We start from the raw sequence: 43,414 nt of genomic DNA, 5'->3' as shown, positions 1-43,414 counted from the left end.
CCTTCCAAGCTGGTCGCGTGGGTTCGATTCCCATCACCCGCTCCATCAGATAGAAGAAACAGGCACTTACTTCAATAAGTGCCTGTTTTTTTATGCTCTCATTATAGATTGATACCTGCGATTGAATTGAATTTATTAAAACCGGTAACCCGACCAATCTCTATATAAATGAGCTAAATAAGTCTTTTGGCCCAGATTTTTCGACCATCGACAATATGTGAGGAGTTCGACAAGGTCAATGGACTTTGTCGAAAGTTGTCTTAAGGTTTGGGTAGTAGAAACATATGTTTTCGTGTAGAGTAGGGTCTAGATCGCTTACTCGAAAGGTAAACGGATCTCTTGCCTCGCCCTCTGTCATCAGAGGGCATTTTTTCGCTTTCGATAAAAAGCTCGTTGTCCACACGAGCACGTCTCTGTTGTAAAGGGGAGCAGCTTCGTCCAAAGCGATCTAAACAGCCCGAACATGACAAACAGGTCAGAATGAAAAAGCTTCTTTCGAGCAAACCTCGAAAGAAGCTTTGTTTATGCCAAAGGCAGTGTAACGATAAAACGGGTGGACTCGCGGGTAGATTCGCAGGAAATCGTTCCATTGTGCTTCTCGATGATGTTTTTGCAGATCGACAGACCAATCCCGGTTCCATTTTGTTTCGTCGTAAAAAAGGGCTGAAACAAGCTTTCCAGGATGTCTGGCGGAATCATTTCCCCGTTGTTTTCGACCGAAAGCTGTACCATGCCATTCTGACAAGCTGATTGAACCCGGATCATCTTTTCGGGTCTTCCCTGGACAGCGTCGATAGCATTGGTCAAAAGATTAACGACGACTTGCTTTAACCCTTCTTCATAGCAGCTCAGCATACAGGGCTCAATCTGTTTTTCAAACCCGATATTTTCAGCCAGAAGCCGAGGTGTAATGAGAAGCTCTACCTCGTATAGCAAATGCTCCACATCAACCGTCTTAAAGATTTCATCCAGGATTGGCTTCTTGGAAAAGCTGAGAAAACCGGTTATTTGCCGATGCAGGTTTTCAAATTCATGCATGACCACTTGGATATAGGACTGGAGCTTGTCCTGGTCGCGAGTCGATTCGGCGATCAGCTTCAAGAAGCCTTCGATGGCACACAACGGATTTCGGAGCTCATGTGCCATATTAGCAGCAATCTTGCCCAACATGGTCAATTTGTCGTTATGCAGGAAGGAGATCGTTTCTTCCTTTTTCACAAGCTCTTTATTAATCAGTTGTTCAAAATGGTAAACAGCCCAAAAAATGCTTTCATCCATGGCCTTCCCCAACTGCGTTTCGAGGTAAATCATGTGTTCAGTTGTCAGCGACCACTTGAGCAGCTCCGGCTTGATCACACGCCAAAAGACATTTCGATACAGCTGATAGGTGCGTAAGATCGACGAAAACGGGTACTCCTGGGAACGCAGCCATTCCCCCATTTCCAGACACCAGGTTTGCATATCCTCTTCGACATTTTCAACCAGATAACGTGCCAACAATACGGTACGCTTCTCCGCAAAATCGCGAGGGATCGTCAGCGGGGTTTCCATGCTCAAAACGATCTCCTGCAACCATAGCGTAGTGATGGTCGGCCCCATATCCAGAATTTTTTGTGAAACGTTTTGAAGGTTCAGAGAGACAGTTTCCACCATATCTTATCCCACCCCACTCATATCGTACGGAAGGATGTCCAGAAAAACAAGGTATATATCTCCTATATTGCGTTGAAAATTGTTTTTTTATGGAATTTTTGTTCAACAAAATCCGAGTATTCTCGTCTTTATTCGGGAATAGAAAAGCGCTCATGAGGGAGCATCTGGGAGCATAGAGTAAGAAGGACAACCGTAAATCGGAATCGTCGGGCGGGGGAAGGGCGAAAAAGAAGTCGGTTAGGGGAAGAGCAAATAGAAGTCGGTTAGGGGAAGGGCAAATAGAAGTGGGTAAGGGGAAGAGCGATGGAGGGGCAATTTTGGATTGGCTTGCTGCAAATTTTTCTCATCGATCTGGTACTCAGTAGTGACAATGCCGTTGTTATCGGGATGGCTTGCCGGGGGTTGCCGCCAACAGAGCGAAAAAAAGCCATTTACATAGGAACAATGGGAGCGATCGTGCTTCGTGTTCTGCTGACCGGGATGACGACCTGGATGCTGGACATCCCCTTGGTAAAAGTAGTAGGAGGAGTTCTGCTTTTGTGGATCGCCTGGAAGCTCATGTTTGGCGATCAGGAGGAACCGACGGAGGTGTCCTATAGCCAAAATGTCTCGCAGGCAGTCAAAACGATTATTCTGGCGGACTTTGTCATGAGTCTCGACAATGTGTTGGCGGTAGGCGGCGCTGCTGACGGAGACTTGCTCTTGATCTTGATGGGATTGGGTATGAGCATACCACTATTGATGTGGGGAAGCTCGCTGGTCGCGCGTTTGATTAACAGATTTCCCAGCTTGTCCCTGCTCGGCGGCGGGGTACTGGCGTACACGGCCACGGAGATGTGCCTGGAGGACCCTTACGTTTGGAAGCTTCTCAATCCGTTGCTTTTAAATCATGCGTGGATTCCATTTTTGGTTGCGGGCGGCATCGTCGCATTCGGGCGCTACTGGAGAACGACTGGCTGAATCAAGTCTTCCTCCGGCAGCAGCCCGGTGTTTTCTTCAAGCAGGATCGGGCATACTACGAATACAGAAATACACAGCTAGAAAGGAACCGATTTGGAGATGAACACGGGCATCTTGATCTTGTGGGGGATTTGGGACGAGCTTTATCAGCGCTGCACCAGGCTGCGATATATTGAGAAAGGCAACAATATCTTTCGCATTGTCCGCATGCGCTACCGTGGTGAACCGCTCGTCACCTCGGATAATCGCGTCATTTCAAAAGGCGATCTGATCTTAAAACTGCATATACACAATTACTACTTCGCGACCCTCAGCAAAGGCGTAAAAGATGACCTCAGAGTGGCTTTGCTGCTCAGGCAGCAAATCATGCGTTCACTGCCGCAGCTAGCCAGTTACCTCAATAATATGGAAGAGAGGGACGAGATCAAGGGAATCGTCGGAACAACAACCCTGAGCAAAGGGGTAACCCCATTGGGCTTCTCCGTTTCCAATGTGCCGATGAGCTGGTTTTTTCGATACAAACGCTGGTACCTGAAGCTGATGATTCGATTTATTCATCCGGATGGAAAGAAAAGGATGAAAACATGGGATCAGGACGTCCCGTTAAAGCGGGTGTACATGTCCAAGGAAGAGCTGTTGCGAAGGTATCTCATGCAACAGCCCGAACGAGCAGGTGATACGGTATGAGCGCGAAACGAATCTTGCTTGTTACCGAAGAATGGGCGGGAAGCGGTCACCGCATGGCCGCCGAAGCACTCGCTGAAGCTCTGATAGAGCTGCGGCCCACAGCTTATGTAAAAGTAGTGTCGGGCCTACAAACAGCAAGTCCGGCGTTGCGGGAAATCTCCCGCTTTTTTTATCTGCACATGCTCCGGTACAACCCCGGATTATGGCAAAAAATGCATCGCAACGACAAAAAGTGGGCGGCCGTGCTTAACAAACCGCTGGCAGTCTGGCTCTCCAGAAGAATGGTTCGGGAATTGATCGATCGGGAAAGACCTGATGTTGTCGTTGCTACGCATGCGTACTGCTTTTCCGCGCTCGCTGAAGCAAAGCGGAAAGGGGCCAAACCCTATCAGCTTGTTGGTGTTCCCACCGACTTTTGCGTCCATCGATTTTGGATTCATCCAGAGACGGATGCTTACGTAGTTGCCCATGAACAACTGGCCGATCCGATTCGGGCAGATCGTCGGCTTGAGAGAACACCTGTACTGGAGTATGGCATTCCGATCCGCCGCACTTTCCAGTCGTCTGCCCTCCAGGATAAAGCTTCCTGGAAAGATCAGCTTGGCCTGGGCCCCCAGCAGTTTACTGTGTTAATAAGCGGAGGTGAAGGGGGATATGGCTCGATGGAAGAGGTGATTCGCGTTTTGATGCGCGAGCCGGAGCCTCTCCAAATCGTCGTGATTACAGGAAAAAATCACTCTCTTCAGGAGAAATTGGTCAGGCTGACATCCTCATGTCCGCCTGTTCATAATGTCATCGTCAGAGGATATGAGCCCGAAATATGGAAATGGATGTCTGCTGCGGATGTGTTTCTTACCAAACCGGGTGGAATCAGCATCGCAGAAGCCCTTGCAGTCCAAACGCCCCTTGTCTTGTTTCAACCGCTGCCAGGTCAGGAATGGCGGAATTTGTCCTTTCTTCTCAAGCACGAAGCTGCTTTTTATGCACGTACGACAGATGAAATCAGCCAGATCGTACGGCAGCTTCGATACTCCCCTGCAGAAAGAAAGGATGTGAGCCAAAGAATGGCTTCCTTGAGCAAACCGGATTCGGCAGAGCAGATTGCGAAATATCTGCTCCAGCTATAACGCTATAAATTGCCAGTGAAAATCAAAGTGACAGAATGAATGAAAGAGGGGGTCAACAGACATATTAAGCTTACAACCAACGAGGAGGTGATTACAGATGGCAAACAACAACGGTGGTTCCCGTAACAACCTTCTGGTACCGCAAGCTAACCAAGCTCTGGATCAACTGAAGTACGAGATTGCTGCTGAGTTCGGTGTTCAACTGGGAGCAGACACCACTTCCCGTCAAAACGGTTCTGTTGGAGGAGAGATCACTAAGCGTCTCGTTTCCTTCGCTGAACAACAATTGGCTGGTCGTGCATAACCAAATAGGTTGAATGTCGGAAAGGCACCATAACGGTGTCTTTCCTTTTTGTTAGTATTTGTAAAATTTTTACAGTTCGCTTTTTTAAAAGCGTGGGATTAAATGCCTGCAGTTGGTTGACTCTATAGGTGCTAGGAGGTGAATCAGATGACAGTTGCATCCCAAGTGAAGCAGACGCTGGCAAGCTTAAAGGGAGCTCAAGCGAATCTGGAACAATTTGCGCTCAGCACCCAAAATCAGCAAGCGAAGCAGTTGTACACACAAGCTGCACAGCAGACAGAGTCGATCGTGACCAATCTGCAGCAGCGCGTTACCGAGCTTGAAAACGAGGAGCCTCAATACAAAGGCTTCTAAGTACCTTTCAGGAAACAGGAGAGGGGCTTCTCTCTCCTCTTCTCTAGTACATGAGCGGGAGGGTTTATGCGTGCCCGATTGGTTAAATATCGCACTGCGCTCACTCGGAGCTGTGGTCTATCTGTTCATCCTGACAAAAATTATCGGCAAGCGTCAAATCAGGCAATTAACGTACATTGAATACATTGTCGGCATTACGATCGGCTCTATCGCCGCCTTCATGGCAACAGAGATGGACGGCCCTATCTACCACAGCCTGATCGCTTTGACGGTGGTAGCAATCTTTCCTGTTTTGTTTGAATGGCTGGCTTTAAAGAGCAAGGTTCTTCGGGATTTTTTTGAGGGAAAAGCGACGATCTTGATCAAGGATGGCAAGGTGTTGGAAGACAACCTGAAAAAAGAGCGGTGGACCTCTGAAGACCTGATGGAGCAGCTGCGAATCAAAAATGTGTTTCGCGTGGCCGACGTCGAATTTGCAGTGATGGAGACCAGTGGAGAATTGAGCGTGCTTTTAAAATCGCAGCATCAGCCAGTGACCCCGCAGCATCTCGAGCTTGAGGTGTCGCCGGCAGAGGAGCCGCAAGCAGTCATCATGGACGGGATGATCATGGATGAGCCGCTGTCGAACATGGGCTTGAACCGTTCCTGGGTACGGGCTGAGCTGCAGAAGGCCGGCGTCGCCCTGGAAAATGTCTTTCTCGGCCAGGTTGACAAAGGCGGTCAGCTATACCTCGATCTGTATGACGACAAAATCAAAGTGGCTGAGCCGCAGGCGTTGAAACTAACCTACGCGCAGTTGAAAAAGTGCCAGGCCGATCTGGAAGTGTTTGCGCTGTCTACGAAAAATCAGCAGCAAAAACTCGTGTACCAAAGAGACGCTGAAGAACTGCAAAAGGTTATGGATCAGGTCAAGCCGCTGCTGACAAGATAGGGAAGAAGGGAAAACAATGGCGGATCAAAAAAAGAAAAAGCTTACCCCCGTCCAGCAGGAGTATCAGCAGTTAGCCAAACGTCACGAGCCCCCTCGCCCTTTGCTGCGCAATTTTACGCGGGCGTTTTTCACAGGGGGGATTATTTGCCTGATCGGGCAAGGCATTCAGGAGATGTTTATCCGGTACTTTGACTTTACGGAAAAGACGGCCGGAAATCCGACAACAGCCGTGCTCATTTTTCTGTCCGCTCTTTTGACAGGGCTCGGTGTATACGACCGGATTGCACAATGGGCAGGAGCCGGGACAAGCGTTCCGGTAACCGGTTTTGCCAATTCGATTGCATCAGCCGCTATCGATCACCGGAGCGAAGGCTTTGTCCTGGGAGTGGGCGGAAACATGTTCAAACTGGCGGGATCGGTGATTGTGTTTGGAGTTTTTTCCGCATTCGTGATCGGGATCGTGAAAACGTTGATCAAAATGGGAGGATAAGCCATGCGACAAGGGCATCAAACATGGGTGTTCCCTTCGAGGCCGGTCATTCTCAGTACGGCTGCCATCGGCGGTCCTTTCGAAGCAAAAGGACCTTTGGGAGAGGATTTTGACATCACGCATGGGGACCTCATGCTTGGACAAGACAGCTGGGAAAAAGCCGAAAAAGTTCTGTTGGAGGAAGCTTGCGACAAAGCATTGGAAAAAGCAGGCCTGCAAAAGGAGCAAGTCCATTTCTTGCTTGCAGGCGATCTGATGAATCAGATCATTACGTCCAGCTTCTCTGCCCGTACATTGGGTATCCCCTACATCGGCCTGTTTGGAGCTTGCTCGACAGCGATGGAAAGCTTGGCGCTTGGTGCGCTATTGGTAGACAGCCAGTCAGCCGACTACGTATTGGCTGCTACCGGAAGCCACAACGGGGCAGCAGAGAAACAGTACCGCTACCCAACCGAATACGGTTCGCAAAAGCCGCCTACAGCCCAGTGGACCGTTACCGGAGCAGGTGCAGCTGTTGTGGGAAACAAGGGGAGCGGGCTGCGGGTTCATGCCGCGACGATCGGCCGCATCGTCGACATGGGGCTGAGCGACCCGTTCAACATGGGGGCGGCGATGGCGCCAGCAGCACTTTCGACGATTGAGACTCACTTCCGCGATATGCGGCTCCCGCACGATCACTACGATCTCGTCGTAACGGGAGATTTGGGAAAGGTCGGTCACCAGATCCTCTCGGAGCTTTTGCCGAAGCATAACGTCGATATTCCGCTGGATCGGTACATCGACTGCGGCAAGCTTATATACGGAGACAATCCGACTGTCTGGTCGGGAGGGAGTGGCTGTGGCTGTGTCGCTACGGTTACATACGGACATCTGTTGCGAAGGATGAGAGAAGGCGAATGGAAACGCATATTGGTCGTCGCTACCGGCGCCCTTTTGTCACCCATCTCCTATCAGCAAGGGGAAAGCATTCCCTGCATTGCTCATGCGGTCGCCATTGAAGCAGAGCATCCGGAGGAGGGGTAGCATGACGTTCCTGTGGGCATTTTTGGTGGGAGGCACGATCTGTTTGATTGGCCAGTTTCTGCTCGACGTCGTCAAATTGACGCCCGCTCACACCATGTCCTCTCTGGTCGTAGCAGGAGCTTTGCTCGATGGATTCGGCTTGTACGAGCCGCTTGTCAAATTCGCCGGAGCCGGGGCCACTGTGCCGATTACCAGCTTTGGCAACGCTTTGGTTCACGGAGCCATGCAGGAAGCGGAAAAACACGGGATTGTCGGCGTGATTACCGGCATATTTGAAGTGACGAGTGCAGGGATTTCGGCGGCGATCGTGTTTGGATTTTTTGCGGCGGTCCTGTTCAAACCAAAAGGATGAAACGAGAAGCATGGGCTTGAGCGATAGACGGCATGTATTGGCAAACATGCCAAAAACCTTGAATTGAACCTGATCTTCTCTCCCGATAGAATGGGGGCTTGAGGAGGGGGATATAGGTGTTTCAGAAAAAAAGCGGGATTGCCCTGTTTTTGTCTGTCCTGGTCGCTTTCTTGCTGGCTGTTCCGGCATCTGCTGCTCCCGTGCTTAAAAAGGGAAGCAGGACCGGTGACGTCTGGGATTTGCAGTATCGTCTGCAGGTGATAGGCCTGTATCAAGGGCCTTTGGATGGAATATACGGAAGCAAGACCACCCAGGCAGTCCGCCAGTTTCAAAAAAAGTACGGGATGCCTGCAGATGGAATTACAGGAAAAATGACATGGAAAAAGCTGAAGAAAGTTACCGTAAATCGATCCGAGATGCAAATGCTGGCCCAATTGGTTTATTCCGAGGCAAGGGGCGAGCCTTATGTCGGACAGGTGGCCGTTGCCGCAGTCGTCATGAACCGCTTGCAATCCAGCAATTTCCCCAACAGTATTCAAGAGATTATTTTTCAGCCTTATGCCTTTACGGCGATTGACGACGGACAATACTGGCTGACACCAGGGAAGACGGCATATCGAGCCGCTTATGAAGCGGTGCGAGGATGGGACCCATCGGGCAATGCCCTGTTCTACTTTAATCCCAAAACAGCGACTTCCAAGTGGATCTGGTCCAGACCTCAGATTAAAAAAATCGGAAGCCATATCTTTGCCAAATAATCGATAGTGATTGCTTTCGTACAGCTTTTCTTCTGATAATCAGATCAAGAAGTGGAGCGATATCAGCATGATGAGAGCCTTTCTGTCTGTCATTTCCGTGCTCATCATCCTCATGGCCTCGCTTGTTCCGGTTCACGCCGAGCAGGCTGATCCGCCAGTCTACATTTATATCAATTTGTGGGAGAACAAGCTGTACCTGCGGACGGATAAGGGGGAAGTACTAGCCTCTTACCGCATAGCACCGGGAGCTGTCGATACGCCCTCGCCCATAGGCCTGTTCACAGTCACGAAAAAATCGCTGAATTGGGGCGGCGGATTTGGTTCTCGCTGGCTGGGAATCAATGTTGAATGGGGGACGTACGGAATTCATGGGACAAATCGCCCTGAGCATATTGGACGGTACGTCAGTCATGGATGCTTCCGGATGAAAAACAAGGACATCGAGAAGCTCTACCCGCTTGTAAAAGTAGGGACCCCCGTCATCATAGACGGGCCGATCATGGGGCATGAAAGGCTAACTTATCGGGTATTGGTTCCGGGGTCGCGAGGAGCATTGGTCAAGCTTGTACAAAATCGATTAAAGGCGGCGGGCTATTACAATGGTCCCGTGCATGGTCATTTTGACAAACATTTTGAAAGGGCCGTTTTTCGCTTTCAAAAGAAAGAAGGCCTTGCAGTGACAGGGCAGATCGGTCTGGAGGACCTGGTCTATTTGGGGATCGTCGAGTGAGTGGAGTTGTCCGACGAGTAGATGAATCTACGATGTGGGCAGCTCCTTTTTTACTGCTGCTTTCGGTTCTTGTATACCAACAGAGGCTGGCAATCATTGAGGGTTGTTTTCTGAATATTTTCCTTTACAATAGTACAAAGAGATTTCCAGCAATCGACTACAGGAGGTTGATGATGAAAAAGATGCTGATTCTAGCCTCGCTGGCAGCTGTCATTTTCACGGGCATGCCAAAAGCAGAGGCAGAGACAACACGAGCAAACCTACCATACACCGATGTAGCCGGACATTGGGCAGAGAAGGACATTCAACAATTGTACATAACAGAGGTAATCGGTGATGCCAAGAGTTTCCGCCCAGACGATCCGATCACACGGGCAGAATTGATCACAATGTTTGTAAAAGCCAAAGGAGTCCAACCAGCAGCACAGGAGGCATCACCCTTTGCGGATATTCCTTCGGGCGATTGGCTCGCGCCATATGCCATAACGGCGTATCGACTCGGCATCGTTCATGGAGAGTATTCAGAGGGAAAACTCGTTTTCAAGCCGGACGAGCTGGTAAGTCGAGAAGAGATGGTGTCGATGCTGATACGGGCAATGGGCGACAGCGGCAAGGTGAATCAGTTGCCTTGGTCCTCCGCGATTCAAACACTGCAGCAGTATCCGGATGGACGCAGCGTGGAAGAGGCTTATCAGCGGTCATTTGCATTTGCCCTGCAAAATCGGTTGGTGAATCCGTACCAGGATGGAAACCTGCAGCCACACCATGAAATAACGAGAGCGGAAGCTGCGACCTATACCGCTATCCACCTTTTGGAAAAAGGAGAAGAACAAAAAGCTCCTACAGGGACTCCCTTCACAAAAAAACTGACGGTTGAGACGACCGCATATACATATCCGGAGGACAAAGCGGAGGCGCTTTCTTATCTGGAATTCCCATTGCGTGTAGGGATTGTAGCCGTGGATCCTGCTGTTATCCCGCTGGGTAGCCATTTGTACATTGAAGGCTATGGGTATGCCGTCGCGGCTGATATCGGGAGCGCGGTGAAAAATAATCGCGTGGACCTGTTTTTCTCTTCGCGGGTGGAAGCCTTGAACCACGGGATTAAAGATGGCGTAACTGTTTACGTCCTCGACTGATAGATTTACCTTTTGCAACATATTTTCCCATCCATTCACTCATACTAACGGTGAAAGGATGGGGTTTTTTTGTTGGGCTGGATACTAATTGGACTCTTCGTATTTATTGTGCTGCTTGCCGCAACGCCTGTACGTATTTCCCTTTACTATGGCAGGGTCGGTGAAAACGATCACCTCGTCGTTGAGGTTTCGGCATGGTTTCACCTGATCCGGCGCAAATATGAGCTGCCGGTCGTGATGGTAAAACAGACGGAAAATGGCCCCGAATTGAAGGCAAAAGTGGAAACGGTGAGACAGGAAGAGAAGACGGCAGAAACGGTAAGAGGTGTAGGGAAGGATCAACTGCAGAAGTGGAAACAGAATTATCAGGTCATACTGGAACGCTTCCATGATTTTAAACCGGTTCTTCAGCAATTTGCCAAGCAGATTCGATGCGAACGGCTGGAATGGCACACTGTTCTGGGAACGGGTGAGGCTGCGGAGACTGGTGCGCTTCTCGGAGCGGTGTGGGGAGTGAAAAGCATTTTGATCGCGCTTTTCTCACACGCCATTTCTTTGCGGAGCATGCCGCGGCTTAGTGTGCAGCCTGTCTGGAATCAACCGGTCATTCGCACCCAAGCGAGGTGCATTCTCCACTTTTTCCTCGGCCATGTCTTGGTAATGGGGCTCCGTCTGCTGTTTCGCTTGAAAAAGGGGCGTGTCCACAAATGGGAGACGAGTCCCTCCGGGGCGTAGGAAAAGCGTACATGGCCTGTTCTTCTTTTGGGCAAGCTACTAGTTGTAAACAGTTTGCGCAAAACTGCATTTCACCCCAGTAATATCGACGACCCGGTGGAAACACCGGATGGGTGTAGGAGTCTCTATACGATAACGCAAAATAGACGGTCATTGGCTTCTTGCACTTTAATACTAACGTTTTTTGGGACATGTTTCACATTGTGAAACATGTCTTTTCAGTTTTTCATTACTTTGATTTGTGGCTTATCTTTTGTTAAGATATGAATAGAAACAAATGTTCGCGATTGGTGTCTTGATGACAGGTCCAACATCATCTATACTTAAATTTTAAGTAGGACAGTTAGGAGAGTAACCCATATGAATTCACTAGAAATATGTGCTGGAGCGGGTGGACAAGCTCTTGGTCTTGAATTAGCAGGATTTGAACATGCGGCGCTTGTCGAAATTGAATCTCCAGCTTGCGCAACTCTACGTTTAAATCGACCTCACTGGAACGTGATAGAAGATGATCTGCGAAATGTATCTGGAAGACAATTTAAAGGCATTGATTTGCTCGCGGGCGGTGTTCCTTGTCCCCCGTTTTCAAAGGCTGGTAAGCAGCTCGGACAGGAAGATGAACGCGACTTGTTCCCCGAAGCAATTCGCTTGGTTGAAGAAATTCAACCTAAGGCAGTTATGCTTGAGAATGTTCGTGGGTTATTGGATGCAGTATTTGATGATTATCGAAAAAAGATAGTAGATGATCTTCGTAAAATGGGATATACAGCGGAATGGAAACTTTTAAACGCTTCCGACTTTGGCGTTCCTCAACTTCGTCCGCGTGTGGTCTTTGTTGCAATAAGGAACGACCTCGCTCATAACTTTAGCTGGCCAAAGCCATTGTGGCATCGACCTCCTACAGTGGGCGAAACTCTTTTTGACCTTATGGCTGAGAATGGTTGGTTTTTGGCCAATCGCTGGAAAGATTGGGCAAATGATATTGCTCCAACTATTGTTGGTGGTTCAAAGAAACATGGGGGGCCTGATCTGGGACCAACACGTGCAAAACGAGCATGGGCAGCTCTGGGTGTTGATGGGATGGGCATTGCTGACCAAGCGCCTGAGCCTAATTTTATTGGTTTACCCCGATTGACCACAAGAATGGTTGCACGGTTACAAGGTTTTCCTGATTCTTGGCAATTTTTTGGTAAGAAAACGCCAGCCTATCGACAAATCGGCAATGCATTTCCACCGCCAGTTGCTCAAGCGGTTGGATTGGAAATTCGAAAGTGCTTAGAAGCTGGAATTACAACAAATTTAAAAAGGATACATGGGCTATGACAAATGCGCTTATTGCTAAAGCACGGAAGAAATATCATGCCTCGCTCTTGCAGTCGGTACTAACAGTTAATAGTCAAGGAGTTCCGACTAATGCTGATAAAGACAGTAAATTATCGGTGAGAATCGCGAAGGGGATAGCTGAAATTCTGAAATCCGAAGCAGGAGAAAGATTGGCGGGCCAAACAAGTGGAAGTGAGTTTGAGGCCATTAATGCCGAGTTTATTCGTGATACTTTTTTGGCACTAAATCATATACGTCCTGGTCATTGGGAGATTAAGAAAATTGGGAATCGAAACAGAATGGCGATCGCTGGTTTTGAACAATATGCTCATTTAACTGCACTCGACGAAGCCTCCAAAAACAATCCAGAGCTTGCCGCTGCTCTTGGAAATGACTATACGATTACCCCTGATATCATTATTGTTCAGAATCTTATGCAGGATGATGAGCTTAATAGGGATGCCCTTATGGTTGATCTAAATGTCAGTCGCCGTGCAGCGATCCGAGCAATTAACGGAGGAAAGCCGCTGCTTCACGCTAGCGTTTCTTCCAAGTGGACGATTCGTTCTGACCGAAGTCAAAACAGCCGATCAGAGGCGTTGAACCTGATTAGAAACCGTAAAGGACATTTACCGCACATTGTGGTTGTTACAGCAGAACCACTGCCAAGTCGTCTGGCATCCATTGCGCTAGGTACAGGGGATATAGATTGTGTTTACCATTTCGCTCTGGATGAACTTAAACAATCGGTGGAAATGGCAAATGCAGAAGATGCATTGGAGATGCTCAATATTATGATTGACGGGAAGCGGTTAAAGGATATATCGGATCTGCCGTTGGATTTGGCCATATAAGTACATTCAAGACTGTCAGCAGTTCGATGACAGTCTTCGCTATTATTATAAATGGAAATATTTTCTTGACTTGTAATTACGATATTATAAAATTTTGAAGAGGGAATTAATACAAAAAAATTTTTTGTGCAAAAATAATAAAATTTTAATTTTATTTAGTTTGGAGGTTATAAACAATGGAACAGATTTCAATCCAACTGTTGAAGGACTTCATTAACAAAGATTTCGCAATGTTTTTAAAAACAAAAGATAGGAGCTTAGTTCCAAGGGTTCGAGAACAATACCTACGAGACATTAATAATTATGTTGAAAATTATTTAGAAGACAGTGCCCTTATTGATTTTAAAAGTTTTTTTGCAAAGCATTTAATAAAAAGATTTCTAGAAAATCGAACGGGCTCTACAGCAAGAGCAGCACTAACGAATTTTCTTGAGTTATTATGTTCAGCAGATTTAAGAAAAATTGATTTAGAGTCATATTTTCGTATTAAAGAAACAATCCAAAGTGTTAAAAAGACGCCAAAGGAAAAGCTTGTTTTTTTAACAGAAGAAGACATTGACTATATTATGCACAAAACTGATTTTAGTACAAAACAAACTCAAGAGAAGATTTTGACGCCATTGATAGTCACACTGGCTTACCATATGCTTTTCGAACAAGATCACATTTATAAATTGAAAAGGAATGACGTAAAGATTGAAGAAAGAAAAATACGCAATCTTAGACATGACTACGATGAATCAGTGGATAAATGGTTGGAAATGGATTTATATTCATACAATGTCGTCAAAAAGTATTGCGACCAATATGATGGTGCACTAGATGCTCCATTTGTCATTATTAAAGGAGAACCAGCTAGCAACCAAACAGTAAATAAAATGCTACATGGTGTGTATAGAAGTACGAAAAATCGTTCAAAATTAACCACTACTGTAGACGTACAAAAACTGATTAGATCACGAATTCTCATCGATTTAAGAAACACGCAGGGTCAAAGTCTAATGAAGTTTTATGAAATAATGGGCATGAAAAGAAACACTCAACTTGAAAATGCATTACACCAATATTTACAGGAACAACAAGACATTAAGCAAAATAATTGATTGATTAAGTCGGCAGAAAGGACCTTTTTCATTGTGATGATTGATGGCCGAAGTTAAAACGAATGTAGGAGAAATTGTAGGGACAACTGAATCTAAGTGATATCCTGTGAAGTCTCCAAACGAGCCACTCAATATCTGCTAATTATTCCCTAATTTTAGGGGATTGATTGTAACCAACTAGACTCACTCATTTTCAACAGTACATGCTTAGACCTAAGTTGGGGTATGCTACAAATGCCGAATAAACCAGTTAATTTGCTGGTAAGGAGGGGACCAACATGGCTGACCATCCCATTCAAGGGTTAATGAGAACGGCAATGGAAAATATCAAGCAAATGGTCGACGTCAACACGATCATCGGCGACCCGGTGGAAACGCCGGATGGAAGTGTGATTCTGCCGATCTCCAAGGTTGGCTTCGGCTTTGCGGCAGGGGGCAGTGAGTTTCAATACGAGCGCGATCATCCGGGTGTGATCGGGCATCCTTTTGGCGGCGGAAGCGGGGGCGGCGTATCGATTACGCCTGTTGCATTCCTGGTCGTGGGCAAACAGGGCATCCGCTCCATTCCTCTCGAAAATTCCACTCATCTGTATGACCGTATTTTGGACAGCATCCCTCAATTCGTGGAGAAAATGCAGGGGATGTTCGGCAAAAAGGAAGAGGCCCCGGTCTCTTCGACTACCATCGTGACCAATGTCGATGAGCACGATCTGGAAGAACTGATTGAGCGAAGCTGATTGTTGGGGCATGAGGCAAAACGAAAAAGACAGGTTGGCCGCGCGGGGGCACACCTGTCTTTTTGTTTGGGATATTCACCACAACTGATTGATGATCAAGCCCGTGTAAACCGCTTGCCGGTAGAAGTGATTGGGCAAAAGAAACGAGGAGAATGCTCGACCCGAAGCATCTTCTTCGTTGAAGCCTGTCAAATTGGCGGGGGAAGCCGTCCTCCATTTTCCCGTCTCCCTTTCGACCAGTTGAGACACCTTGGATACGTCTTGTACAAAAGCAGAAAAATCGCGCTCGACAGAACGGGTCAGCGTCTCCTCGTCCAATTTCAACTGACCGTTGGGAGCAATGTGCAATCCGTAATCAGCAAGCCCCGATTGAACACTCCGGGCAATCTGCTCCAGTGATGCAGGGAGTGTGGTCGTGAAAAGGTTCGGCCTTTCTTCTACGAAAGCATGCAAGCGATTATAACGAGTCACCAGTTCCCGGGTTTTCTCCAGCAAGAGTTCGCTGTCCGGCTGGATAACCAGGGATGCTTTGCCCGGCTGGAGCAGGGTTGCGGCGACCTTTCCAGAAAGCTCCACCTGGTTGAAGGGGGAGCCGCTACGCATCCCGTCCAGATCGTATTCGGCATCGGAGGCTTTCATAGCGACCTGATCGAGTCCGAGAGTGCGAACCACGGCCCCGTCTATATCGCGTAGCTGAAAAGCATGCTTTGCCCCCGTATGACTGGAGCGGAGGACCATCCGGCTCATCGTCTCTGAATATTCGATTGAAGCAGCCAGATCTGCCTGATGGATGACACCTGCCAAACGCTTAAGCAATTGTTCATGCGAATCGTCTTGCTTTGCCTGGATGGCGAGGATGTTCTCCTGTTGACCGATCGTCAGGGAAAACGTATACACGCCGGGGGGCAAGAGGGAAGGGCCGCTGCTTTCAGCCATGATTCCCCGATTTGTCTGCTGCGTTGCCAGGCGGATGACATCCAATTGGTAGCTGCCCGGCTCTGCCCCGGGGGCGGCTTTTGCCTGAGCGCGTTCCGGGTGGGAGCTCACTGCAACTCGCGCGTGCAGCACACTGTTTCTTCGCGAAGGGTCAAATTGCTTGGCAGCCTGGCTTAATTCGGCCGTATAACGATATAGCTGGGAGAGGGAGTCAGCCATGTCTGTCATCCATTGCTGTTGGCGCGTATAAAAGGGCTGCAGGCTGTATCCGACAATGGGCTGGACAGGACCGCTCAATTTGGCTTGAATCATCTGAAAGTGGTATGGACCCACCCGCCTGCTGTACGGAATCTGGCTGACCTGTGCTAGACGCACACCCATCTCCTCCTTTCACTTGCGTTTCATCTCCCTACCATTATAAGGCAATCCTATTCCATTTCAACAAGCAAGTCACCCGTTTCGATCGCATCTCCCGCTTTTACATGAACGGCTTTGATTTTCCCGTCCATTGGCGCTTGAATGGTGGTCTCCATTTTCATCGCTTCGCTGACCAAAAGATGCTCTCCCTTGCGTACCTTGTCGCCTGCTGTAACGAGAACTTTCAAGACTTTGCCCGGCATGGACGCGCCGAGCTGTCCGGGATCTTGCGGGTCGGCTTTGCGGCGGGCCAGCTCAGAGACCTTTGCAGCGTGATCGCGGATGAAAATTTCCCGAGGTTGGCCGTTCAATTCAAAATACATGATGCGCCGTCCGTCCGGATGCAGCTCGCCTACGGCGACAAGCTTGATAATCAGCGTTTTTCCGCGCTCGATCGTGATTGCCGTCTCTTCTCCCGGACGAAGGCCGTAGAAGAAGGTCGGGGTATTGAGCACGGACAAATCGCCGTATTCCTTCAAGCTTTGGTCATATTGCAGGAACACTTGCGGGTACATGATGTAGGACAGGACATCCAGTTCTGTCGCCTCTCGCACGATTTTCTCTGTCAGTTCCAACGCTACCTTGTCAAAGTCTACCGGTGCCAGAAGCTCTCCCGGACGAGTCGTAAAGGAGTCGCGTCCTTTCAAGACAAGCGCCTGCAGTTCTTTCGGGAATCCGCCCGGAGGCTGTCCCAGGTACCCCTGGAAGAACTGAATGACAGAGTCGGGGAAATCGAGCCGCTCGCCTTTTTCCCAGATGTTTTCTTCGTTCAGTCCGTTTTGAACCATGAACAGCGCCATATCTCCGACTACCTTGGAGGACGGTGTGACCTTGACGATGTCGCCGAACATCTGATTGACAGTAGCGTACATCTGTTTTACCTCGTCCCAGCGGCCTTCCAGTCCGACAGCTTTCGCCTGCTGCTCGAGGTTCGTATACTGGCCGCCCGGCATTTCATGGATGTAAACCTCGGTATTGCTTGCTTTCATTCCGCTCTCGAATCCTTGGTAGTAGGGGCGGACATCCTCCCAGTAATCGGAAAGCTTGTTGAACGCGTCGAGGGATAGACCCGTATCCCGTTCGGTATGCTCGAGCGAAGCGATCAATCCGTTCAGGCTGGGCTGGGAAGTAAGCCCCGACATGGAGCTGACGCACGCGTCGACGATATCGACGCCGGCTTCAATCGCTTTTACGAGCATCGCGCCGCCGTTTCCGGACGTGTCATGCGTATGCAAATGGATCGGGATGCCGATCTCCTGCTTGAGAGCCCGCACCAGCTCGTAGGCTGCGTACGGCTTGAGCAGTCCGGCCATGTCTTTGATCGCGAGGATATGGGCTCCTGCCTTCTCCAGCTCCTTGGCCAGATCGACGTAATAGCGCAGCGTGTATTTGGTCTTCGATGGATCGAGAATGTCGCCGGTGTAGCAGATCGCCGCTTCGGCCACCTTGCCCGAATTGCGGACGGCTTCGATCGCTGTCTGCATGCCCGGCAGCCAGTTGAGGCTGTCAAAGATGCGGAAGACGTCGATGCCGTTCTCGGCGGACGCTTTCACGAAAGCGTGAATCACATTGTCCGGATAGTTGGTGTAGCCGACCGCATTTGCGCCGCGCAAAAGCATCTGGAACAAAATGTTGGGAATGCGCTGACGAAGTATTTGCAGACGCTCCCACGGCGATTCTCTGAGGAAGCGCATCGACGTGTCGAACGTGGCCCCGCCCCACATCTCCAGGGAGAAGAGGTCTGCTCCCAGCTTGCCGGTCGCTTCAGCGACAGCTGCCAAATCGTACGTCCGGACGCGAGTCGCAAACAGCGACTGATGGGCGTCGCGGAAGGTGGTGTCGGTTACGAGCACGCGCTTCTGCTCCTGAATCCACTTCACGAGGCCGTCTGCGCCTTCGCGCTCCAGAATTTGCTTGGTTCCGTCCGGATACGGCTGGGCAAAGGGAGTGCGCGGGATGCGCGGCGTATCGAAGTGCGGCTTCTTGTCCTGCGTGGACAGCCCCGGATAGCCATTGACAATCGTGTTGCCGATGTAGCTTAGAAGCTTGGTGCCGCGGTCTTGACGTCCCGGGAAAATGAACAGCTCCTGCTTCGTATCGATGAAAGACGTATCGTATTGTCCGCTGAGAAAATCGGGATGCGTCACTACGTTTTCCAGGAACGGAAGATTTGTTTTGACACCGCGGATGCGGAATTCCCGCAGCGTTCTGAGCATTTTCCGGGCGGCCTGGTCAAAAGACGTGCCGTATGTGGAGATCTTCACCAGGAGCGAATCGTAGTACGGTGTAATAATCGCCCCCGGATAGCCGTTTCCGCCGTCAAGCCGTACCCCGAAGCCTCCGCCTGAACGCCATGCCAGCAAGCGCCCGGCGTCGGGCAGGAAGTTGTTTTCCGGGTCTTCTGTCGTCACCCGGCACTGTATCGCGTAACCGCTCATCTTGATCGCTTCCTGGGAGGCAATGCCAATTTCCGGATCAGACAGGCTGTGCCCTTCGGCAATGCGGATTTGCGCCTGCACGATATCAATGCCTGTGATCAGCTCGGTAATCGTATGTTCCACTTGAATGCGCGGGTTTACTTCGATAAAGTAAAATTGACCGTCGGGCGTGAGCAAAAACTCGACCGTACCCGCGTTGGAGTAACCGGCTTCCTTCATCAACTTCAAGGCAGACTGGCAGATTTCCTCGCGCAGCGCATCATCCAGGGAAAGGCTTGGCGCGACTTCGACCACCTTTTGATGGCGGCGCTGCACGGAGCAGTCCCGTTCGAACAGATGCACAATATTGCCGTGTGCATCGCCGAGAATCTGCACTTCAATATGCTTGGGGTTTTCCAAATAACGCTCCAGATACACCTTGGCGTTGCCAAAGGCGGAGCGAGCTTCGGAACGGGCCCGGTCCAGAGCATCCTGGAGCTCATCCTGGCTTCGCACGATCCGCATGCCGCGGCCGCCTCCGCCAGAGACCCCCTTGATGATTATCGGATAGCCGTGCTCCTTGGCAAACAAAAGGGCTTCCTGAAGGGTTTCGATCGGCTCGGGTGTACCCGGAATAACGGGAATGCCTGCTTCGATGGCCATTCGGCGCGCTTCGACTTTGTCTCCAAACTTGTCGATCAAAGTGGAGGAAGGGCCAATAAAGATGATGCCTTCTTCAAGACAGCGCTGGGCAAATTCCGCATTTTCCGCGAGAAATCCATAGCCCGGGTGAATCGCATCGATATCGTTGCGCTTGGCAATTTCGATAATGCTCTCAATGTCCAGATAGGCTTCAATGGGACCTTTTCCGGCGCCTACCAGATACGACTCGTCCGCCTTGAAACGATGGATGGACACGTTGTCTTGCTCGGAATAGATCGCTACAGTGCGAATGCCCAGTTCAGTTGCTGCGCGGAAAATCCGAATGGCGATTTCCCCGCGGTTGGCGACCAGCAGCCGGTTGATTTTTCTCTTTGTCATGGTTTCTCCCCCTTTTTTACCCTAAGCACTTGTAAAGTGAATATTATATATAGAGTAAATATACAAAATTGCAGATACAGAAACACCCCTTTTTTTCTGAAATATCTTGAAGTAGGTGTAAATATTCATGACGAGAATCCTGCCCGTGTTCGTATATGGCTCTCTGCTTCCCGGTTTCGGCAACCACAATAGGTATGTCAAGCCTTACCCGCATACGCTTCAGCCTGCGATAGTACGGGGACATTTGTACCATTTTTCTGCCGGTTATCCCGGCTTGCTGCGGGGCGAATCGGGGACTGTGAAAGGAGCGCTGCTCACATTTTCCAAAGACGTCTATGAAGAAGCACTGGCCGGACTGGACGAGCTGGAGGACTATTTCGGACCAGGCGACCCTCGCAATGAGTATGAACGGGTGGAGGAAAGTGTCATGAAAATGCCTGGAGGAGAAGAAATCCGGGCATTCCTCTACAGGTATCTAAAGGAAGACTGGGCCAGACGGGAAGGGATTTACATTCCGTCGGGAGATTGGGCCGGGTTTATCAAAGACAGGCAGAGGGACAGCAGGCAGGGTGAATAGCAGCTACCGGATTTGCCCAAAATGGTAGGGAAAGGAGGGGACCCTGCCATGGACTTTTTGCAAAAGACCCCGGCCGAAATTTGGCGCATGCTGATACCGCCTGCAAACTGGATGTTTTGTGAAGAGATGCCAGAGGACGAGCTGATCTTTCATTATCGCGATTCGATTTACTTTATCAACGAGGACGGATCGGTGCTGGCTCTGCCGAAGCCGGCGTGTTTTGAACAGCTCGATCTGGAAACGCTGCTGGAATGGCTGGCAACGTCGGAGGAGACTGTCGATTTCGACGATAACGGGGAATTTGATTACGGCTTTGTACTGAAGCAGATGGGATTCGTCGTGCCGACCCGCAGGCCCCGTGAAACAAGTTCGTTTCAAATTGAAATCATCAACACGGTTCTCCCGCAATCGATGTGCACGCGCTACGAGCTGAAAAAAGTAAGCTTTATATTTGCGCTGTATCACGCCCTCATGCGCTGCCATGAGCTGAACAGGCGGAGCGGCTGGGAGTACGAGCACGAAATCAAAAGCATTACCAAACTTGAACAAAATCAGATCGGCGGATTGCGACTGAATCTGTAATTTCCCTGTTTCCATAGTGAAAATCGTAGAAAAATGAGGTATGATTGAGAAGGTACATAACCTACTATCATTTTGTGAGGAGGAAGATTTGATGACATCTGCAGTAGAACGCCATGGCGCATTTACCTTCAAAGGCAACCCGGTTACCTTGCTCGGACCTGAAATAAAGGTAGGGGACACCGCTCCTAATTTTACCGTATTGGCTAACAACCTGACCCCTGTGACTCTGGATGATTCCAAAGGCACTGTACGCGTGATCTCTGTCGTTCCGTCTCTGGATACTGGCGTGTGCGACGCGCAAACCCGCCGTTTTAACGAAGAAGCTGCAAAGCTGGACGGCGTAACCATCCTGACGATCTCTGTCGACCTGCCGTTCGCGCAAAGCCGCTGGTGCGGTGCTGCCGGCATCGACAAGGTGCAAACGCTGTCTGACCACCGCGACCTCTCCTTTGGTCTGGCATACGGCGTAGCGATCAAAGAACTGCGTCTTCTGTCTCGTGCAGTCTTTGTCGTGGATGCAAACGACAAAGTCGTTTACGCAGAATACGTTCCGGTTGTCGGCGATCATCCGAACTACGAAGCTGCGATCGAAGCAGCCAAAGCGGCGAAGTAATCGATTCCCGCCAACATTTTTGCGTCTACTGTCAAAAATACCAGCCTCCTTCCACGTGAAGGAGGTTTTTTTATGGAAAATGTTGTTTGCCCCTGTATAATAAATGAACAAATCATAACGCGTCTACATTCAGGGCAGGCAAAGAACGAATAGCCGCGAGGAGTGAGGGAAATGAGGCCAGATAAATTAAAGAGAGGCGACGAAGTCCGAGTGATTGCCCCGAGCAGAAGCATGGCGATCCTGTCGCAGGACGTGAGAGAGCGGGCGCAAAAAAGATTGGAATCGATGGGCCTAACGGTAACGTATGGAAAACATGTGGAGGTTTGCGACGAGTTTGTTTCCAGTTCAGTCGAAGAGAGGCTGCAAGACCTCCATGAAGCGTTTGCCGATAAGAACGTAAAAGGTATTTTGACAGTGCTGGGCGGATTCAACAGCAATCAGCTGCTTCGCGGCATCGATTATGAGTTGATCCGAAGCAACCCCAAAATACTGTGCGGGTACTCGGACATCACGGCACTGTCCAATGCGATCTATGCCAAAACAGGATTGATTGGCTTCTCGGGCCCTCATTTCTCCACATTCGGAATGAAAAAGGGAGCCGAGTACACGATCCGCCTCTTTCAAAGCTGCTTGCTGGAGGGGGAAGCGGGGGCGGCTAGAGAAGCCGAAGCGGGACCGCTCCAAATCACGCCTGCCTCTGAATGGAGTGACGACGAATGGTATTTGGATCAGGAAAATCGCAGCTTTATCCCGAATGAGGGCTACCTTTTGATTCAGGAAGGAGAGGCGGAAGGGACACTCATCGGCGGCAATCTGTGTACGCTCAATCTGCTGCAGGGTACAGAGTACATGCCTGACTTGCAAGGAGCGATTCTGTTTATCGAGGACGACCGGGATGTGTCTCCTTCGACGTTTGACCGGGATTTGCAATCATTGATTCATCAGCCGTCCTTTTCCGGCGTGAAAGGAATCGTCATCGGCCGGTTTCAAAAAGCTTCGCAAATGACCCGGGAAAAGCTCGTCTGGATCATCCGCAGCAAACCGGAGCTGGCAGCCATGCCGGTGGTCGCCAATGCTGACTTTGGGCATACCAGTCCGATGATCACGTTTCCGATCGGCGGCAAGGCCAAAGTGACAGCGAGCAGCGGGCAGGTGTCACTTTGGATAAAGTAGGTTGCCGACAGACCGGAGCCTTGTCAGCAGTACAGATCGCGTCCCCCGCGAAGCTGCAAATACGCTTCCTTCAGCCACGGATGGATCACTCGAAGCTTGGTGCGCTGCGCCCATAAATAGTCAAGGTAAACGAAGGCGGCGTCGGCCAAGCGAGGATCGACATGGAATTGCTCAGCCAATCGAATCGCTTCTTTGGCGACTCGCTCGGTATGCTCGGCAATATGATCAAGCTGGTGGTAACGAAGCAGCGAAAGAGCGTCTTGTCGGACGTTTCCGCCAAATGGAAAGTTCTTTATCCATGTGGAAAAGCTTTTGTCCATTTTCATCGACTCCTGAAGGTTTCTCCTCTGTATGGGGATAGAAGACCCGGTCTTCTGTGCATTGTTTTCATATTGCGATACAATTGGAAAACCGTGGGGGTTTAAAAGGGCTTTCCCACATCAGTGGCCTTCGCCAGGACGCGCACAGCTGTTTTTGATATACTGGCAGGAGTTGAAGCGACAGAAGGTGTGACTGCATGTTGGAAGAGCTTTTGCAAATAACAGCCGCCAAACGGCATGAAGGCATGACCATCCGCGACGTGCTGCAAAAAGACTTCGGCGTCTCCCGGCGCTTGCTGGTCAGGGCGAAGTACCAGGGGGATATTACGCGAAACGGTGTTTCCGTCTATGTGACAGAGCGGTTGAAAGAGGGAGATGTCGTTCGCGTACTCGTCCCGGCCGAAGAAGAAATGCTCGCACCCGAACCGATGGACTTGAATATTCGCTACGAGGACGAGGACATTTTGGTCATCGCCAAACCGGCGGGACTCGTCGTCCACCCGACGGGGAATCACAGCAGCCATACACTGGCAAACGGCGTGGCGCACTACTGGCAGGAGCGGGGAGAGCAGCGGAAATTCCGTCCGGTCAATCGTTTGGACAAAGACACGTCAGGACTGATGATCGTAGCCAAAAACCAGTGGGCGCACGAGCAGTTCAGCCGTCTCCAAAAGGAACGCCAGCTGCACCGATACTATATAGCCATCGTCGAGGGTGTGTGCGATGAGACAGAAGGTGTCATTGACGAGCCGATCGGTCTTCGCGACGACTCCATCATTGCGAGGGAGGTTCGAGCGGATGGCCAGCAGGCCGTAACCCGTTTCAGGGTCAGGCAGCGGGGAGCTGGCATGAGCCTGGTGGAGCTGAAGCTGGAAACGGGACGAACGCATCAGATCAGGGTCCATATGAGCCATCTGGGTTATCCGTTAGCAGGCGATGACATGTACGGGGGGAGCAGAGCCCACATCGGGCGGCAAGCGCTGCATGCAGCGAGGCTCCATTTTGCCCATCCTCGGACGGGACAGGAAATGGAGTGGACGGAGCCGCTGCCGGAGGATATGGCCTTGCTGTACAGGACGTTTTTTGCCGGCGAGGGACTGGCATGAAATAGCTGGAGTGAAAAACGTATAGATAAAACCGCTTATAGAAAAAACGCTTTTGCCTCTGGCAACCGAAAAGCGTTTCCGGTATGATAAATATACCAATGAAAAAACAGTGAGCAATGGAAATTGCTGGTCGTCTGCGGGGGAATTCCCGCAAGGTCTTCTTCGTTAGCAGACTGAGCCCAGCGTACGTCAATAAGCTTGATCGGGTGCCCGCGAAAATGGATGATACCGTTTTCGGGCTCCTTGCTTCAGCTTGTTCGTATGCTGGGCTTTTTTGCTTTCATTTGCTTGTCTGAAGCCGGGGCTGGGGCCCGTAGGAGAGGAGGGAGAGCATGTGAAGCTGGTATCGTATCGAATGCAAGAACAGCAGGCGTGGAGAGCCGGAATCTTGCGGGAGGACCGCATCGTAGACATCGCCTCCAGCCTGGCGGGGGCGCCGCCGGGGATGCTGGAGCTGCTGGATGAGTGGGAGAGGTGGATAGAGCCCTTGCAGCTTCTGTCACAACAGGCTGGGACTCCTGCCGAAGGGCAGTCTTTTCCTTTAGAAGCTGTCTTGCTTGGATCGCCGCTGCCTCGTCCCCGAAGCTTTCGGGATTTTTACTCGTTTGAAGCGCATGTCAAGACGGCTCGCGCACGCCGCGGGCTGGAGATGATTCCGCAATGGTATCATTTCCCCGTCTTCTATTTTTCCAATGCAGCCGCCTTTGTCGGCCCGAATGCTTATGTGAAAAAGCCAGCGACGACCAAATGGCTCGACTATGAATTGGAGCTTGCCTGCGTAATCGGCAAGGAGGGCGTTGACATCCCTGTCGAGCAGGCGGATCGCTACATCGCCGGTTACTGCATCCTGAACGATTGGAGCGCACGCGACCTTCAGCGGGAGGAAGTAAAGGTAGGGCTGGGCCCGGCAAAAGGCAAGGACTTTGCCACTTCCATGGGTCCGTGGCTCGTTACGCCAGACGAGCTCGCCGATGTTTGCATAGCCGGCGAGGAAGGCAATCGCTTTGCGCTGACGATGGTCGCAAGAGTGAACGGCATCGAGCTGTCCCGCGGCTATTTTCAGGACATTCACTACACGTTTGCCCAGATGATCGCCCGCGCTTCCGCTGATTGTCCGCTTTACCCCGGCGATGTCATCGGTTCGGGTACAGTCGGGACGGGGTGCATCCTCGAGCTGGGGACGGAGCGCCACCGATGGCTGGAAGCCGGTGACGTGGTGGAGCTGGAGGTCGACAGGCTCGGCGTATTACAAAACATCATTTCCGAATAGGAGGGTTCGCAATGGCATTTTACCACCGCTTGGGTGAGATTCCGAAGAAGCGGCATACGATGTTTCACAAGCCAAACGGGGAGCTGTACCGGGAACAGGTCATGGGAACAAAAGGCTTTTCCGGCATTCAATCGATTTTGTATCACCATCATCCGCCGACCCAGGTCCGCTCGACGAAAAGGGTTGCCGACGTAAAGCCGGAATATGTCGAGCAAGCCGATCTCAAGCATCAGCATTTCAAGACGTTCGATGCGCCGGCAGGAGGCGACCCTGTTTCGGGCAGAACGTATTTGTTGGGCAATAGCGACGTCGTGCTCGGCGTTTGCGTTCCTACAGACGAGATGAACTACTTTTACCGGAATGCGGACGGGGATGAACTTCTGTTCGTCCATCAGGGAGAAGGCGAGCTGCAGACGATTTTCGGAACGATTCCGTACTGCCCGGGAGATTATTTGGTGATTCCGATCGGTACCACCTACCGGATTGAAATGAAGACGCCGAGCCGATTCCTCGTCATCGAATCCCAGAACGAGATCGTTCCGCCCAAGCGCTACCGCAACGAGCACGGGCAATTGTTGGAACATTCGCCGTTTTGCGAAAGGGATATCCGCGTGCCGGAGAGGCTGGATACACATGTAGAGGAGGGCTCCTTCGAAGTTCGGGTCAAGCGTCAGTCCACCTTATACAGCTACATGTTTGATTTTCACCCTTTTGATGTGGTGGGCTGGGATGGATATCTCTATCCGTACGCGCTCAGCATTCACGATTTTGAGCCGATCACCGGAAGGATTCATCAGCCGCCGCCTGTTCATCAGACCTTCGCCGGGCAAAATTTCGTCGTCTGTTCCTTTGTGCCGAGACTGTACGACTATCATCCGCAGGCGATTCCCGCCCCTTACTTTCACAGCAATGTAGAAAGTGACGAGGTGCTGTATTACGTCGACGGCAATTTTATGAGCCGCAAAGGCATCTATGAAGGGTCCATCACGCTCCATCCAATGGGCATTCCGCACGGGCCCCACCCGGGGAAAGTGGAAGCGAGCATCGGCAAAAAGGAGACGAAGGAGCTGGCGGTCATGCTGGATACCTTCAAACCGCTGTATGTGACGAAGCAGGCATTGGAGATCGAAGACCCGGACTATATGAACAGCTGGCTTCCACCTGTGTCGCCGGAGTGAAAAGGGGTGTTTTTTCGTGGAAATCGACATCAGCGCAATCGAACGACAGGACAAATACAAGCTGCTGATCGGCTGCATCGTACCGAGGCCGATCGCCTGGGTGACCTCGATCGGCCGAGCCGGTGTCCTGAATGCGGCTCCGTTCAGCTATTTCAATGTGGCGAGCATTGAACCGATGATGGTTTCCATTGCGGTCATGCGCAAGCCAGGCAGTGTCAGAAAGGATACTGCTCGCAACATCGCGGAAACAAAAGAGTTCGTCGTCAATATGGTGGACGTCTGCAATGTTGACGTTGCCAATGAAACCTCTGCCGACTTTCCTCCAGAGATAGGGGAAGTGGATGCGCTCGGGCTGGCCACCGAGCCAAGTGCGGTCGTACGTCCGCCCCGGCTGGCCGACTCTCGCATCCACTTTGAGTGCAGGCTCCATCAAATCGTCACACTGGGCGATCCTGTCACGTCCGACCTGATTATCGGCGAAGTCGTTCACGTCCATGTGGAAGACCGTTTGTACCAGAACGGGAAAATCGACATCGAAGCCTTTGCTCCTGTCAGCCGTCTGGCAGGACAATCATATGCCAGGCTGGGTGAGCTTTTTGAACGTCCGCGGCCGGTGTACCAATCGAATAGCAAGTAAAGACCGTCTGCGGACGGTCTTTATTATTTGGAAAATCAAGCACAACCTTGGGCTTTCGGCACATAAACTGTGGTGGACCCAAACGGGCACAGATATACAGAGGAGGAGTCTTTGTGCAATTTTATTACGATGACAAGATGCCGCTCAGGATTCTGGACGAGGGAGACTTTTGGAAGCAGCAAGAGAACGAGCATACCGTTGTGCTTCGGGAGCTTGCGCCCAATCTGGAAACGCCGTTCGTAGAGGCACTGATGGCGTGGGAGCAGGCTTTTGCTCAAACGCAAGGCATGTTCGTACGATACATCGAAGTTGTCGTGAGGTCGGGCAATCAGGTGAGCGCTGAAACGCTGCACCAAATCAGGGAGCTGGTCACATTCGCGATGCAGCAGAGTGAGCAGTTTATCCAGCTCCTTAACCAAATAGGGGAAACAAGTGCACCGTATCGCAACAATCCCGTAGCCATAACTGTGCTCAACCACATTCGCCGGGAATCGGAATACTTTATCGGCATTACGCAGGCCCTGCTTGCCAATCAGGTGATCTGACGACGAGTCGTTTTATTCGAACCCCGGGTAATGGGATACGGCGTCTTTTCGAAGGCTGCGGTCGTATTCTCCGGCTGTTCCGGAATTTGCCGGTGTTCCGTACGGTGTGGCGTTTGGTTCCATGCCAGGGGGGAGAAGGACGTTTTGCTGGTAATACATGCTTCGGTCGCTATCCAAAACAGCGTTTGTCCGCATCTGTCCGGGCGACTCATTTGCAGGCGTGCATCCTGCCAACATTGCAGCCAGAAACATGATCAGAAATGGCATCGAATTCACCTCAGTTGTAGAGTGGTCGTAGCTTTGCCATTTCATACGCCAAACGGGGTCCGACCGCGTCCTCCGTCCCGGGACGGAGGACAAATCCCCCCAGGGCCAGTTTTGATCGGCGTTCCTTTCGGGTATCTTGGAGATACAAACGGAAACGGATACAAAGAGAGGAAGGAATGTCATGATGGAAAGACGTCTATATCGATCTCGTTACGACAAGCGACTGTTTGGTGTCTGCGGGGGAGCGGCCCGTTTTCTCGGGGTAGATGCTACATTGGTGAGGATCGGTGTGGTGATCCTGACCTTGTTTACAGGTGTGCCGCTTCTGATTTATTTTCTCCTGGCCTTGCTGATGCCAAAGGAGCCGGTTTGGTCTTACAGCCATGATGGCTGCGATCCTTTTGACCCGATGTTCGGACGCGGCTACGATCTGGACAGTGAGATCGAACGGCTGGAAAAACGCGCACTGGTCCAAGAGGTGCATCGCCTGCGCGCGGAATTGGCCAAGTGGAGAGGGATTTAGACGACAACTTTTTTGCCTTTCTGCATACGATGTAAGGTAGAGTGCAGCACTTACATAGGGAGGGAAAGGCAGTGTATCTCGGCGTGTTCGACATGAATCAGCGTCTGGAGCAGACCCGCAAGGTACTGCGGGAGAAACAGCACTTGAAGAAGCTGATTGAAGAAGATATTCGCGAGCTGGAGAAAGACGTAAAGAAGCTGGAAGAGTTGACCAGCACTACTGCAAACAGCGTCCGCGCATAACGCAAAAAGTGGCTCCGCCTGATCAAAAGGGGGCCACTTTTTTTATGCCTGTTATTGCTTTGTTAAAATCAACGGACCGTCAGCTGTGATTGCAATCGTATGCTCATACTGTGCCGACAGCTTGCCGTCGCGTGTACGCGCCGTCCAACCGTCCTCGTCGATTTTCACATGATACGTCCCCACGTTCAGCATCGGCTCGATCGTAATTACCATGCCTTCTTTCAAGCGCGGCCCGCGGCCTGCCGGACCGTAGTGGGGAACATACGGCTCTTCGTGCATTTTTTGCCCAATGCCGTGGCCGGTAAAGTCGCGAACGACCGAGTACCCTTGCTCCTGGGCGTAGGTCTGAATCGCATGGGAAATGTCGCCGATCCGATTGCCCACGACTGCCTGCTCAATCCCCAGGTACAGGGATTTTTCCGTGACCTCCAGAAGCCGTCTCGCTTCTTCCGAAATATTGCCGACAGCGTAGGACCAGGCGGAGTCGGCGAGCCAGCCATTGCGGTTGACGACCATGTCGATCGTGACAATATCTCCATCCTTGAGGGGCTCTTTTTTAGGGAAGCCGTGGCAGATAACATCGTTGACGGAAGCGCATGTCGCATATGGATAGCCGGAATATCCCTTTTGTTCGGGAGTTACGTTATGTTTTTTCAGAAATCCCTCGACGAATTGATCGATTTCCCAAGTCGTGATGCCCGGGCGGATCAATTTGGCCAACTCCCGATGGCAGGCAGCCAGAATCTCGCCTGCTGCTCTCATCTGGTCGATTTCTTCTTGGTTTTTGAGAATGATCATCGGTTCGCTCCTTCATAAAGTAAGTCTTTCTCTCTATAGTGTAGACCTGTTTGCCGTCGATTGCCACAGTCAATTCCGCATGGTAGGATGAGGAGGAAATGTTGGAGACGGGGGGACTTGACTTGGACAAGTTTGAAGCACATTTGGCGAATTACCAGGCTCATGTGAAAGAAGATATCGAGAAAAGACTGGCCTTCATCCGTGAGCAGGTGGACGGACCTGGCCTGGGCGGTGCAGTCGTCGGAATTTCCGGGGGCATCGACAGCGCGGTGACAGCAGCGCTTTGCGTCCGTGCACTTGGGCGGGACCGGGTCATCGGCGTATGGATGCCTGCCTATTCACTTCCTGTCCACGAAGAGGATTCCCGCAAATTGGCAGAGGCAATCCAGCTCGATCTGTTTACGGTGGATATCGGTCCGGCGTATGATGCCATCCTGCCTGCGATTGAAGGTGTGCTGAAGCTGGACGATAAAACCCGGGGCAATACCAAAGCGCGTTTGCGCATGACGACGCTTTATGCGATCGCCAATCAAAAGGGGTACCTGGTAGCAGACACCTGCAATCGCAGCGAGGTTCATGTCGGATACATGACCAAAGGCGGCGACGGATTGGCTGACTTTAACCCGGTTGCCAGCCTGACCAAGCACGAGATGCGGATTCTCGCCCGTGAACTGGGGGTTCCCGAATCCATCATCGTCAAGCCGCCTTCTGCAGACCTGTGGGAAGGACAGACGGACGAACAGGAAATGGGCTTTACCTACGAGGAATTGGATCGGCTGCTGATCACAGGAGAAACAAATCCGGAGGCCAAGAAGCGCATCGATTACTTGCACCGAATTTCGGAGCACAAACGCCGTCTGATGCCGGAGATCTAAACATTGATTCTTTGTCCGGTTTGTACGATAATGAAAGGTACGCGCAAATCTTTCTAGTAAAGAGGTGGAACAGATGTCGACAACTGAACTGATGCTGAAAACGTCACTGGAAGGACGCGTTCTTCGGACCTTGCAAACGCACTTCCGCCGTCCGAACATCGTCCTTGTCCGAGAAAGCCTGGGTGCTAACGGACTGTCCCCTGAACAGGTAGAGGAAACTCTTCGCTTGCTTCAAGAAGGCAACCTGACCGTTGCTGAAATCATGAGCCAATTGCGGGAAAAGGGCTTTTTTGGATAATCTATGCCGCATGAAAAAAGACCGGTCTGACGATAGAGTCAGTACCGGTCTTTTTTCATGTGAAAAACGTCCAGACGCATGTTCGGTTCTGCAGCTTGCGGGCTTTGTTTTACGGAGTGGATGGCCCCCGCGCAGGAACACGCCGCGCACGCTTGCGACGGTACCATTGCAAAGCGGAGTACACCAGGAAGTAGCTTCCGATGGCGACGATCAGCCCCATGACGGCACTTCCGGTAAAATAAGCCAATCCTTTTTCCTTCATCCAGACCAGCCAGCCCGCGACCGATTCATTGTTGTGTTCCAGATGCTCCTGAAGAGGCCTGCCCACGATCGAGTAACCCAATTGATAGTTCAAAACCATGAAGATAGGCAAGACCAGCTTGCCGATGACGAAGCCGATCAGTCCGGCAGGCAGGCTGCAACGGAACAGTTTGACCAGCGGAAAGAGCAGGAGAAATGCCAGACCAAAGGTCGGCAACGTAATGAACTCGACGAAAATACCAACGGAGAATCCGCGAGCCACAAAGGATGGGGCTCCCTTCATCCGGATGAGCTTGTAGTACTCGTACTTCATTTTTCGGAAGATTTTTTTCCACATGCCGGCTTGTCCCTCGTTTACCAGTTCAACTCATTCAACTCATTATAGCGAAAAGGGACCAAGAAAGCCACGGCTGACGTGCAGTTTTTCGTCATTTTTCTACAGCAATTTCCAAAATCAGGGAATATGGTTGGGCGAATGTTTGTGCCTGAGCTTTGTTTTTGGCATAATGAGGGAGTAGTTTATCCGGTGTTGAAATGTGGTGTCTTGCATGGAGGAAATCGTAACATCGTTTGGCGGATATATCACACACTATGGTTATGGAGCCTTGTTCGGCTTGTTTTTTCTAGGAATTCTCGGAATGCCCCTTCCGGAGGAAACACTGCTCGTCTTCTCGGGGTTTTTGGTGTCCACAGGGCAGTTAAAGCTCGTTCCCACCTTTATCGCTTGTTTCTTGGGGTCGATCTCCGCGATGACGTCAGCGTACTGGATCGGCAGAACCTTGGGCTTTTCCTTTATCGAGCGGTACGGGAAAAAGTTGGGACTGGGCTACTCCCTGTATAAAAAAACGGAAGGATGGTTTAACAAGGTAGGAAAATGGGCGTTGCCGCTCGGTTATTTTATCCCTGGTGTCAGACAGTTTACCGCGTATTTCGCCGGGATTACCCGTCTGCCGTTTCCGACCTTCATGCTGTACACCTATTCAGGTGGGCTGTTTTGGAGTGTTTTATTCGTCACACTCGGGTGGCAGTTGGGCGAACGCTGGGACGAGCTGTTCAATCTCATTGCCAGAAACCTGGCGATCTTCTTCGTAGCCGTATTTGCCCTGATCGCCGCATGGTCTTTTTGGCGCATGCGCAGGGCACAGTCAAAACCGAAAAGGGGGAATCACACATGAGCGAAGAGCAACAAGACAACCGCGGTACGGGTGAGAACCTGCCGGCAGTTCAAAAGTCGAGAGAATTGGTTCCCATCGAGCTGCCTGAACAGCACCAGCGCTTTTACGACAAGCTGAGAGCCAAAATCGAGGCGTTCATTCGGGAGCAGAGCGGCAACGAAGCGGTGGCGAAATACATTTTGCTTGCTCCGGACCTGTTTGTTTTGCTGGCGCGGCTGCTGGTCGACAAGCGCGTCGGTCTGCAGGCCAAGGCTTTGGCCGGAGCTGCCGTCGCTTACTTCATTTCACCGATCGATTTTATCCCGGAGGCGATTACAGGCGCTTTCGGACTGCTGGACGATGTCGTGTTCGCCGTTTATGCGCTGAGAAAAATACTCGTGGATGTCGACGAGAGCATCGTGAAGGAGCACTGGAACGGAGAAGAAGACTTGCTCCGCGTCATCACCAAGGTCGTCCGTTCTGCAGATGATCTGCTGGGCAAAAAGCTGGTGAAAAAGATCGAACAGACACTGTTTCGAAAAAAATAAAACGAGAGGTCCTATCTATGAAATATTTGCTTGATTATCAAGAGGGAGAACGGGTTGTCGCGTTTTGTCTGGTGAAAAGCAAGGAAGCGGGGGTCGCCAGCAACCAGAGCGAGTACCTCAATCTGGAGCTGGGAGACCGTTCGGGCACGATCAGTGCCAAGCTGTGGGATGTCACACCCGAGCTCAAAGAAGAGATTCAGGTTAAGTCCGTCATCAAAATTGATGCCGCTGTGCAAAGCTACCGGGGGAAAAAGCAGCTGGTCATCCAGCGGGTCCGGCTGGCGACAGCATCGGATGAGGTGCAGATGGAATCTCTGGTGCCCGTCTCACCCTTCCCTGCAGACGAGCTTTGGGACAAGCTGATGAAAGCGGTCGACAGTCTGAAAAGCGATACGCTGAAGACCATCGTCACGGAAGCCTTGAGCGACCCGGAAACGGCAGAAAGACTGCGTGCTTTCCCGGCTGGCGTGAGAATGCACCATCAGTACTATCACGGGCTTCTGGAGCATATCGTCTCGCTGCTCTCCGCAGCGGAGAGGCTGCTCCCGCTCTATCCGCAGGCGGATCGGGATGTGCTGGTGGCGACCTGCATTCTCCACGATATCGGCAAGCTGTACGAGCTGTCCGATCCGATCGCTCCCGAATATACAACGCCCGGACAATTGATCGGCCATTTGGTGATGGGAGTGGAGATCGTCAGCGGCATCTGCCGCAAACACGATATTCCGCTGGGGAACGCGGAGGTGCTTCACCTGAAGCATTGCATTCTCAGTCACCACGGCGACGTGGAAAACGGCTGGGGAAGCGCCGTCTCGGGAAAAACGCCAACGGCCATCCTGTTCCACCACCTCGATATGATCGACAGCAAGATGAACGCGCTGGGTCAAACGTTGAGTGACATGGAAGACGAGGAGTGGGCCTATTCCGCGGTCGTAAAGAGGAAAATCTGGCGAGGGTATTGATGCATGACAGCCTAAAAAAGAACCGTCTGCTTACGGCAGGCGGTTTTTTGCGGAAAGGCTCCTATTTTCATAGATCGAAAGCAGTGTGACTATTTCCTTATCTGGAACGTAATACCAAATAGACGTGATCAATAAGGAGGAGCTTTCATTGAAAAACGGAAGTAAAACATTGGTGGCGCTGATTGCGTGCTCGCTGCTCGCTACGCCGGCATGGGCTGCGGAAAAACAAGAGCGGCCGTTGATGACGACACTGCTCAACAAGCTGGAAGATCTGCCATTTCAAGCCCAACTGACAATCACCGGCGTGCGTGATGATATTCCGCTGCTCAAAAATATGAGGGTAGGGACGATCTCCCATCAAGATGATACATACACCGTCACCTTGTCCAATGCGGGCAAGACGGAACGGAGCGACGAGAAGGCAACTGCTACCATCAAGGTCAAAGAGGATGGAGAATTGATCTCCTTAAAGGTGAAGGAGCCGGATGCCGCAAGCGGAAAATTGCCCGATTTGTACGGAGATAAAAAGCTGGTAAACGATTTTGTAAACTACCGTCTCTCTCCCGATTTTACGGCAAGCTCGTTTGCGGTGTTGGGCATCGAGGACGGTCAGCACGAAAACAAAGCCATCTGGTCAGTCTATCCTACGATCAACGGCGTTCCGTTACAGAAGAAAGCAGCGGAAGTGGTCGTGAACGGAGACAGGGATATTGTGTTTGTCAAACGGGAAAACGTAAAGCTTCCGAATCAGTCCTCGGTCGATGATCCGCGAAAAGCGGTTCCGGTCCAAAAAGCGAAGGACGCTATCGCAGAAAATCTGAAGCTGGAGTTGGTTTACGATGAAGAAAACGGGAGCTGGCTGTACCTGCCGCGCACGGTAGAGGCGGTCAACGCTTTGACAGGAGAGCCGGTGTCTCCCATGCGCACAGTAAAGGAGGAGCAGGTCGAGATAAACGGTCAGGCTGACCTGTCTGCTTGGCAGGATAGCTTCAAGCTGGAGCGTGTTTTGAAAGCCGAGCTTCAGCTCCCCTCCGTGCCCGTTGATATTGGAGAGGAAACAAAGACAGCCGCCGAGAAAAATGGCAGATGGGATGCCCCTGTAACAAGGGCCGGCATTCACGCAGTTTTTGATAAAGAAAAGAAAGGCTGGACGATCAGTGTCGACGACGAAGCACGGAAAGAACGCGAGGAGCCGTTATCGGATCGGGAAGCAAGCAAAATGGCTGTCAACTTTGTTCAAAACGCATTGATTTCCGGAAAAAAATCTTTTCTCGTAAAAGAAATGAGTCTTTCTGCAGAACGGCCAAAATGGGCTGAAAAGTCGAAGGACTACCGGGAGTACACATACGCTTTCCACGAGGTGTTTGCCAATGGCGCAATAGGCTTGCAGCCGCTGTATACGATTGTGGTCGATGCGGATAGAGGCGGGATTCGCTCAGTAGAACACAAGATGACCAAACGTCCGGAAACAGAAGAAAAACTGGCGAGCGTCAAAGGAAAAGCGGCAACAGACGCAATTTTGCGCGACCTGGAGGTATCCCTGTACTATATTTATCCGGAATACGGAGGGCAGACCCCTTCGCTTCCGCAATTAGTCTACCTGCCGGTTAATATGGAAACTCTGGCGCTCAACGCCCAAACCGGAGAGCCGGTAAAACGCGTGCCCAAAGAGAAGCAGACAGACCTGGAGAAAGAGAAAGGGAAAAAGAAAAAGTCAGAAGAAGAGTAGAAAGCAGCGAAAAATTGGCGGGAGAGCGGTACGATTTCGCGCTGTTTACAGTGAGGGGGAGGATAATCCCCCTCCCTTTCTTTTTGTAGGCACAAATCTGCCCGTAAAAGGCCAGCAAGATATTTTCTAATCAGTCAGATTGGACAATCGGGGCAATCCGTAGTAGGATTTTTTTTATTCGTGTCGAATACCTTTGTGATTCCCATTTGTTTGGCGGTTGTTTTGCCAAGCGAACTAGAAGGAGAAAGTATATGAAACGGCCAACCTATACCCTGTCGAGTATCGTTAAAAAGGTGTTTCGGTCAGGCGAACGCTCGCTTCCTCGCGAAGAAATCTGTGCGCGTTTGAACGAGACCGGACTGATTTCCCTTCTGGACATGGATGCAGAAGCGCTGCTGGCCAAAGTACTGCAGATGGAACAGTCGCCTGTGCGCATCGGGCGGACAGAAGCGATCGTGGAGGTAACGTACCAGCCCCATCAACTGTTTGATCTGGCGTATCGTTTTTTGCGCGATACCCAATCGCCGAAAACGCTGGAACAGATCGTAGCTGAGCTGCGTCGACAAACGCAGTTTGGATGGAATCAGATCATGCGGATGCTGCAACTGGAGCGCGATCTTCGCTTCGTCCAATATCAGGGGGATGTTCGCTGGTTTTTGGCCGATTGGACATTGGCCAACGATCAGGTGTACCAATTTTGCCGCAAAAATGGCATTGCGCAAATATCTGTTAGGTCGCTTACGCATTTTCTGGAGCTGGAAGCAGAAGTGCCGCAGGGCTCCGTTTTTTTGTCCGCTCTGGACGATCGGTTTCGCACAGATGAGGAGACGCTTCACATCATTGTCCGCGAAGACATCACCGATTCTGAGGAAGATGATGCCGATGCCGAACCAGACGGCGAGCAAGTGGAATGGGAACTGGAGAAAGCAAGCGCCGAAGCAGCTCCCACAACCGCGCAAATCGAGCAACAGTCTGTAAACCAAGCACCTTCAGAACAATCCGAAGTGCGGGAAGAAATTGCTGCATCACCTGCCAAAGCACCCGATGAGCAGCAAGAAGCGCCGCCTACACGACAACATGAACAACATGAACAACTACAATTTGAGGAGGAATTGCCAATGAACGCTGTTCAAACTCAATCTGCTTATCAGGAGGCCAAGGAAATGCTTCGCCTGGCCCTGGACCGTCTGCAGGTCCGCAATCAGGAAATGGCTCAGGAGGTTGTTGCCCATTTCCAAAAAAGCAATATGCAAGCTATAGAAGTTCTGATGAAAGAGAAACATAAAAATGAGCAACTCGCACTTGGCATTGAGCAAGTGCTGAAAGCCAACGATCAGCAATGAGTGATCTGGAGGCCAAGATCCGGTTGGAGGTTAGGTTTGCCTTGCTGCGCGACATTATCGCGAGTTATCGGATTCGCCTACAGGAGATGGAACGGAAAGTTGTGGAGCTGTTCGCCGCCAATCAGTTGGCGGCCATATCCGAATGCATGGAGGAACAGCAACGCATAGTCAGACTGATTCGCAAGCTGGAGCAATTTATCAAGGAGTGGGAATCAGTCCAAGACGCCGGCATCTCGCACGAACCAAAACGAGAACATACGAAGACCTGAAATATGCGGTAGTTATAGGGGGATTGCGCTAGATCCCTGCGCATGCCGCGACGGGATAGAAAGGAGATCCAAACCCCTTATGTCTGTAGGAAGAAACGAACTGTGTCCCTGCGGTAGCGGGAAAAAATACAAAAAATGCTGCGGTGTCGTAACACCGATTACGGAGCTCCGCAGCCGCCATGAACAAAAGCTCCAGAAGGAGTACGCCGGCTGGGTAGAGCGGCTGAATCACTTTGTCAGCGGACAGGTGAGCAGTGATGCCGTTCAGGAGCTGCGTGCCCGTTTTGCCGCTGAAGTCGGTCTGTCCGGGGAGAGCGTCATGAGCCCGGAGTGGACGGCGCACTTCTTCAACTGGCTTGTACTGGACGTCAAGACGAACGGCGACACGCCGATTGAAAACTATCTCAAGCAGCACGGGCGCCGGATGGAACCTGATCTGCGCCGTGCGTTCTCCCGTCTGAATCTCGATGTTTACGAGATCGTGCAGGTAGACCGTGACGCGCTGACCGTTCAGCATCCGTTGCGCGGCGACGTCCGATACGTCATCAGAACAAATACACTGCAGGTTGAGCCGGGGCAATTGATTGCCGGCCGCTTGCTTTCGCTCGGATTGCGCGATGTGCTGTTCACCGGCAGCATCGTCCTGCAGCCTCACCTGAAGCCGGCGCTGCTGGAGTGGCTCAAAGCCCATCCCGAGATTTCCAAAGCGGCAGACGACAGCGCCGAACGCACCTACACCACTGCCTTCTATCGCTTTATCGTACAGTTTGGCGCGGAAGAAACTCCCCGGAGCGTGCAGGGCATGGTTCGGCGCGTTTATCAAGTTCCGGATATGTCCCGCCTGCAGCGGATGATTGAATCGCATCGAATGCTGGAGCTGAAAAAGCGGGAGGGCTCTCGCGAGATTTGGGTCTACGCCCCGCGGAAGGAAGAACATCTTTTTACAGCGTTAAAGGACACGCTGCTGGAATTGTATGAGGTTCAGGCGGAAGTTCTGATCCAGGACGGAACAGTCTTGTTGGAAGGGTATGCTCCCCAACTGGATGAGCTGGCAGCACTCTTGCAGCTCCCTCAAAGCTCCGGGGAGGAAGCGATCACAGCTCTGTCCTCGACGGGAGCAAAGCTGACCAAAGGAACGCTGTTCATCACAAGTCAGCCTACGCTGCCCTCCAAAGTGCTGCAATGGGCTGTCCAGACGTACTTTACGGAAAAATGGCTGTTGTCCGCGAACGACGCACTGGACGGTCTCGCACCGGTCCTGGTCGCTGCATCTGACAATGAGACGATGCAGGACAAGCTCCACAAGCTGGTGGAGCAGTTGGAAAAAGACAACAAGCTGGGTCAGGGCGTTGCCCGGTTTATCCGGGTGGAGTCGCTCAAATCGCGCCTGGCCATCGCAAACGATGATTTGCATATCGCCGGCTTGCTCTCCAGACCGTTGATCGAGGGATTGCCTGAGAGCGTCTATACGGTTCAACCGGAGCGTTTGGCTGATATCCACCAATTTGTTCAGGAGATGACCGAAGGCAAGTCTGAGGCAACGGTGAAAAAGTACGACGAGGTCATGACCAACTTCCGCTCGTTTGTACGGAGCGCCTTTGGTCCCGGATTTTCCTGGGAGCAATTCAGACGCGAGGACCTGGCATACTTCCTGGTTCACGACATCTTTACGCGTGTGGATGCTTCGACGAAGACGCTGGCAACCAATCTGCTGTCGGTTTTGACCGCTTTCTTCAAATGGCTGGACAAACAGCATCAGACAACGCTGACGCCGGTCATGCAGCCGCTTTTGGCAGAATTGAAGGAGACGCTTCCTGAAGCATACCGCTACCGGACTTTGCTGGAAAAGGATGCACATCAGCGGCTGTTTGGCAGCGAAGAGAGCTTCCGCACGGTGAAGGAAGAGACAATGGTTCTGGAAGAGAAAACAGCGGAAGGCTGGTACGTCAAAAACAGCAAGGGCGATCGGGTACTGCTCACGCTTCCGGCAGAGGATGTCCTGCAGCTCGCTTCCGACTGGCTGATTTCCGGACTGGTCGGCCAAACCGGTGACGATACATGGAGCTTGATCGGAACACCCGAGCTTTATCCGCCTGTTATCGGCCAGCTTATGGGACTCAAGCAGCGAGTTCTGGTATAAATAAAACAACAACCCCGAGGCTATCTGAAGTGCACCCCTTAGAATGGACATTGGATTAAACCCCTGGTAAATCCGATGAAATTTAAGGGGTGCATTTTTTATGGTGAAAAAGGGGCAAACGTTTAGAAGTTATTCTCACGAATTAAAGGTGGAAGCCATACGACTGCATATCGAAGAAGGATGGACATACCGTCGAATCATGGAGCATCTGGGGATTCCGGACCGCCACCGGCTTAAAGTATGGATGAAAAAATATAAACAGTTAGGCGAATTTGGGTTGATGGATCAACGAGGTAGACGTGAAGAATATGTTGATCAAGATCGATATGTTAAAAAGCTAAAACGAGAGAACTCGATGCTAAAAAAGTGTTTGAAAATCTGGATGCGGGAGGTGCAGCCCATAAGTATGAGGCGATCAAGCAAGTAGCTGGTGAGTATACGACTAGTGAACTTTGCAAGCTGTTTGGAGTCTCAAGAAGTGGATACTATGCATACTTGAAACGGCAACAAGCGGACCGGGACAAGCCCGTGAAAGACCTCATCAAAGTAGTTTATAAGAAGTATGATGGTAAATATGGGTATCGACAAACCCAGCTGTTTCTCTTACGAGATCACGGGGTATGGGTCAACCATAAGAAGGTACTACGTCTGATGCAAGAAATGAAGCTCCGTTCTCGAATACGCCGCAAATATCGAGGTCACTATGCTTCAACCGAAGGTGGACGAGTCGCTGAGAATGTGATGCAGCGGAATTTCAAAGCGGATGCACCTAATCGAAAATGGGTAACCGATGTCACACAGTATCGTGTCGCGGATACGTGGCTCTACCTGTCTGCTATTAAGGATTTGTTTAATAATGAGATTGTGGCTTACCACATTGGAGTTCGCAACGACAATCAGTTGGTCCTACGGACCTTTGAGAAAGCCTTTAAAAAGACGAAAGACGTGACTGGACTGATCGTTCACAGCGATCAGGGATTCCAGTACACGTCCTACGCTTACCACGACATGTTGCCGAAGGTTGGCGCCCAAATCAGCATGTCTCGGAGAGGCAACTGTTATGATAATGCCTCGATGGAGAGCTTCTTCTCGCATCTCAAAACGGAAGGGCTCTACCCTTATGATATCCGAAGTGTGGATGAGGCACAAAGGCGAATTGAGGAATATATTCAATTCTACAACCAAAGTCGACCACAACGAAAATTAAAAAGGCTGACGCCTGTTGAATTCAGACGTCAGCTGTCGGTCTAACGGTCGGGTTTTTTCTTACTGTCCACTAAATGGGGTCTTGACCAATCCGAGCCCGGGGTTGTTGTTTTTTGCTTACGCAAGTCTGCGTAAATTGTTTGCGCTGGAATCTTGCGTTTATACCGTCTTGTTCCAGCTCGTAATTTCCTTGTCGCTTGGCAAAAGAAGACCAAGTGCGCCGATCAAAGGCATGAGCGAGCACACCGTGATGACAAAGGAAATGCTCTGAAGGTCAGCCAGGTAGCCGAGTACGAGAGCTCCCATGCCGCCCATTCCAAAGGCAAGGCCGATAATCAGGCCGGAGACGGTGCCGATGCGGCCGGGCAGCAATTCCTGTGCGTACACGACGGTAACGGAAAAGCTGGAGAGCATGACAAGCCCGCTCAAGAACAGGACAGGATACGTCCAGATTCCGGATACATACGGCGTGAGCAAGGTCAATGGAAGCGAGCCGAGCGTGGAGAGCACGAGCAAGTTTCTTTTTCCAAAGCGGTCAGCGATCGGCCCTCCCATGAAGGTTCCAATCGCTCCGGCGAGCAAAAATCCGAATACGCAAAGCTGTGCGCTGGCGTACTCCATCCCTTTGACATCCATTAAAAAGAACTGGTAAAAGCTTTGATAGCCCGCGTTCATCCAGGAACGGACACTGACGATGAGCACGAGCAGGCCAAGAGCGATCATCCGTTTTTGTTTAAAGCTGTACGCTACGGCCTCCTGCACGGCTTTCCTCGCTCGCTGCTGTCCCTGGTACCAGATCGCGACGTAAACCAGGACAGCGCTGGCTGCAGCCGCAGGAACAAGGAACCACATCGCACCTGGCTGGCCAAGCGGCTGAAAAATGAGGATGGTCATCAGCGGGGCCAGAGCCTGGCCGGCGTTTCCTCCCACCTGAAAAATCGATTGGCCGAGCCCGCGTCTGGGACCGGAGGCATGATGCGCGACCCGGGACGCTTCCGGGTGAAAGACAGCAGAGCCGATACCGACGCACGCGACAGCCAACAGTACCACGTAATACTGGTCGGCCAGGGCCAGGGCAAGCATGCCCAACCCGGAAATCAACAGCGCAATCGGAGGCATATAAGGGCGGGACTTGCGGTCGGAGACATAGCCTACGACTGGCTGAAGCACGGATGAAGTAAGATTCACTACAAGTAAAATAATGCCTACCTGCGTGTACGTCAGTGCCAAATTGCTCTCCAAAATCGGCAGCAAGGCGGGAATGACGGCTTGGATACTGTCGTTCAGCAGATGAACGAGACTAATGGCAAACAACATGCGATAAACCGTCGGAGCGGCGCTGGCCGCTGGGCTGGCATTCAAACTGCCGGTCTGGGCACTCATATCTTCCTTCATCTCCGTATTTTTTTGCTATTTACTGTAGCACTGTTTTTTCCGAACGTCATTACTGTAAGGTCAGCATATAGCATGCAAAAATAGGAGGATGAGAAACAGAAGAGCGGCACACACTATTCCCTAGCCGAAAAGGAGGGGTAGCATGGAAAAGAAGTCGAATGATCTAAACGGCAAACAGGAAAGTCACACGCGCCATGGCGGAGACGCTCACCGTTCTACACAAAAAGAGCCTGAGGGCCCCGTACAGGGCTTCAGTCAAGCGCCACACGGCAAACAGTAAAAGCGGGCTCCCTCATCGACACAGATGGGGGAGTTTCGCATGATCGGAACATTTTTCTACAAAAGCGGACATGAATGTGCTACAATACCTTAGTCAGTATTTTACCAATGGAAGAAAAACTTAGTGCTTATTGTCGAAAAGCACTTTTCTTATTTTCAGAAACATTTCCATACAATACCAAGCGTTTTCGCTGACAAGGAGATTGATGCACATGCCGGATACAGTCGGAAAAACGCGTACTGTTGCTCATAAGACGAAGAAACCAGTCCGCCGCCGCAATCTGCGCAAATGGTTGATGTTCTTTACTGTTTTTTGCTTGCTCCTGATAGGGGGAGTTGCCGGGGCGATCTACTTGAAAATTGACAACGCCCTCGATACGGTGACCTCGCCGCAGGACGGCTATGTGTCGCCTGCTTCTGTAAATATTGATCCTACATACCATAATGATAAACCTCTTTCTCTCGTAATTCTGGGGAGCGATAGCCGGCCTGAAACAGGCTCGATGAATACGGACGTGATGATTGTAGCGGTTGCCAATCCGACCACCAAAAAGGTGACAATGGTTTCTCTGCCGCGCGATACACGTGTAAAGATTCCAGGATACCGCGATTACCACAAGATCAATTCGGTCTTTGCCAACGGCGAGGCTGAGCGCCGTCAAGCCGAACGAAAGAAACAAATACCGACTGAAGACGGGATTTCGTTGACCAAAAAAACGTTGACCGAGCTTTTGGGCATCCCGATTGATCACTACGTAGCAGTCGATTTTGACGGCTTTAAAGCCGTTATTGACGAACTGGGCGGAGTGGAGGTCAACGTGGACCGCAAGCTGGTCTACGACGATCCGACCGATAACACGCATATCAACCTGAACCCGGGCGTTCAAGTGTTGAACGGCGAACAGGCCCTTGGCTATGTCCGCCACCGCCACGACAACCGGGGAACGAAGTACTATTCCAGCGACTTTGACCGCAACCGCCGCCAGCAGGAAGTCATCGCCGCAGTGATCAACAAGGTAGGCTCGCTGGAAGGCTTGACCAAAATTTTCAGCA

General features: G+C 51.1%; 48 protein-coding genes, 1 tRNA gene and 1 pseudogene (2 of these 50 cut by a window edge). 42 read left to right on the top strand and 8 right to left on the bottom strand.

The genetic code is table 11. The annotated features are described in order from the left end of the window. Positions 1-45: transfer RNA gene (locus NST37_RS17780), tRNA-Gly, on the top strand; it begins 29 nt to the left of the window's first position. A gap of 477 nt (positions 46-522) precedes the next feature. Here the strand turns inward: NST37_RS17780 and NST37_RS17775 are convergent. Next, positions 523-1,653 (bottom strand): HAMP domain-containing sensor histidine kinase, encoded by a 1,131-nt coding sequence (locus NST37_RS17775; RefSeq protein WP_003386727.1) that lies wholly within the window; start codon positions 1,651-1,653, stop codon positions 523-525. Between the two features lie 303 nt (positions 1,654-1,956). On the opposite strand from NST37_RS17775, the gene NST37_RS17770 reads away from it, so the two are divergent. The 17 genes from NST37_RS17770 (at position 1,957) to ytfJ (ending at position 15,260) form a co-directional block, all read left to right on the top strand. Continuing rightward, positions 1,957-2,613, top strand: coding sequence for a TerC family protein (locus NST37_RS17770; RefSeq protein ID WP_039070863.1), 657 nt, complete (start codon positions 1,957-1,959; stop codon positions 2,611-2,613). A gap of 99 nt (positions 2,614-2,712) precedes the next feature. Further along, positions 2,713-3,300 carry a hypothetical protein gene (locus tag NST37_RS17765; protein ID WP_003386724.1) on the top strand — a complete coding sequence of 196 codons (588 nt, stop codon included), beginning with the start codon at positions 2,713-2,715 and terminating at the stop codon, positions 3,298-3,300. Beyond that, positions 3,297-4,427 (top strand): glycosyltransferase, encoded by a 1,131-nt coding sequence (locus NST37_RS17760; protein ID WP_003386722.1) that lies wholly within the window; start codon positions 3,297-3,299, stop codon positions 4,425-4,427. The genes NST37_RS17765 and NST37_RS17760 overlap by 4 nt, the downstream gene beginning before the upstream one ends. 97 nt (positions 4,428-4,524) lie before the next feature. After that, positions 4,525-4,731, top strand: coding sequence for an alpha/beta-type small acid-soluble spore protein (locus NST37_RS17755; RefSeq protein WP_003386721.1), 207 nt, complete (start codon positions 4,525-4,527; stop codon positions 4,729-4,731). Positions 4,732-4,878: 147 nt separating this feature from the next. After that, positions 4,879-5,085 carry a DUF1657 domain-containing protein gene (locus tag NST37_RS17750; protein WP_003386720.1) on the top strand — a complete coding sequence of 69 codons (207 nt, stop codon included), beginning with the start codon at positions 4,879-4,881 and terminating at the stop codon, positions 5,083-5,085. A gap of 70 nt (positions 5,086-5,155) precedes the next feature. Then, a complete protein-coding gene (locus NST37_RS17745; protein ID WP_003386719.1) occupies positions 5,156-6,016 on the top strand; it encodes a DUF421 domain-containing protein in 861 nt (286 codons plus the stop codon). A gap of 16 nt (positions 6,017-6,032) precedes the next feature. Continuing rightward, positions 6,033-6,506, top strand: coding sequence for a stage V sporulation protein AC (gene spoVAC, locus NST37_RS17740; RefSeq protein WP_003386718.1), 474 nt, complete (start codon positions 6,033-6,035; stop codon positions 6,504-6,506). 3 nt (positions 6,507-6,509) lie between these two features. After that, entirely contained in the window at positions 6,510-7,529 is a 1,020-nt protein-coding gene (gene spoVAD / locus NST37_RS17735) for a stage V sporulation protein AD (protein WP_003386717.1), read from the top strand. A 1-nt stretch (position 7,530) separates the two neighbouring features. Continuing rightward, positions 7,531-7,881 carry a stage V sporulation protein AE gene (spoVAE, locus tag NST37_RS17730; protein WP_003386716.1) on the top strand — a complete coding sequence of 117 codons (351 nt, stop codon included), beginning with the start codon at positions 7,531-7,533 and terminating at the stop codon, positions 7,879-7,881. Between the two features lie 143 nt (positions 7,882-8,024). Continuing rightward, complete coding sequence (gene sleB, locus NST37_RS17725; protein WP_194247002.1) at positions 8,025-8,639, top strand: spore cortex-lytic enzyme; 615 nt, start codon at positions 8,025-8,027, stop codon at positions 8,637-8,639. Positions 8,640-8,706: 67 nt separating this feature from the next. Then, on the top strand, positions 8,707-9,369 hold the full coding sequence (locus NST37_RS17720) for a L,D-transpeptidase family protein (RefSeq protein ID WP_003386713.1): 663 nt from the start codon (positions 8,707-8,709) through the stop codon (positions 9,367-9,369). A 173-nt stretch (positions 9,370-9,542) separates the two neighbouring features. Next, positions 9,543-10,508, top strand: a complete 966-nt coding sequence (locus NST37_RS17715; RefSeq protein WP_003386712.1) for an S-layer homology domain-containing protein — start codon at positions 9,543-9,545, stop codon at positions 10,506-10,508. A 69-nt stretch (positions 10,509-10,577) separates the two neighbouring features. Continuing rightward, entirely contained in the window at positions 10,578-11,243 is a 666-nt protein-coding gene (locus tag NST37_RS17710; RefSeq protein ID WP_243015029.1) for a DUF2953 domain-containing protein, read from the top strand. A gap of 360 nt (positions 11,244-11,603) precedes the next feature. Beyond that, on the top strand, positions 11,604-12,566 hold the full coding sequence (locus tag NST37_RS17705) for a DNA cytosine methyltransferase (protein ID WP_227278525.1): 963 nt from the start codon (positions 11,604-11,606) through the stop codon (positions 12,564-12,566). After that, complete coding sequence (locus NST37_RS17700) at positions 12,563-13,420, top strand: NgoMIV family type II restriction endonuclease (protein WP_227278527.1); 858 nt, start codon at positions 12,563-12,565, stop codon at positions 13,418-13,420. Before NST37_RS17705 ends, NST37_RS17700 begins: the two co-directional genes overlap by 4 nt. Positions 13,421-13,596: 176 nt before the next feature. Then, entirely contained in the window at positions 13,597-14,523 is a 927-nt protein-coding gene (locus tag NST37_RS17695) for a hypothetical protein (protein ID WP_339185622.1), read from the top strand. A gap of 278 nt (positions 14,524-14,801) precedes the next feature. Then, on the top strand, positions 14,802-15,260 hold the full coding sequence (gene ytfJ, locus NST37_RS17690) for a GerW family sporulation protein (RefSeq protein WP_003386710.1): 459 nt from the start codon (positions 14,802-14,804) through the stop codon (positions 15,258-15,260). A 75-nt stretch (positions 15,261-15,335) separates the two neighbouring features. Here the strand turns inward: ytfJ and NST37_RS17685 are convergent, their stop codons facing one another. Further along, positions 15,336-16,571 (bottom strand): flagellar cap protein FliD N-terminal domain-containing protein, encoded by a 1,236-nt coding sequence (locus NST37_RS17685; protein WP_243015030.1) that lies wholly within the window; start codon positions 16,569-16,571, stop codon positions 15,336-15,338. A 53-nt stretch (positions 16,572-16,624) separates the two neighbouring features. Further along, positions 16,625-20,071 carry a pyruvate carboxylase gene (gene pyc, locus NST37_RS17680; protein ID WP_339185620.1) on the bottom strand — a complete coding sequence of 1,149 codons (3,447 nt, stop codon included), beginning with the start codon at positions 20,069-20,071 and terminating at the stop codon, positions 16,625-16,627. Positions 20,072-20,198: 127 nt separating this feature from the next. On the opposite strand from pyc, the gene NST37_RS17675 reads away from it, so the two are divergent. The 4 genes from NST37_RS17675 (at position 20,199) to NST37_RS17660 (ending at position 23,016) form a co-directional block, all read left to right on the top strand. Then, positions 20,199-20,648 (top strand): gamma-glutamylcyclotransferase family protein, encoded by a 450-nt coding sequence (locus NST37_RS17675; RefSeq protein ID WP_024985674.1) that lies wholly within the window; start codon positions 20,199-20,201, stop codon positions 20,646-20,648. A gap of 48 nt (positions 20,649-20,696) precedes the next feature. After that, positions 20,697-21,230, top strand: a complete 534-nt coding sequence (locus NST37_RS17670; RefSeq protein ID WP_031933476.1) for a hypothetical protein — start codon at positions 20,697-20,699, stop codon at positions 21,228-21,230. Positions 21,231-21,321: 91 nt separating this feature from the next. Next, positions 21,322-21,843, top strand: a complete 522-nt coding sequence (tpx, locus tag NST37_RS17665) for a thiol peroxidase (protein WP_003386705.1) — start codon at positions 21,322-21,324, stop codon at positions 21,841-21,843. A 171-nt stretch (positions 21,844-22,014) separates the two neighbouring features. Further along, positions 22,015-23,016, top strand: coding sequence for a S66 peptidase family protein (locus NST37_RS17660; protein ID WP_339185618.1), 1,002 nt, complete (start codon positions 22,015-22,017; stop codon positions 23,014-23,016). 23 nt (positions 23,017-23,039) lie between these two features. Here NST37_RS17660 and NST37_RS17655 read toward each other — a convergent pair whose 3' ends face one another. Continuing rightward, positions 23,040-23,336, bottom strand: a complete 297-nt coding sequence (locus NST37_RS17655; protein ID WP_003386702.1) for a hypothetical protein — start codon at positions 23,334-23,336, stop codon at positions 23,040-23,042. A gap of 197 nt (positions 23,337-23,533) precedes the next feature. Here NST37_RS17655 and NST37_RS17650 point away from each other — a divergent pair, with 197 nt between their 5' ends. From NST37_RS17650 to NST37_RS17630, 5 genes are all read left to right on the top strand, one after another. Then, positions 23,534-24,442: an RluA family pseudouridine synthase gene (locus NST37_RS17650; protein WP_003386701.1), complete on the top strand. Its 909-nt coding sequence runs from the start codon at positions 23,534-23,536 to the stop codon at positions 24,440-24,442. A 334-nt stretch (positions 24,443-24,776) separates the two neighbouring features. Continuing rightward, positions 24,777-25,712, top strand: a complete 936-nt coding sequence (locus NST37_RS17645; protein WP_003386700.1) for a fumarylacetoacetate hydrolase family protein — start codon at positions 24,777-24,779, stop codon at positions 25,710-25,712. An 11-nt stretch (positions 25,713-25,723) separates the two neighbouring features. Beyond that, a complete protein-coding gene (locus NST37_RS17640) occupies positions 25,724-26,890 on the top strand; it encodes a homogentisate 1,2-dioxygenase (protein WP_039070873.1) in 1,167 nt (388 codons plus the stop codon). 16 nt (positions 26,891-26,906) lie between these two features. After that, on the top strand, positions 26,907-27,527 hold the full coding sequence (locus tag NST37_RS17635) for a flavin reductase family protein (protein WP_003386698.1): 621 nt from the start codon (positions 26,907-26,909) through the stop codon (positions 27,525-27,527). 113 nt (positions 27,528-27,640) lie between these two features. Beyond that, a complete protein-coding gene (locus NST37_RS17630; protein WP_003386697.1) occupies positions 27,641-28,072 on the top strand; it encodes a DUF2935 domain-containing protein in 432 nt (143 codons plus the stop codon). Between the two features lie 12 nt (positions 28,073-28,084). Here NST37_RS17630 and NST37_RS17625 read toward each other — a convergent pair whose 3' ends face one another. Then, positions 28,085-28,339 (bottom strand): hypothetical protein, encoded by a 255-nt coding sequence (locus NST37_RS17625; protein ID WP_122958779.1) that lies wholly within the window; start codon positions 28,337-28,339, stop codon positions 28,085-28,087. A gap of 181 nt (positions 28,340-28,520) precedes the next feature. On the opposite strand from NST37_RS17625, the gene NST37_RS17620 reads away from it, so the two are divergent. Both NST37_RS17620 and NST37_RS17615 read left to right on the top strand, forming a co-directional pair. After that, a complete protein-coding gene (locus NST37_RS17620; RefSeq protein WP_003386695.1) occupies positions 28,521-28,862 on the top strand; it encodes a PspC domain-containing protein in 342 nt (113 codons plus the stop codon). 71 nt (positions 28,863-28,933) lie between these two features. Beyond that, on the top strand, positions 28,934-29,104 hold the full coding sequence (locus tag NST37_RS17615) for a hypothetical protein (RefSeq protein WP_003386694.1): 171 nt from the start codon (positions 28,934-28,936) through the stop codon (positions 29,102-29,104). A gap of 51 nt (positions 29,105-29,155) precedes the next feature. Here the strand turns inward: NST37_RS17615 and map are convergent, their stop codons facing one another. Next, positions 29,156-29,902 (bottom strand): type I methionyl aminopeptidase, encoded by a 747-nt coding sequence (gene map, locus NST37_RS17610; protein ID WP_003386693.1) that lies wholly within the window; start codon positions 29,900-29,902, stop codon positions 29,156-29,158. Between the two features lie 122 nt (positions 29,903-30,024). On the opposite strand from map, the gene nadE reads away from it, so the two are divergent. Next, positions 30,025-30,777 (top strand): NAD(+) synthase, encoded by a 753-nt coding sequence (gene nadE / locus NST37_RS17605; protein WP_122958795.1) that lies wholly within the window; start codon positions 30,025-30,027, stop codon positions 30,775-30,777. Positions 30,778-30,850: 73 nt separating this feature from the next. Continuing rightward, on the top strand, positions 30,851-31,075 hold the full coding sequence (locus tag NST37_RS17600; protein WP_003386691.1) for a hypothetical protein: 225 nt from the start codon (positions 30,851-30,853) through the stop codon (positions 31,073-31,075). Positions 31,076-31,184: 109 nt separating this feature from the next. Here the strand turns inward: NST37_RS17600 and NST37_RS17595 are convergent, their stop codons facing one another. Continuing rightward, a complete protein-coding gene (locus tag NST37_RS17595; RefSeq protein ID WP_003386690.1) occupies positions 31,185-31,673 on the bottom strand; it encodes a DUF2062 domain-containing protein in 489 nt (162 codons plus the stop codon). Between the two features lie 211 nt (positions 31,674-31,884). Between NST37_RS17595 and NST37_RS17590 the strand changes: the two genes are divergently transcribed. From NST37_RS17590 to NST37_RS17550, 9 genes and pseudogenes are all read left to right on the top strand, one after another. Further along, entirely contained in the window at positions 31,885-32,511 is a 627-nt protein-coding gene (locus tag NST37_RS17590) for a DedA family protein (protein WP_003386689.1), read from the top strand. After that, complete coding sequence (locus tag NST37_RS17585) at positions 32,508-33,038, top strand: DUF1232 domain-containing protein (RefSeq protein WP_003386688.1); 531 nt, start codon at positions 32,508-32,510, stop codon at positions 33,036-33,038. The genes NST37_RS17590 and NST37_RS17585 overlap by 4 nt, the downstream gene beginning before the upstream one ends. Before the next feature lie 17 nt (positions 33,039-33,055). Then, entirely contained in the window at positions 33,056-34,000 is a 945-nt protein-coding gene (locus NST37_RS17580; RefSeq protein WP_003386687.1) for an HD domain-containing protein, read from the top strand. A 148-nt stretch (positions 34,001-34,148) separates the two neighbouring features. Continuing rightward, a complete protein-coding gene (locus NST37_RS17575) occupies positions 34,149-35,729 on the top strand; it encodes a hypothetical protein (RefSeq protein ID WP_039070874.1) in 1,581 nt (526 codons plus the stop codon). A 251-nt stretch (positions 35,730-35,980) separates the two neighbouring features. Beyond that, on the top strand, positions 35,981-37,072 hold the full coding sequence (locus NST37_RS17570; protein ID WP_003386685.1) for a hypothetical protein: 1,092 nt from the start codon (positions 35,981-35,983) through the stop codon (positions 37,070-37,072). Beyond that, complete coding sequence (locus tag NST37_RS17565) at positions 37,069-37,341, top strand: hypothetical protein (RefSeq protein ID WP_003386684.1); 273 nt, start codon at positions 37,069-37,071, stop codon at positions 37,339-37,341. The genes NST37_RS17570 and NST37_RS17565 overlap by 4 nt, the downstream gene beginning before the upstream one ends. A 49-nt stretch (positions 37,342-37,390) precedes the next feature. Next, a pseudogene (locus NST37_RS17560) lies at positions 37,391-39,481 on the top strand (SEC-C domain-containing protein); the annotation flags it as partial. A gap of 100 nt (positions 39,482-39,581) precedes the next feature. Further along, on the top strand, positions 39,582-39,908 hold the full coding sequence (locus tag NST37_RS17555; RefSeq protein ID WP_024985204.1) for a helix-turn-helix domain-containing protein: 327 nt from the start codon (positions 39,582-39,584) through the stop codon (positions 39,906-39,908). After that, positions 39,848-40,732 carry an IS3 family transposase gene (locus NST37_RS17550; RefSeq protein WP_155808033.1) on the top strand — a complete coding sequence of 295 codons (885 nt, stop codon included), beginning with the start codon at positions 39,848-39,850 and terminating at the stop codon, positions 40,730-40,732. The genes NST37_RS17555 and NST37_RS17550 overlap by 61 nt, the downstream gene beginning before the upstream one ends. 114 nt (positions 40,733-40,846) lie before the next feature. Here NST37_RS17550 and NST37_RS17545 read toward each other — a convergent pair whose 3' ends face one another. After that, positions 40,847-42,070 (bottom strand): MFS transporter, encoded by a 1,224-nt coding sequence (locus tag NST37_RS17545; protein ID WP_003386682.1) that lies wholly within the window; start codon positions 42,068-42,070, stop codon positions 40,847-40,849. Positions 42,071-42,224: 154 nt separating this feature from the next. Here NST37_RS17545 and NST37_RS17540 point away from each other — a divergent pair, with 154 nt between their 5' ends. After that, positions 42,225-42,362: a hypothetical protein gene (locus NST37_RS17540; RefSeq protein WP_003386681.1), complete on the top strand. Its 138-nt coding sequence runs from the start codon at positions 42,225-42,227 to the stop codon at positions 42,360-42,362. 211 nt (positions 42,363-42,573) lie between these two features. Beyond that, positions 42,574-43,414, top strand: the 5' portion of a protein-coding gene (locus tag NST37_RS17535) for an LCP family protein (protein WP_003386680.1). Its footprint extends 611 nt past the window's final position; only the first 841 of its 1,452 coding nucleotides appear in the window; it begins with the start codon at positions 42,574-42,576; its stop codon lies off the right edge, out of view.

The sequence above is a fragment of the Brevibacillus sp. FSL K6-6036 genome, from assembly GCF_037964015.1.
Lineage (GTDB): Bacteria > Bacillota > Bacilli > Brevibacillales > Brevibacillaceae > Brevibacillus > Brevibacillus borstelensis.
This window is presented reverse-complemented; position numbering and strand designations above follow the sequence as displayed.

Bases quoted from the DNA above. Each gene is read 5' to 3' on its own strand.
- NST37_RS17775 (WP_003386727.1), bottom strand. From the start codon at position 1,653: ATGGTGGAAACTGTCTCTCTGAACCTTCAAAACGTTTCACAAAAAATT.
- NST37_RS17770 (WP_039070863.1), top strand. From the start codon at position 1,957: ATGGAGGGGCAATTTTGGATTGGCTTGCTGCAAATTTTTCTCATCGAT.
- NST37_RS17765 (WP_003386724.1), top strand. From the start codon at position 2,713: ATGAACACGGGCATCTTGATCTTGTGGGGGATTTGGGACGAGCTTTAT.
- NST37_RS17760 (WP_003386722.1), top strand. From the start codon at position 3,297: ATGAGCGCGAAACGAATCTTGCTTGTTACCGAAGAATGGGCGGGAAGC.
- NST37_RS17755 (WP_003386721.1), top strand. From the start codon at position 4,525: ATGGCAAACAACAACGGTGGTTCCCGTAACAACCTTCTGGTACCGCAA.
- NST37_RS17750 (WP_003386720.1), top strand. From the start codon at position 4,879: ATGACAGTTGCATCCCAAGTGAAGCAGACGCTGGCAAGCTTAAAGGGA.
- spoVAC (WP_003386718.1), top strand. From the start codon at position 6,033: ATGGCGGATCAAAAAAAGAAAAAGCTTACCCCCGTCCAGCAGGAGTAT.
- spoVAD (WP_003386717.1), top strand. From the start codon at position 6,510: ATGCGACAAGGGCATCAAACATGGGTGTTCCCTTCGAGGCCGGTCATT.
- spoVAE (WP_003386716.1), top strand. From the start codon at position 7,531: ATGACGTTCCTGTGGGCATTTTTGGTGGGAGGCACGATCTGTTTGATT.
- NST37_RS17720 (WP_003386713.1), top strand. From the start codon at position 8,707: ATGATGAGAGCCTTTCTGTCTGTCATTTCCGTGCTCATCATCCTCATG.
- NST37_RS17715 (WP_003386712.1), top strand. From the start codon at position 9,543: ATGAAAAAGATGCTGATTCTAGCCTCGCTGGCAGCTGTCATTTTCACG.
- NST37_RS17705 (WP_227278525.1), top strand. From the start codon at position 11,604: ATGAATTCACTAGAAATATGTGCTGGAGCGGGTGGACAAGCTCTTGGT.
- NST37_RS17700 (WP_227278527.1), top strand. From the start codon at position 12,563: ATGACAAATGCGCTTATTGCTAAAGCACGGAAGAAATATCATGCCTCG.
- NST37_RS17695 (WP_339185622.1), top strand. From the start codon at position 13,597: ATGGAACAGATTTCAATCCAACTGTTGAAGGACTTCATTAACAAAGAT.
- ytfJ (WP_003386710.1), top strand. From the start codon at position 14,802: ATGGCTGACCATCCCATTCAAGGGTTAATGAGAACGGCAATGGAAAAT.
- pyc (WP_339185620.1), bottom strand. From the start codon at position 20,071: ATGACAAAGAGAAAAATCAACCGGCTGCTGGTCGCCAACCGCGGGGAA.
- NST37_RS17675 (WP_024985674.1), top strand. From the start codon at position 20,199: ATGACGAGAATCCTGCCCGTGTTCGTATATGGCTCTCTGCTTCCCGGT.
- NST37_RS17670 (WP_031933476.1), top strand. From the start codon at position 20,697: ATGGACTTTTTGCAAAAGACCCCGGCCGAAATTTGGCGCATGCTGATA.
- tpx (WP_003386705.1), top strand. From the start codon at position 21,322: ATGACATCTGCAGTAGAACGCCATGGCGCATTTACCTTCAAAGGCAAC.
- NST37_RS17660 (WP_339185618.1), top strand. From the start codon at position 22,015: ATGAGGCCAGATAAATTAAAGAGAGGCGACGAAGTCCGAGTGATTGCC.
- NST37_RS17655 (WP_003386702.1), bottom strand. From the start codon at position 23,336: ATGGACAAAAGCTTTTCCACATGGATAAAGAACTTTCCATTTGGCGGA.
- NST37_RS17650 (WP_003386701.1), top strand. From the start codon at position 23,534: ATGTTGGAAGAGCTTTTGCAAATAACAGCCGCCAAACGGCATGAAGGC.
- NST37_RS17640 (WP_039070873.1), top strand. From the start codon at position 25,724: ATGGCATTTTACCACCGCTTGGGTGAGATTCCGAAGAAGCGGCATACG.
- NST37_RS17625 (WP_122958779.1), bottom strand. From the start codon at position 28,339: ATGCCATTTCTGATCATGTTTCTGGCTGCAATGTTGGCAGGATGCACG.
- NST37_RS17620 (WP_003386695.1), top strand. From the start codon at position 28,521: ATGATGGAAAGACGTCTATATCGATCTCGTTACGACAAGCGACTGTTT.
- map (WP_003386693.1), bottom strand. From the start codon at position 29,902: ATGATCATTCTCAAAAACCAAGAAGAAATCGACCAGATGAGAGCAGCA.
- NST37_RS17600 (WP_003386691.1), top strand. From the start codon at position 30,851: ATGTCGACAACTGAACTGATGCTGAAAACGTCACTGGAAGGACGCGTT.
- NST37_RS17595 (WP_003386690.1), bottom strand. From the start codon at position 31,673: ATGTGGAAAAAAATCTTCCGAAAAATGAAGTACGAGTACTACAAGCTC.
- NST37_RS17590 (WP_003386689.1), top strand. From the start codon at position 31,885: ATGGAGGAAATCGTAACATCGTTTGGCGGATATATCACACACTATGGT.
- NST37_RS17585 (WP_003386688.1), top strand. From the start codon at position 32,508: ATGAGCGAAGAGCAACAAGACAACCGCGGTACGGGTGAGAACCTGCCG.
- NST37_RS17580 (WP_003386687.1), top strand. From the start codon at position 33,056: ATGAAATATTTGCTTGATTATCAAGAGGGAGAACGGGTTGTCGCGTTT.
- NST37_RS17570 (WP_003386685.1), top strand. From the start codon at position 35,981: ATGAAACGGCCAACCTATACCCTGTCGAGTATCGTTAAAAAGGTGTTT.
- NST37_RS17565 (WP_003386684.1), top strand. From the start codon at position 37,069: ATGAGTGATCTGGAGGCCAAGATCCGGTTGGAGGTTAGGTTTGCCTTG.
- NST37_RS17555 (WP_024985204.1), top strand. From the start codon at position 39,582: ATGGTGAAAAAGGGGCAAACGTTTAGAAGTTATTCTCACGAATTAAAG.
- NST37_RS17545 (WP_003386682.1), bottom strand. From the start codon at position 42,070: ATGAGTGCCCAGACCGGCAGTTTGAATGCCAGCCCAGCGGCCAGCGCC.
- NST37_RS17540 (WP_003386681.1), top strand. From the start codon at position 42,225: ATGGAAAAGAAGTCGAATGATCTAAACGGCAAACAGGAAAGTCACACG.